Source organism: Microcystis sp. 49638_E5, from assembly GCF_021300285.1.
Lineage (GTDB): Bacteria > Cyanobacteriota > Cyanobacteriia > Cyanobacteriales > Microcystaceae > Microcystis > Microcystis aeruginosa_C.
The window spans coordinates 1-57,671 of record NZ_JAJTDH010000007.1 but is presented as its reverse complement, the minus strand read 5'-3'; the positions used below and the strand labels follow the sequence as shown (position 1 = coordinate 57,671).

Genomic DNA, 57,671 nt, shown 5'->3' with positions numbered 1-57,671 from the left:
GGAGATAGGCGATCGATTGACGCTCCGGAGTGATAAAGTTTTCTATTACTGATAATCTCGAAATTATCATTCAACCAGATTAAAGATGCTTCTGTGACTAGACCTTCTTCAAGAGTGACTAGGGAAAAATTGCGAGATTTACCCCTATCGGAGTGGAGAATGCGAGGGACACTCGCAGCATTTAGATAAACAGTTCCCATCTCGGAAGTGACCACGGGATTGCGTAAACGGGAAGTAGTATGACGGAGACGGTGGTGCATATGACCGAAACTGACGAGAGGAACCTGTTTTCCTAATAGCTGTGCTTGTTCGATGGCCGCTGCTAAATCCGGATCCCCGTGGTCCCCTCCCAAGGGTTGCCAATCGCGACCACAGATAGCTTCCGCTTCCTTTCCTAGTCCAGCCGGACCATTGTGAGCTAAAAAAATCAGGTTATTATAGGCAGTATCTTGAATATTAGCGATAATTTTGGCAGTAGATTCGGCAAAACTGCTGATATTATAGCGTTCTTGCAAAAATTCTCCATTTTTCCACTCGGATCCCCCCCAAGTAAAGGGACGACCCCCAACAATCGAAAGCTGTAAACTGGGTAGGTCTAGTTTTGAGTAACCCACATGGGCAACCCCTAATAATTCTAACTGAGCGGTGACACGATCTTCTTTATCGCGATCGTAGGGACATTGTTTTCGTCCCCAGGGGGTGGCGCTATACCAAGCGTCATGATTACCGAGAATAACGGCTTTTGGTAAGGACAAACTGGCAATCCGACCGACAATTTCTAGGGATTCATTGCCAAAATCGCCGACAAATAGGGCTAAATCCACTTGTAAAGCTTCTAAAGCTAAATTATCTTCTATTTCCCATTGGTCGTGAACGTCACCGATGACGGCGATTTTATAGCTGCGAGGGAAAGAACTTACCATTACCAGTTATTAACTATCATGTACCAGTAATGATCATAACTAGGATTGGCCGAATAAATCTAAAAACCTTGTCGGATAATATCTTGAGGCTTTTTTGAAATCAAAAAAGTGCCGGTCATTGGCGTAATCGGCTCAATTTGGTCGAAATATCTAGAGGAAATTTTGGGCGCAATAATATTATTGTAGGGGCGAATTGCATTCGCCCTCTTGGAATAACTTCTGCTGCTGACCTATAGGTGAGGTAAAGTCACAAATTAGGAGATGCAGCCGATAATTTTCTGGAGATGTAAAGATTTCAAACAAAGTTACCCACAGTCATCGGTTTTTTTGTAAATTTAGATACAGAATTATCAGGGTGATCTGTGTATGTTCTTACTACAATCTCGCACTACTGCCGTTGTTACTTGCCCCCAAGCAAACACATGGGTACAACTCAGAATGCTTCCCTCTCCATACAGCTTTGATGAAGCTCTACTACTCTGTGAACAGGATCAGGGCCGTTGGGTGGCATGGATTCCCGATTTTGGCGAAATTATCTTGATCGAAGGACAATTTGAGGGATAAACTAACTCTTGCTAACAATTAAAGCAGATAAACAGCGATCGATCACTTGTTTTAATACTAGAGCCGTCCAATCGATATCGGCGGCGCTGGTGTCCCTTCCCAGGGTTAAACGAATTCCCGCTAGTGCCTCTCGATCGCTGTAGCCCATAGCTTTTAAAATTGGACTAGGGGAAAGTTTGCCACTATGACAGGCGGATCCGGAACTAATGCCGATTCCTGCTAAATTAAGCTGACGAACTAGCTGTTTTCCCGTGATGTGACTGTCATCGTCCGGACGGACAATAAAGCTGACGTGGTGGGGTAAACGATAGAATCGGTCCCCCGTGGGCAGCAGATAAGGATAATCGGCTAAGAGGTCAAATAATCGATCTCGCAGGGCGATTAAACGCATTTTTTCGCTAATTAAGTCTTTTTGGGCTAATTCGGCCGCTAAACCGAAAGCGGCGATCGCTGGTACGGCTGGGGTTCCCGATCGCAGGCCTTTTTCCTGACCACCGCCCCGCAGTAATGGTAAAATATCAACACCGGCTCTGATGTATAAAGCCCCCGATCCTTGCATTCCATAAATTTTATGGCTGGAAAGAGATAATAAATCTACGGGCAGTTTCCGCACATCAATATCGCATCTTGCCGCCACCTGCACCGCATCGGTGTGAAAAAGAACTCCCCTTTCTCTGGCAATGCTGCCCAATTCTTCAATCGGTTGTAGGGTTCCCACCTCACTTTGTCCGTAAATAATGGAAATTAAGACCGTATCGCTTTGAATTGCGGCTTTTAGGTCTAAAGGATTAACCCTACCTTGACGATTGACGGGAAGACGAGTAATTTGCCAACCTTGCTGCTCTAATTGTTTACAGGGTTCAGCGATCGCCGAATGTTCCACACTAGAAATAATTATATGACGGGGGCGGTTATACTGTTGAGCAACCCCGATAATCGCTAAATTATCGGCTTCCGTGCCGCCAGAAGTGAAGATAATCTGGTCTGGATTGGCATTAATTAACCCTGCTACCTCTTCTCTGGCCATTTCGATGACTGTCGCCGTATCCTGTCCCCAAGTGTGTAAACTGGAGGGATTGCCCCAATGATGCCGGAGAATAGTGGCAACCCGCTCGATCACTTGGGGATGAGTGGGGGTAGTGGCACTATAGTCAAGATAAATTTGCATTATTTTACAATCTGAGAAATGAGAGTCAAGAAAGGCAGCTATTCTCAGTTTAGCCGTTTAAGAGATTAGAAAGCGGGTTTCTTTAAGAAACCCGCTTTCTGGGTTGATGATGAAAAACCCGCTTTCTGAGTTGTTGGGAAACCCGCTTTCTGGCTTATACTGAACTTCAGAGGGTTTACAGGGGTTAAGTTATGACAGGAATTGAAACAACCATTGTAACGGCATTGACTAATAATTTTATTGGCCAAATGATTAAATCGGGGTGGGAGGGTATTAATAAAAATGAGTTATTGAATAAAGATGTCGGACAGCTTTTCAAAGAGGGAAAGTATCTTTTTTTACGGGAATATACTCAACGTTACTGGGATCGGCACGGCATGATTAAGGTTTTAAAAATGTCTAAGCCTATGGATTTGGAGTCAATTTATGTTAATGTCAAATGTTTGGGGAATTTAGTCAGGGATTATTATGATGAAAATTTAGAAAATAAATACCGTGAGAGTAAGCAGCGACGGTTTAACTTTAGGGATGATGGTAAAAAAGATGGTTTACTTTTGGCTAATCAAGAACAATATTTAATGGTACTTGGTGATCCTGGTATTGGTAAATCTACATTTTTGCGAAAAGTTGGTTTAGAAGCTCTCAAGGGAAATAAAGACAGTTATCAGCATCCTCTAACACCTGTTTTACTGGAGTTGAAAAACTTTAAAGAAAACGAGATTAATATTCAGGCATTAATTGAAGAGGAGTTTAAAATCTGTGGTTTTCCCAACGTGGAAAAAAATATTAGCAATAAACTAGAAAAAGGGGAATTACTAATTTTATTAGATGGTTTGGATGAAGTGCCAACAGCTAATGTGAATAATGTAATCGAGAAAATTAAAGATTTTGTAGATAGGCATTATAAAAATCGTTTTATTCTCTCCTGTCGCACTGCTGCTAGAACTCATCTTCGACGATTTACCGATATTGAAATTGTCGAATTTGATGATCAGCAAATTCAAAGTTTTATTGAACATTGGTTTAGTTCGGAATTAGATCGGAAAAATGAGACGGCTAAAAATTGTTGGGAACTGTTGCAAAAGGAGGAGTATAAAAGTGCAAAAGAGTTAGCTCATACACCGTTATTGTTGACTTTTTTGTGTTTGGTTTATGATGAAAATCAATCTTTTCCCACAAATCGCAGTCGCCTTTATCAAGATGCGTTACGAATTTTATTGGAAAAATGGTCAGCCGAAAAACGTTTACCTAATCGCGGTTTAGTTTATGAAAATCTCAGTATTGAGCAAGAAGAAATTTTGCTATCTGAAATTGCTTATCAGAATTTTGTAGCAGATAAACTTTTTCTAGAAAAACGAGAAGTTGTTAAGCAAATTAAAGATCACCTTAAACAAAACTTAAATGCTCCGCAACATCTAGACGGAGAAAAAGTATTAAAAACCATTGAAATTGAACAGGGAATTTTAGTAGAGCGGGCGAGAGATATCTATTCTTTTTCTCATTTAACCCTTCAGGAATACCTGACGGCTCAGTATATCTATGATAATGATTTGATTGAAGAAACAGTTAAGAATTATGTAACAGAAACTCGTTGGCAAGAGGTTTTTTTGTTAGTGGCGGGTTTGATGCGAGGGAAAGCCGATAAATTGTTATTAGCAATGGAGAAAGAAGCCCATAATTATCTTAAAACGCCCCTCGGTCAAAAATTAGTGCCGATTTTGCAATGGGCAGATGAGATGACTAAAGATTCTGTTGATAGTTCGATTAAACCTGTAGGAAGAAGAGCGATCGCCAATTGGCTCGTCATCGCCGCCAACGCCAACGCCAACGTCATCTCCATCGCCGACTGCCTCGACACCATCTCCTCCATCGCCCACTCCAATTTTTACGAGACCTTCTCCATGAAGAACGATGGTCATGATCATCATAATCATACCATCATCTCCATCCGCTTCATCTCCAACGCCCAGAAGATCGCCAAAGCCTATGCCCACGAGTTCGCCTACGGCATCACCATCACCATCACCAACAGCATCGCCGTCGCCAACATTGATGAGTTTGTCCAGTTAGTTAACTTATTGGCTCAGTATCGAATTGTTTCTAAGGTTAATTTTTCCCAATTAAGCGCTGATTTAGAGGCTTTCAAACAAATTATTCCTGATGATAAAGCAAGTAAAAAACAACATGAAGAATTTGCTGATCAATTCTTGAAAATGTGGAATACTGCTTTTAATTTAACGCCTGAATTACTTAATTTATCCACCGACGAAATTCGCGAAATAGACGAGCATTATTTTTATATTAATCGCCGGATTCTCGAATGCCAAAAAGTGGCTGTTAATATTTCCCCTACCGTCTGGCAAGAAATCGAAGAACGAATGCTCCGCGTTCCTTAACTTCTACTTTTTTTCTCAAATCTTGCCTTTCCAATTGCATGAGATTAGCGAATATTAACACTAGGAGGATTGGGAGCTTCAAAAACCTTGCATTACCATTTTTATAGAACACAAATTAGTGCAAAAAGAGGACAACAAAGCCTGAAACTCCCGCTTCCTGACTGACTTCAACAATAAACTTTTTGCCGCAAACCCTATTTATTGGCGGTAAGCTTGACTGCGATGTTCAATCAGCAAGACGATAACTTGAGACTGACTATCATCAACGGTATAGATAACCCGATAGTCTCCAACGCGGAAGCGATACTTCTAGGCAAATTCTCCCTTTAATGCTTTAATTTGAGGGTGATTTTTCGGTGTTTCTTGAACGAGTTTTAAACACTTAGCAATCTTCTTTTTTAAGATTGAATCCGCTTCAGAATAAACTTTATTTGCTTTAGCTGTCAAACGGACTTTATAAGTTATTTCAGCTTTCCCAATCAATGAGGCAACCTGATTGTAAATCCATTTCAGCTTCTTTCAAATGTTCCATAATATTCGGGATTGCTCTAATTTCTTGCGTTGCCTTTTCACTTTCTTTATCTGACAAATAAGCGGCAAATTCTAGAATCATCTTTAAATTTTCTACTGATAGGGTTTGTATATATTGTTGAATCTTTTGCTGCATTAAATCGACCTGTACTAATGTTTCAGAATCTAAAAAATCTTCTGGAGTCGAGGGGAATAATATCCCAATTGATCGGAGGGCGCAAGCTTTGCGCCCCTACAGTAACGGATTTTGTCCACAATGTAGGGGCGAACTGCGTTCGCCCAAAAGGTACATTATCAAAGCGCAAGTCCCTTACCCCACAGTTAACTTTATTTTTGTCCAACTACTTAATACTGCGAATGTATGAAAACGCATCAATTGGGCAAAAGCTCAACGATGCGTTTTTAAGTTCCAAAAACCGCTAGAGTTGTAACCCAAAACAAATTAATTCTGATTAGGGTCAGTGGCTGCGGCCATTTGCATTCTCTGCACCAGATTATCGAGGGCTAATTCTAGATGTAAACCGGCATCTACGGCGGTCCAACCCTGTTCGGTTAGGTGTCGCCATTCAAAGTGTAGGTGGGGACCGGTAGAAAGTCCCGTACTACCCACACGACCGATAACTGCGCCCTGTTCCACCCATTCTCCCGGTTTGACGGTAATTTCCGAAAGGTGGGCATAACGAGATTCTTGACTACCATCGAGGTGACGTAAAATCACCGTTAATCCGTAACCTCCCAACCAGTCGGCGGTGGCCACTTCCCCTGCGTAGGCGGCTAATACAGGTGTTCCCATCGGTGCGCCTAAATCAGTACCCGCGTGCATGGCCCGATTCCCGCTGACCGGATGATTTCGCCACCCGAAAACCGAGGTAATTTGGGCGGGAAGGGCGAGGGGAAAGAGTAAATCCGTGCGTTGAGTTGGGTTAGAATCCGTGGGACTTAAACGGGTGGCCCGCTCATAGGTGGTCGCTTCGCTGATTGCTTCCACTTCTGCGCGAGTCACCGGGGCCAAAGCCAATTTTACGCCATTCCATTCCGGGGGATTGAGGGCTACCACCTGACTGGGAATCACCGTGGGGGCAGCCAGACGTACCGGGGCGCTAGAAGCGACGAGAGTGGGGGCATAACGACCCAGGGAATTATTAGCGATAACCGGCTGATTTCGGGGCTGCCGTCCTACTCGCACGGCTGGATTAGGATTGAGACGCACCCGGGCCAGATTAACCGGGGGTAAGGGTTTGGCCACAGTGCTGACCGGCTGACGACGGGGGGACCGGGCCGCCAGATTACAGCTACCTCCTACCAGTTGACCATTTTGGGCGATGGTTTGGCAACCACTGCGGCGCTCGGTGACAACAACGGAACTGGGGGGGTTAAAGTTTCTGGTATCGATAAAATTATTTTTACCGCCGGCCCGGGGGGCAAGGGTAGGCATATCGGTTTGATGGTTTTCGGGGATAGCCAGACGGGGGGCAGGATTAGTATTTTCTTTGATAACGGGGGCTTTTAGAGTCGGGGCGGCATTTTCCACTACCGGGGTTTCGCTGCCAGTTTCGGAATTAGCGATCGCATTGGGAGCAAGAGTAATCAGACCGCTAATCACTAAACCGAGACCACTGCATAAACTCAGCTTCTTTTTTAAGGATTTTCCTAGAAAAAGTTTCAATATCACCGATGAAGGATACATAGGGCGGCCTCACTTCTCACAGTTTAGTCAAAAAAATATTTAGACTCAATTATAGCCGAGACTAACCCTACCGGCCGGTATATAAATTTCGCTACTGGCATTGTCCGAAGTTAATTTAACTTTTAATTCCCCTCGATCGCTTACCCCGGTTATTATGCCCTGATAGCCCTCAAAAGCTATCTTTTGACCAAAATTGGCAAAAAGTTCTAAATAGGAGGCTAATAGGGCTTTTATGCCGCGATGACAGTAATATTCATAGCCGTATAGGATAGCATCACTGGTGACATCGGTTAATTGAGCGATCGAGGTGATTTTATTGCCAGTAAAAGCCTGTAAATTAATACCGGTGGGGGGGACGGGATTGGCCCAATTGAGGCCTACTCCGATGACTGCTTGCGGGATTTTTTGGCCCTGAATACGGGTTTCTAGGTTAATTCCCCCTAGTTTGCGCCCTAGTAATACTAAATCATTCGGCCATTTGATTTTAACAGGTATTTCTTGACAATTGAGGTGATAAGCGATGCCCCAAACTGTAGCGAGAACGAGATGGGCAGATTTATCCACCTCTAAATCAAGATTTAACGCCAAAGATAAATATAATCCTCCCGGTTCAGAAATCCACTCCCGTCCCCATTGTCCTCTCCCAGCACTTTGTTGACGAGCAGTCACCACAAAAGGCGGATTTTCCCCCGACTCTAATAATTGCCAAGCTTTAGTATTAGTGGAAGGTAATAGCTCAAAGTGATGGATTTTGGGCATAAATGGGAAGTGGGGAGTATCAGCAGCTGCGTGTAAGCATCCCACCGAAAAACTAATGCGCGGGGGGTTTGGGGGCGGCGCCACGCCCCCAACGGGGGGTTTGGGGGGTAGAACCCCCCAAAAGCTTGGATTGAATGATCAAGTGGGAAGTAATGCTAAATCCGTTGAGTATAGGCTACATATCAGGACAGGCAAAAGGCAAGAGGCAAAAGAGGGAATAGATAATCAGTTTTTAATAACCGGATTGAGTATCAAAACTGACATCTGATCACTGATAACTGATCACTGATCACTGATAACTGATTAGGTGCAAGGAAGAGAACGCAGGTACTCACTGAGGTGGGAACGTAAACCGATGCCATGGAAAAGCGGGCCACGACTGCCTAATTCGACAATACTGACAGCGGCCACGGGCATTTCAAATCGATCGCGATAACGGCCCACATCAATACCCATCAGACTACAGAGCATGATCCGGATGGTGGCCTTATGGGAAACGATCAGGATATTGCCATCACTGTGGGTGTGTTCAATTTCCTCCAAAACGGCTGCGGAACGACGGGCGATATCGATACCCCTTTCCCCGTTGGGGGGAGCATTCCAAGCAGGATCCGTCAACCAGCGCACATAGAGATCATGGTATTGACGATCGATATCGTTAGGGTGCATACCTTCCCAAAGACCATAACCGATCTCTTGTAATCCCTGCCGGATTTCTAATTTTAGTCCCACCGCTTCACAGAGGGGTTTAGCGGTTTGAATAGCTCTTTGTAGGGGACTGACGTAGGCTGCACGCCAAGGTAAAGAACGATAGACATCGGCGAATTCCTCGGCCATTTCGATGCCTTCGGCAGTCAAACCGGGGTCATTTTCTGGAGTACCACAGTATCCTCCCGTTTTGCTATAGGCTGTCTGTCCGTGTCGTAGAAAATATAACATCAAGCACATAGTTTTTCAGCAGACCAAATCCGGGGCTTCCCTTGTTACTGTTGACTGGTTAGGTTCCCGCTCGCGAGCGCAGGTCATTGCGGAGGTGAGAGCGATCGCCTATAACTTGAAAGAGGGGACCGTGTTCGGCTAATTCGACGATCGTTACCGAGGCCACGGGCATGGCAATTCGATCGCGATAACGGCCGATATCAATGCCTAAAAGAGAACATAACATGATTCGGATCGTTGCTTTATGGGAAACGATCAAAATATGGCCATCATCGTGATTATGGTCAATCTCCTCTAATACTTCCGAACTGCGGCGAGCGATATCGATGCCTTTTTCGCCCCCTGTGGGAGAATTCCAGCCTGGATCTGCTAACCAGCGCACATAATCATCATGAAACTCCCGATTAACCTCGGCTGCGGTTTTTCCCTCCCATTGGCCGTAGGCAATCTCTTTTAATCCTTCCCGTTTGTGGATGGGAATACCTAAGAGATCGCTTAAAGGGATGGCGGTGGCCATGGTGCGCTTGAGGGGACTAGAATAGATCGCTGTCCAAGGCACATCTCGATAGGCAAGGGCGAAATCCTTGGCCATTTCATAGCCTGCCAGGGTTAGTTCCAAGTCTAATCGACCGCAAAAACTACCCGTTTGACTGGCTGTGGTTTCGCCATGACGCAAAAAGTAAAGTTTTAGACTCATCTTTTGGGTGCATCTCAATATTTGTGACTCTCTCCCACTTATACCGATAAGCAGAAGTTATTAAAAGAGGGCGAAGGCAATTCGCCGCGACAATCATCCTGTGTAAGACAGTACATGGTTTTTTAACTGTGGTATGCGACGGTGGTGGAAGCAGAAACTTAAATCGTGAGGTTTAGGAATCGCCGCACTTTTAGGGCGGCGAGGATGTCAACCTTTTTACCTTTTGTTTCCCAGTAATTCTCTAAATTACCACTATATTTAGGGTTTACTAAAAAAGTTTTTCTAGGGTGTCGGGAGACAAAACGAACACTTTCTATCTCAGTCGGACAGCAAGCTGACTCAGCAATTGAAGCGAAATTCTGCCATTCTCTAGGATGCCATTCTGGGTTAATCTGGGTTTTGTGACAATTTATGGCTAAATTTTAAGAGGCAGTATGGAACGCACTTTCTTAATGATTAAACCCGACGGTGTGCAGCGCAATCTGGTGGGGGAAATTATTCAACGCTTTGAAGCTAAAGGTTTTACGCTGGTTGGGTTGAAAATGATGCAGGTTTCTAGTGAATTAGCGGAAAAACACTACGCTGTTCATAAAGAAAGACCCTTTTTCCGTTCTCTAGTCGATTTTATTACTTCCTCCCCCGTGGTGGCCATGGTTTGGCAAGGAGAAGGAGTAATTGCCTCCGCTAGAAAAATTATTGGCGCCACTAATCCCCTCAATGCTGAACCTGGTACGATTCGCGGTGATTTTGGCATTAGTGTCGGACGCAATCTTATCCATGGTTCCGATGGTCCAGATACCGCCAAAGATGAAGTTAGTCTCTGGTTTAGCGATGCAGAATTGGCTAATTGGACTCCCGCCATCACTCCCTGGGTCGTAGAGTAAATCCCCACTGGAAGCCCTTAGGGGGCAGGGGCGGTCGGCGGTCGGCAGGGGGCAGGAGGCAGAAGATTATTTTTATTGATTCTCCCCACACCCCACTTCCCCACCTCCCCAATTCATAATTCATAATTCATAATTCCCACTCCCCCACTTCGCCACTCTGCAATAACTGCTCCTGCATACTTTGTGCTTTTTGTCAAAAAAACTTTTTTTTTGCAATAAAACTACACAAAAAAAAGATCATCGTTGTGGGTGAAATTGACTGATTTACCTGTCTTAATTAGGATCACCTTGTCGGTGTGGCAAGGGTTTCAACCATTGCTGCCCAAAAAAGCACAAAATAACCCATTATGAAATTCAGTAAAATCGCTGCAACCATTGTAACATCGTTGTTAAATAAAAATCTTTCTCAATTAATTCTTAAGAATTTGTAAATATTGCGGAATGTTAATTTAAATATTCTCAAGTCTTTGGAGTCAATAAATAATTTTTGCTTATCTTTGTCGAACATTGGGTGAGAAGTCAGGAGACAGGAGACAGGAGACAGCTTTTTCTCCCTTCTTCCTGCTCCCTTCTCCCCAATTCATAATTCAGGTTCTTCGTTACTTGGTATGGTTCGATCGGGTGGCATAAATCAACTAAATCCTTATCTGGCAAGAGACTTAATTGATTAGTTAGTTCTAGATCGAAAACAATTGACATAAATCCCCGAATTTCTTTCTATATAAGGTTTTCATCCCTTGTAATCCCATCCATCGCATAACACAAATCGAAGAACCATAATTCATAATTCATAATTCATAATTCATAATTCCCCAATGCCCAATCAAGGTTGGATTTATCGAGATAAAATTAGCAGAAATCAGGCAGGATTAAGCCTATTAGCCTACTATGCGGGCAAATATCCCCATTCTAGCCCAGAAGAATGGCTCGATCGCATTTTATCAGCAGCAATTCTCGTCAACGGTCGTCCCGCTTGCCCCGATACAATCTTGGAAATCGGGCAGCAATTGACCTATCAGCGCCCGCCGTGGACAGAACCGGATGTACCGCTTTTTTTTGAGGTACTCTACGAGGATGCCGAGGTGTTAGTGGTGGCGAAACCTTCGGGATTACCAGTGTTAGCGGGGGGTGGATTTCTCGAACATACTCTTATCCATCTGGTACATCAGCATTATGTCGAGGTCACTCCCTATCCAATTCATCGTCTTGGTCGCGGCACTTCCGGTATAGTCTTAATGGCGAAATCAAAGCCCGCCAGAGCTAAATTGAGTCAACAGATGCGAGAGGGGAAAATTACCAAAATATATCGAGCTTTAGTTGGTCAGGGCGACATACCAGATAATTTTACTATTAATCAAGCGATCGGGAAAATCGCCCATCCCATTTTAGGCTACGTTTACGGTGCGCTCACAGATGGGTTATCGGCCCGCAGTGATGGTCGAGTCTTAAAAAAACATCCCGATAGTACCCTATTAGAAGTACAAATTTTTACGGGCAGACCCCATCAAATTCGCATTCATCTGGCCTTTTTTGGCTATCCTTTAATCGGTGATCCCTTGTATGGCGTGGGAGGATTACCGCGACCGGATGCGGTCCCGGGAGATTGTGGTTATTATCTCCATGCCAATCAAATCCTTTTTAATCATCCCAGTACAGGGGAAAGAATCTCTATTTGTTGTCAGGCCCCGCCGGAATTAGTGGATAGACTTCTTGCAGAAGTCAGGCAACAGAAAGAAGAATAGATGCTTTCAGCATCAGGATTGATTACTTTTTGACTTTTGCAAGAGGTTTAATAGCGCAAATCTCCAAATCTAGCAATATTTAGGGTTGGCTGAATAAATCTAAAAACCTTGTGGGATAATATCTTTAGGCTTTTTTGACCTCAAAAAGTGCCAGCCGAGAGTGATCGGGGCGAAAATTGAGGGACTTTTTCCCTGAAAATTAGGTAATTGACCGTCTGAAAATGGGACCCCACACCCTACACCCCACACCCCACACCCCACACCCCACACCCTACACCCCACACCCTACACCCAGGAAAAACTTTTTGCCGCAGACCCTATTTAAAACCCCCCAAGCCGGATGACAAGCGATCACTAAAAGACCACTTCGGTAATCACACCCTCAATCGCTCCGAAGCGAGAGCGAGAACCTAAGACAATTCGATACAATATTGTCAACAAGCATTAAGCGATTTAAACTATCGATCGAAGGTAAAAGTCCCGAAGTTATCGAAATCTAGGGGGAGACAAAAACAAGCATGGGTAGAGTAGTAGGCATTGATCTAGGGACAACTAACTCCGTCGTCGCCGTGATGGAAGGCGGAAAGCCAGTGGTCATCGCCAACTCGGAGGGCATGAGAACCACTCCTTCTGTGGTCGGTTTTAATAAAGATGGGGAGTTAGTGGTCGGTCAAATGGCCCGGCGACAAGGGGTACTTAATCCCCAAAACACCTACTATGCAATCAAACGCTACATAGGTCGTCGCTACTCGGAATTAAACCCCGAATCGAAGCGCGTCCCCTACACCATCCGCCGGGATGAGATGGGCAATATCAAAATTAAATGCCCCCGTCTGCAAAAAGAATTCGCCCCCGAAGAAATTTCCGCCCTAGTTTTACGGCGATTGGCCGAAGAAGCCAGCCGTTATCTAGGGGAAGAAGTTACCGGGGCCGTCATCACCGTCCCCGCCTATTTTAACGACTCCCAACGTCAAGCCACCCGGGATGCGGGCCGAATTGCCGGGTTAGAAGTGCTGCGGATTCTCAACGAACCCACCGCCGCTGCCCTTGCCTACGGTCTCGATGAACAGGAAAGCAAGAAAATCCTCGTTTTTGACCTGGGGGGCGGTACTTTTGATGTTTCTATCCTGGAAGTGGGTGACGGCGTTTTTGAGGTGAAGGCCACCAGTGGCGACACCCAATTAGGCGGTAATGATTTCGATAAAAGAATCGTCGATTGGTTAGCCAATCAATTTTTGGAACAGGAAGGCGTGGAGCTGCGCCAAGACCGGCAAGCCTTACAAAGACTGACAGAAGCGGCAGAAAAAGCCAAAATTGAACTGTCTGGGGTCAGTGTCACCGATATTAATCTACCCTTTATCATCGCCACGGAAGACGGGCCAAAACACATCGAAACTCGCCTGAGTCGGGCCCAATTTGAGGAATTATGCGGCGATTTAATCAGTCGTCTCCGTCGTCCTCTCAAACGGGCCCTTTCTGATGCCGGTTTGTCCCCCGTCCAACTAGACGAAGTGGTACTGGTGGGCGGCGGCACGCGGATGCCGGTGGTGAAGGATTTGGTGCGGAGTTTTATCGATAGGGAACCCAATCAAAATGTTAACCCTGATGAGGTTGTAGCGGTCGGGGCGGCTATTCAAGCGGGAATTTTGGGCGGCGAGGTCAAAGACGTGCTGCTCCTCGATGTGACCCCTTTATCCTTGGGTTTAGAAACCATCGGCGGTGTGATGAAAAAGTTAATCCCCCGCAATACCACTATTCCCGTCCGCAGATCTGACCTTTTTTCCACTTCCGAAAATAATCAAACTGTGGTGGAAATTCACGTTTTGCAGGGGGAAAGGGAAATGGCCAGCGATAATAAATCCCTGGGACGTTTTAAATTAACCGGTATCCCCCCCGCACCCCGGGGTATTCCCCAAGTGCAGGTGTCCCTCGATATCGATGCTAACGGCATTCTACAAGTCACCGCTAGGGATAAAATGACCGGACGGGAACAAAGTGTCACCATTCAAGGCGCTTCTACCCTCAGCGAAGGGGAAATTAACCGCATGATCGGCGATGCTGCCCGATTTGCCGAAGCAGATCGTACCCGTCGCGAAAAGGTGGATAAACGCAATCGCGCCCGCTCTCTGGTGGATCAAGCCCAACGACGCTTAAAAGATGTTACTCTCGATTTTGGTAATGAGTTCACCCGTTCCTATCGTCGTCAAATTGAGTCTTTGAGTACGGAAATTATCGACGCTTTGGAGAAAAATGATGACCGTCGCATCGATCGCGCCCAGGCGGACCTACAGGATGTTATATATGAACTAAATCGCGAGGTACGCCTACAATACGACGAGGAAGACGAGGGCTTTTTTAGCGCTATTCGCAAGACTTTTACCGGGGATAAGGAAGATGATCTTCCCTCCGAACCGCGTCGCGATCGTTATCGTCAGGATTATCGTCCCAGTACTCCGGGTTATCAAAGCGATTATCGACCCAATTATTCGGCTAATCAAGATAGTTATCGCCCCCGCGATCGGGACAATTACGATAATGGCCGCGATAGCGATTGGCAAAGTCCCCCCCCTTCGGAGGAAAAAAGTTATAACAATAGTAAAAGTAGCCGCAGCGGCGGCAATCGTTCCCGCAATATTCCCCCCCAAAATAACTGGGATGATGACGATGATGATTGGTTTTAATCAGTGATCAGTAAACAGTAATCAGTAAACAGTAATCAGTAAAAAAACAGTGGGAAACTACTATTTAATACTGCTCGCTTAATACATACTGCTCACTTAGAACTCAAATCTGATAACTGATAACCGATAACTGATAACCGATGACTGATAACTGATAACTGATAACTGATAACTGAATATATGCCACAATTAGTTAATTATTATGATCTTTTAGGAGTATCTCGCACGGCCACCAGTGACGAGATAAAAAAGGCTTTTCGACGACTGGCTCGCCAATATCATCCTGATGTTAATCCGGGGGATAAATCGGCCGAAGAAAAGTTTAAAGATATTAATGAAGCTTACGATGTTCTTTCCGATGAAGAAAAACGAGTTGAGTATAATCGTTCCTTGACGGGTAATAAGCGTCTTGGGATACGTCCGTGGGAAAAAGCCAATAGTAACGGGAATGGAAAAATCCCCCGTACAGAACAGGATTTATGGAAGTTTAGAGATTTTAATAACCTTAATACTAAGCGTGCTAAAATTGCCTCCTCTCCCCGTTTAACTCGTCGAGATGTGGAGGCGAAATTGACTTTACCTTTGGAGAAAGCTTATCAAGGTGGCAGACAAAGAATTCGTCTGGAAGATGGTAGATCAATAGAGGTAGATATGCCGGCAGCTATGATCGATGGGCAGAAAATTCGTCTCAAAGGTCAGGGGATTGAAGGGGGTGATTTATATTTAAAAATAACTATTGCTAGGCATCCTTTTTTTAGGATTCAAGGTTCTGATATTGTCTGTCAAGTGCCGATTACTCCTAGCGAGGCAATTGTGGGCGGTTTTGTGGAAATTCCTACCATTGACGGTTTAGTTAAAATGATGATTCCTAAGGGGGTTAGAAGCGGTCAAAGATTACGTTTGGCTAATAAAGGTTATCCCACTTCCCAAGGAGAAAGGGGCGATCAATTAGTGGAAATTATATTAGTTAATCCTCCCAATCCTAGCCCTGAAGAATTAGAACTTTATCAAAAAATACGGGCGATTGAAACTTTTAACCCTCGCCAGGGTTTATAAAGATTATGCTAGGTGGGTTACGGCAAATTTGAATTTTTTTGTCAAAAACATAACTTGTTCTTGCCTAACCCACCCTACACCTAACCCTTAATTCCTGTCTTTTTATGACCAATATAATTGATACAATTAAACCTTTTTATCCCCTAGCTTTCAAGGCTATTCGGGGCAATTTAGAAGGAACACAAAAACAATTATTAAATACTCTCCAAAAAATCGATCGCTCGCGGGGGGAATTTTGGGGACAATGGCTAATCTCACAATTATCAGAATCCCTGAGTTTTAGCGATTCTCGCCTATCTCAAAGCCTCTGGGGGTTAAATTTCCCCAATCCCGTCGGATTGGCGGCAGGATTCGATAAAGACGGTTTAGGGGCAGGACTTTGGCATAATTTCGGCTTTGGTTTTGCCGAGGTGGGTGCTGTCACCCTAGAAGGGCAACCGGGCAACCCAAAACCGAGATTATTTCGTTTACCAAAAGATTTGGCTGGATTAAACCGTATGGGGGCAAATAACCTGGGTGCGCCGGTTCTAGCGGCAACTCTCCAGCAATCTTGGCAACGACAACCCCGACAGATTCCCATCGGTATTAACCTCTGTAAATCGAAAAATACGCCCCTAGAAAAGGCCCCGGAGGACTATTTAGGCAGTTTTCGCTATTTATTCCTCCATGCTGATTATTTTGTCGTTAATGTTAGTTCTCCCAATACTCCAGGTTTGCGTTCCCTGCAAAGTGGTGAACAACTCGATAAAATCCTCGACATTTTACAAACAGAAAATCAAGGCAGAAAACCCCTATTAGTGAAAATTTCTCCCGATTTGGAATGGGAAGATATCAGAACAATTATTGATCTAGCTTTCTCCTATGAGTTAGCCGGAATTGTCGCTACTAATACCACCACTAAACGCACGGGATTAAAAACCACAATTCTGCCTGAAACTGGTAAACCAATCACTGAAGAAGCAGGGGGAATTAGTGGGCAACCTTTGCGGGAACGTTCCACGGAAGTGATCCGTTTTATCTATCGGCAAACCCAAGGCAATTTACCAATAATTGGAGTGGGAGGAATTTTTTCTCTCGATGATGCTTGGGAAAAAATTACCGCCGGTGCGAGTTTATTACAGATTTATACCGGTTGGTTATACCGAGGACCCTGGCTAGTATCAAATATTTTACAAGGATTAACAGAAAAATTAGAGGCTAATGGGTTGACTAATATTAATCAAGCGGTGGGAATTAATAATGAACTTCTGCCAAAAATCAAAAATATTCCCTTAGGGAAAGAGTCACAGACCCGTATTCAGGAGTCAGAATAAGAAAAAGAAAGACATTGTTTACTAGGCTCGATGATTAAATAACAATTGTTAATAGAAAGAATCTAGGTCGTGAGCATCCAGCTTTTTTACAATTGTTTACACAAACATTAATAATTATGACCAAGCATCAGTTCTTAAAGAGTTTTTATTCTCAGGTTATCAATCCCTTAATAAAAGCGTTCTAATCTCAAGAGAGAACGTTTTGTTTCCTTGAGATTAGAGGACTAAAAAATTAATGATTGCTTCACCTTCTAACCCCAAAAATGTTCTAGCGGCAACTCTGCTAACAGTGGGAATTTCCCTAATAAACGTACCGACGGTTTTAGCGCAAGCTCATACTAATACAGGCGGACCGCAGGTGACAGGATTAAATGGTTATAAATATACGCCCCTATTTACAGTGGGTGAAACCATTAACAATTACACTCCCATCGGTATTCTGGATGGAATTGGCGTTATCAATCTAGGAAATGGGACGATTCGTGCCTTGGTCAACCACGAAGTTAGAAATAACCAAGGAGCCTCTTATACCCTGAATCCGGGTACTGCTAACCAGCTTTCCGTGAGAGGAGCAAGAATCAGTTACTTTGACATCGACACCAGTAGTCGTCAAATTATCGGTTCTGGATTAGCCTTCGATAAAATCTACGATCGCTCTTATAATCTAATCACCAGTACCAGTCAATTTGAACTCGCTCCCACCATTGGAGGTTTAGATCGTTTTTGTTCTGGTGCCGCTTTCGGTCGTTATTCCTTCGGTCAAGGGATCGGTTTTGAAGATAATATCTACTTTGCTGGAGAAGAAACCAGCAATGGGACTCAATGGGTTCTCGATCCTACCAATTTCGGTCTCTGGGCTGCCCCAGAAATGGGTCGCGGTGGTTGGGAAAATTGGACAGAAATTGATACAGGTAGAAGTGATCGCATTGCGATGATCGGGGGTGATGATACCGAGTCCGCACCTCTCTATCTCTACATTGGGGAGAAAAACGGGGTCGGAGATGGTAGTTTTCTAGATCGCAATGGTCTCAAACAGGGCAAACTGTATGTTTGGGTAGGCGATAAAGGTGTCGATCCCCAAAACTTTGCTGGTACTGGTAACACCAGTGCCGGACGTTGGGTAGAAGTGGTGAACGAGGGAAATGGGGTTGGTTTTCTCAATGGTTTTGCCACCGATAGCAATCTTCGGGCCCAAGCGGACGCTTTAGGAGCTTTTTCCTTCTCCCGTCCGGAAGATGTCTCGATTAATCCCAGTGATGGTTCCCAAATTGTTCTTGCTTCCACCGGACGCAGTTCTTTATTCAATGGGGCCGATAGCTGGGGAACCGTTTATATCTTCGATAATAATCTGGTTTTCGATCAAAACGGCAATCTCGACACCGCTGCTTCTAGCGTCAGCGCTCGCATTCTCTACGATGGTAATGATGCAGGTGGCGGTCAATTTAGCGGTCCCGATTTTGGGGTGAGAAGTCCTGATAACCTCGATTGGTCCGATGACGGTACTATCTATATCCAAGAAGACCGTTCTTTCTCTGGTTTCGGTCAAACCTCTGGAGAAGAAGCCTCGATTTGGCGACTTGATGCCACCACTGGACGAGCGACACGAGTAGGTCAGGTCGATCGTAGCTCTAGTTTACCAGGTGGTCAAACCGACAGCAGCCCCAATGATTTAGGTAACTGGGAAACTTCGGGGATTTTGGATATTACTGAATTCTTTCCTGGCGCTCGACCGGGAGAAAAAATTCTAATTCTCGACGTGCAGGCCCACAGTGTGCGAAATGGCAGCATCGGCGGTCCTAATAATCTTGTCGAAGGTGGTCAATTAGGTTTATTAACTGTCCAAACCCCGGAACCGACTCTCTTCTTTGGTTTAGGTTTCTTTGGTTTATCTGCCTTGGCATTAAAACGGAAACAAAGCTAAAACGATAATTTCTTGTAGTTTAGGGGACTGAAAATAATCCAGCCCCTATTTTTTGTCATTTTTGGCTCTCTTGGATATTGGGTTAAAAAGGTCTAATACTAAATCCGTTGAGTATAGGCTACATATCAGGAGAGGCAATAGGCAATAGGCAAAAGGAGCAATAGATAATCAGTTTTTAATAACCAGATTTAGTATAATATAGGTTCATAATAACCTTATTTTTTCAAAAAGCTGTACTTTTCAACGAAATTATTATCATTCTGATAGCTTTTTAAGCATCAGAGTTAACAGCAGGAGTTTTAATATTTTTACATAAATATATTTGAAATAAATGCACCAATTCAGCAACAATATTTTTTAATCTCAACTATTTTCTAATAACAGGGATTTTTCTTGTCTGTATTTCTGCATACTTAGTAATCAGAAAATTTTCCAGAATCATGTCCAGTTTAATGATAAAATTAGCCCTTGATGGTGTTCATATCAACAATATTTGAGCATTCTAAGCTGTACTGGATTTAAACTGAGCATTCGATCTGTTAGTACAAATGCCAAAACTCCCTCTCCCTGCTCCCGTACAGTCTTAACGAGTAATTTAGATAGTCAACAGCTTAGTACCTCCAGAAGCTATAATAATATTTAAAGCTTACTAAAGATTAACCAATTCTCGAGGAACTACAACCGCAGACAAATCGATCGCCAAGTATGGAACTTTTTAACCAAACCACAATTCTATGTCAAAAAAATCATTTTTACCCGGTTGTTTAGTCGTCCTAGGATTAACAGCAGTAACCGCAGGAGGTGTCTATCTTTATCTACGAGGACAACTTCCTTGGCAAAGATTCACCCCCTTAGAATCGGCAAAAGTTATCCCAGAAACTGCCTTTGCTAGTAGTTTTGTCTCCACGGATGCAAAAGCTTGGTCAGTGTTAGCTAAATATGGTACACCAGAATCGCGAACTGCGGTTAGTCAAGGACTAGAAGAATTACAAAAAAATATCTTCACCGATAAGATTGATTATCAACGGGATATCGAACCTTGGATCGGTAGTATTAGCTTTGCTTTCCTTCCCGCAGCTACCCCCGGACAATCGGAATTATTAACGGTTATCGGCATCAAAGATAAAATTAAAGCGTCGGAATTCCAGAAAAAACTAGGACAACAAGTTAATCGCAAAACTAGCACCAGTGACTACAAAGGTGTTAAAATTACTGCTATAGATTGGCAGGATAACACCACTATTTATACTGCTGTTACTGGCGATTTTTTGTTGATATCCTACGATAAAAAGGTGTTAGAAGCGGCGATCGATACCTATCAAGGACAGCCATCTTTTAGCAGTAAACCGGAAGTGAGAAAACTGCTTTCCCAATCCCTCAACCTACCCAATACCCTAGCAACAATTTATATTGATGATTATGCCAAAATCTTGGGACCAGATGCTAATTTATCCCCCCAAAGTCGGCAAGAATTAGCAAAAATTCAAGATATTGTCGCAGGAGTGGGTGTCACCGATACGGGATTACAATTACAAATGGTGGCTAAACTTGCTCCTGAAACTATTTCTAACCTACCTTCCCCTAGCAGAAATCAAGTTTTAAATTATTTACCCGGAGATACCATCGCACTCTGGAGTGGGAATAATCTTAAACAGGGATGGGAAGAAGCAGAAAAACAGTCCCAAACTAACCCAGAATTACAAGTTTTTCTGCGTCAGATCCGTGAGAATTTTCAGATGGCAACCCTTGACGCGGATAAAGAAGTTTTTAACTGGATGGATCGAGAATTTGCCTTCGGAATTATCCCCAACCAGCAAGCAGTGGGAGGGTTAGGTTTTGGGGGAATGATGATCTGGCAAACCGGCGATCATAAAGCGGCAAAAACTACCCTCGATAAGTTAAATGAATTGGTGAAAACTGTTCCCTTTATCACCATAAAAAACAGTCAAATTTCTGGCCAAGATGTGACTGAATGGAAAGCGGAAGAACAAGCTATTTTAACCTATGCTTGGCCTAATAATGATACCCTAAAAATGACCGTCGGAATTCCCTATCAACCGCAACCGAATCAACCGATTAGCAAAAGTGAGAATTTTCAAGCATCGATCGCAAATTTGCCTAAAAATAATCTCGGTTATTTTTTCATCGATGTGGAGCAAATTATCGCTAAAGCAGGGGGAATTAATAATCTTCCTGCCGGGGAATTAACCCCAGAAGCAAAGGCCTTTTTAGAATCGGTACGCGGGATCGGAATTACTGCCACTATGCCTGATAAAACCACCAGTAAAATTGATGTTTTATTTTCCCTGAAGCAAACTCCCTAAAAAGTAACCGACTAGATAAAGCGATCCACAGAGAATTATCTGACTATCGGCAGATTCTTGGATTGCTTTTTTTAGTCCTAAAAATACATCGGAACAAGTCTCTAGGTGAGATAATTCTGGACAAATTGAAGCCGCTAATTCCGCTAAGGTTTCAGGATTGGCACTGCTATGATCTGGGACAGGAACTAAATATAAACTATCGCCTTTTCTTAATAAAGCTTGGAATATTTCTCGATGATCTTTAGTCGATAAAATACCCATCACCCAGATAATTTTTGGAGCCTTTAAACTATCTACATACTGCCTTAAACCAATAGCAGCAGCGGGATTATGAGCGCCATCTATTAAAATTTCTCGCTGACACCAACTAACGGTTTGTAAACGTCCTAACCAGCGAGTTTTTGCCATTCCTTCTTGCACGACTTCATCGCTAATTTGCCAACCTTGGTGACGTAAAATATTAACAACAGCGATCGCTATAGCTGAATTAGTTAATTGAAAATCTCCCGCTAAGGATAAAGGATATTCTAACCCTTGATATTTAGCACGATTATCGGCAATTTTTTCGGCAGCTTCTACCCATACCGTCGGACAATTTAACAGCTTGATTCTCTCCCTAACTACCCCCTGCGCTGATTCCGGTAATTGTCCGATAACTGCGGGACAATTCGCTTTTAATATCCCCGCTTTCTCCCCGGCAATATCGGCAACCGTCGGCCCTAAATTTTGCCAATGTTCCCGACTGATAGAAGTGATGACAGTAACCAAAGGTTGAGCGCAAACATTAGTCGCATCTAATCTTCCTCCTAAACCCACTTCCATCACGGCAATATCCACCTTTTCCCGGGTAAAATACAGCCAAGCAGCGGCAGTAATTACCTCAAATTGAGTAGGACTTTCCTGCTGGGGATCGATAAGCGATTGTATATCTTTAAGCAGGTTTTCTAAAGTTGCGGTTTCAATATTTTCGCCATTAATAGAGATTCTTTCTGTCCAATCAATTAAATGGGGAGAAATATAACGTCCGACTTTGTAACCGGCAGTGCTGAGAATGGAGGATAGATAGGCACAAACCGAACCTTTGCCATTAGTTCCCGTGACATGAATAATCGGAATTTTATCTTGGGGATTGCCTAAAATCTCCAGCAGATTTTTTATTCTTTCTAAACCGAGATTGACACCAAAACGCTGAAAAGGTTGCAGTAAAGAATCGATAGTCATGGTTGGCAAACTATAAATAGGGTTTGCGGCAAAAAGTTTTTCGGTGGGGGTAGGGTGTGGGGTGTGGGGTGTGGGGTTTTACCGATTTTCATCTGCTCAATTACCTAATTTTCAGGGAAAAAGTCCAGGGATTTTCCCCCTGATCACTCCCAGACGAGGCACTTTTGGATTTCAAAAAGGTCTAAAAGTTTTATCCAACAAGGTTTTTAGATTTATTCAGCAGACCCTAAATAAAGGAATCCGGCTAGGATCGATACTCCTACCGGCACTGATGACCCTTTCTCTGGGGGGGTAATGTCTAAAGTTTGACTAAAATGCTCGGTTCTTTTTGGATCGGTAAAACATCAAGAGAGTCAATATTAGCGCAGTATTTTAAATCTTCTTGACAGTGGAGACGCAAGAGGCGCTGACCGTGACTACAACTGTGGAACATTCCTAAAAGATCATTTTGCCATTGACGATAAAGAGCGATCGAGGCGATCACCTCATCATTACCGATCGCCATTTGCCCCGATTGTTCTTGTAGCGCATCGGCGATCGCTCCAGCACAGGCCGTATCTTCCAGAGAATAACCCCCTTCCCAACCAGAGCCAACAATCCAGACGGTATCGGGCTGCTTATCCAATAAGTAATTAACCGCAGCTTGCCGATTGATCATGGCCGCAGTGATCACGATTGGGGATTCTTCCACCCTTTGCAGAGCGCGAGTGCCGTTAGTGGTGCTGATAAACAGACGACGACCTTTCATTAAATCAGGGGTACAATCGAGGGGAGAATTGCCCAGATCGCAGCCTTCCACTTTCGCTCCGCCTCTTTCTCCTGCCCGGAGACGTTTTTCTGGTTGCCAGGTATCGCTCACCTGCATCAGGGTTTTCAGATCGCTGAAGGTTTGCACTGCTTCTGCACCGGCATTGAGGGCAGTGGCGATCGTGGTTGTCGCTCTTAAAACATCGATAACGACGGCGCAATCGGGTAGAGTATGGACGGGGGTAAGTTCGGGAGTATGATAAATGAAAACCTGCACGATTTATACCAAGTAAAAAGTAAAAGGGGAAATAAGCTCAACATACCGCCGCTCGGCGTTGCGCGGGCAGAAGAAAGACAAGACCGATTTTATCACGATGGATGTCAGCTAGTTAAGCTGTTCTTAATTGCGCTTTGATAATGTACCTTTTGGGCGAACGCAGTTCGCCCCTACATTGTGGACAAAATCCGTTACTGTAGGGGCGCAAAGCTTGCGCCCTCCGATCGATTGGGATATTATTCTCACGCAAGTCCCTTATCACTTGAAATACCCACGCGGATCACAAAATTGGCCAATTGTCAATAGGGTTTGAGATGCTCTCACCCTGTCGCTCGTCATGACTAAATGTTATAATTAATAATTATTATGCCTGCTAACTTCAAGATTCATGTCTGCTAAAGATCGTTTTCATGGTGCAGTGAGAAAAGGATTAGAAAAAGAGGGTTGGATCATTACGGATGACCCTTTAAGGATTGAAGTGGGTGATGTAGAAATGTATGTCGATTTAGGAGCAGAGCAACTGATAGCCGCAGAAAAAGATAATGAAAAGATAGCCGTTGAAATTAAAAGTTTTATCGGTAAATCCAGCATTTCAGAATTTCATACTGCCATTGGACAATTCTTTAATTATCGTGTTGCTTTAGAAGAAAAAGAACCTAAAAGACAGTTATATTTAGCTGTTCCCTTAGATATTTATTATAGTTTTTTTGAATTGCGATTTATTCAAACTGTCGTTAAACGATTTCAAATTTACCTGATTATTTATGATCCGATTGGGGAGGTAATTGTCGAATGGAAAAATTAGAACAATATCGTCACTATGTCAAGCAAGTCATTACTGAATATTCTCAGATAGGTTCATCTAAAGATCCGATTGAACAACAATTGATTTTTGATACTGTTGGCGATCACTATCAATTGATGTATGTTGGCTGGAAAAATAGACGAAGATATCATGGTTGTGTTTTGCATCTCGATATTAAAAAGGGTAAAATCTGGATACAACATGATGGCACTGAGGTGGGAATTGCCAATGAATTAGTTAATTTAGGCGTTCCTAAAGAAGATATTGTTTTAGCCTTTCATGAACCCCTAGTCAGAGAATATACAGGGTTTGCGGTGGGTTAATCAAAGAGGGCGAATGCAATTCGCCCCTACAATAATATTATTGCGCCAATGGTAGGGGCGCACCGCGTGCGCCCAAAATGTCCTATAGATATTTCGACAAAATTGAGATGCACCCAAATTATCCCTATTCTTCTTCCTTCCACACAAAAACCAGAAGAGCCAATTCGCCTAACCTAATCATAAGGTTAAGCGACAAACAGGATCAGTAAGAGACTTCGATTTTTTTACCTTGCTGATCTCTGTATTTTTTTGTTAACAAAACTTAACAATTATCGGCAAAATTTTGCTTGCTTTTGTCGGGAGATTTTGGGATAATATTTTTAAAAGATTTTATTCATAATGGAAATCTTTGCGTCTAAAAAAAATTTGCACAGATTCCCATTATATAAAAAGCATAGCGCAAGCCGCCGGCAAAGTCAAGTCCTTTCCCATTAATTATGGGTTGGCTGAAAAAGTAAGGGCGATCGCCGGTTAAGATACAAGGTTTTTGAGCCACCAGCTTGAAAATCTTGCAGCTGCTTGGCCAAACAGGCCGCCAAACCCCTTATCTCGTCTATATTTCACATTTATTCAGCCAACCCTACCTAAATCTCTGCTGAAGGTGGAGATCAAAGGCTGTTTTAAACTAATACTTTACTGCGATCGTTAGAATTATCCCCAAAAATTGCCCCTCGTCGAATCAAATCCTGTTTTTGTTCGGGGGTGATCCCCGTTGCATCGATGAAGATAGCGTTTTCAACTTTCGCCCCACTCAGGTCAGCCTTACTCAGGTTAGCCCCTCTCAGGTCAGCCTCTCTCAGGTCAGCCCCACTCAGGTTAGCCCCACTCAGGATAGCCTCTTTCAGGTTAGCCCCACTCAGGTCAGCCTCAATCAGGATAGCCCCTCTCAGTTTAGCCCCACTCAGGTTAGCCCCACTCAGATCAGCCCCTCTCAGGATAGCCCCACTCAGGTAAGCCCCTCTCAGGTTAGCCTCACTCAGGTCAGCCCTACTCAGGTTAGCCCTACTCAGGTTAGCCCAACTCAGGTCAGCCTCACTCAGGTAAGCCTCACTCAGGTTAGCCCAACTCAGGTCAGCCCCTCTCAGGTTAGCCCCTCTCAGGATAGCCCCAATCAGATCAGCCCCAATCAGGTAAGCCCCTCTCAGGTTAGCCCCTCTCAGGATAGCCCCAATCAGGATAGCCCCAATCAGGATAGCCCCACTTAAATCAACTTGTTGTAGAGTTTTCTTATCGATTGTTCCCTCTCGAATTGCCTTAATTAATTCGGCTTTTTCAATAACTTTTGCATCTGTAGTTAACTCTGCTTTTTTGACGATAATTTCGGGTATATCGTCTGATTTAAGTTCATTGAGAAGGGCTTGCAATTCCCCCGATTGATGTAAATCTGCTAGGCGCTGTAGTCCATCTTCTGAACCTTCTAAAAATAGCCGAATACTGCCTTTAAGTTTCATAATAGGCTTGATCGTGTTGTTTCTGGCGATTTTTTGAATAAGGTTGTTAATCTTATCAATTTTCTCTGGTGTCAGGTCGTCTATCCCTACCTCAATAACTAATTCAAGAACTTTATTTGATTGCTGAGTTTGAGGTTTATTATTATGATCAAATGTCTGAGAATTATCTCTATACCTTGCCAAAGCAGTAATCAGATTACTCTTTCCAATCTTTTCACCTGTTTGCTCTGACAAGATTTTAAATAAATCATAAGCCGCATTCTTGATTGACTGTTCTTCTTGCCTAATTTCTTCCGCTAGATCACGATATGTTTTATCTTCAAAAACACCTTTTAATATTTTTGTCTCCACGTCCGTTAATCCCTTGTTTGTATGCTTTTTTTTCAGATCATTAACCAGCATTTCTAATTCAGTCCATGAAAGGGTTTTAATTTCAGTCATTTTTAGTTCATTCATCATCATTTTTTAAGGGTTGCAGGACTTAAGATTACTTTTCAGTACCTTGTCAGGTTACTTGAGAGTACCTAAAAAAAGTACCATTTTCATGACTTTTGAGTAACGACAAATAATCAGATTTTTTTTAATCTAAAGATAGTTCACCTCCTAAGTAAAAGGATTGATGATTATGTATAAATATTGGTTAAAGTACAGAGAAGACCTTGTTAGTCTTGCCAAAATTATCAGCACCATATTTGCGATCGCATCATTTTTAGGCTTCTCTTTTCCAGAGAAATTTCCACCTACTCCCTGCCAACCGACGGCAATTGTTGAAACCACGGAAGTTAGCACTAACAATTAGTCAAAGCGCCAAATTCGCCTAACCTAATCATAGCTTAGGCGACAAACAAGATCAGTAAGAGACTTCGATTTTTTTACCTTGCTGATCTCTGTATTTCTTTGTTAACAAAACTTAACAATTATCGGCAAAATTTCGCTTGCTTTTGTCGGCAGATTTTGGGATAATATTTTTAAAGGATTTTATTCATAATGGAAATCTTTGTGTCTAAAAAAATTTGCACAGATTCCCATTATAAGAAAAGCATAGCGCAAATCGCCGGCAAAGTCAAGTCCTTTCCCATTACTTATGGGTGGGAATTTCCCGGAATCAAAAAAGGGGGTTAGTGGGGAGTCAGACCAAATATAGGTTACACTTCAACTTTAAATGAGAAACGCTGTCATTCTTTATAGGGAATATGACTAGACAAACCGCTAATCTCGGACAAACAGGAATTTCCGTCAGTGCCTTGGGAATCGGGACTTGGGCATGGGGAGATAAACTATTCTGGAACTATGGCAAGGAATACGGAGCTAGTCAGGTAGAGGAGGCCTTTAAAGCGGCAGTAGAGGCAGGAATCACCTTTTTTGACACTGCCGAAGTCTATGGACTGGGGGAATCGGAACGACTCTTAGGAAAATTTACGCAAGAGACTGATATTCCCATCGATATTGCCAGCAAATTTGCCCCCGTACCGTGGCGATTGGGGGCGAATGCGGTTCATAATGCCATTACCGAGAGCTTAAACCGTCTAAAAACCGATAAAATGGCCCTTTACCAAGTACATTGGCCCTTCACCTTCCTAATTAGCCAAGAAACCCTAATGAATGCCCTAGGGGAAGAAGTAAAACGCGGCCGCATTGGTTCAGTGGGTGTAAGTAATTATTCCGCCGAGCAAATGCGTCAAGCAAGCCAGATTTTGGCGAAAAAAGAGGTTCCCTTAGCGGTCAATCAGGTGCAGTATTCGCTTTTGTATCGCAAAATAGAAACTAAGGGAATTTTAGCCACGGCCAAGGAATTAGGTGTCACCATCCTCGCCTACAGCCCCCTCGCTCAAGGACTACTGACGGGTAAATATAGCCCAGAAAGCCAGAATTTGCCCGATGGAGCCAGAAAAGTTGACTCGCGGTTCAAAAAAGAAGGTTTGGAGAAAATAGCCCCAATTTTAAGGGTAATGCAAGAATTGGGCGTAAAATACCAAAAAACCCCCGCACAAGTCGCCCTCAATTGGTTAATCGCCCAAGGGGATGTAATTCCCATCCCGGGGGCAAAAACTGCGGCCCAAGCGAGGGAAAATGCCGGGGCCTTAGGATGGAGTTTAGAAGCGCAAGAGGTGACGCAATTAGAACAGATGAGCCGGCCTTGGCTGTAAAAATCAAAACTTTTGATTTTTGATCACCATTCTGGAAAAAGTCTCTAACTTTTTGGTGATCAAGATTAAAACAGGCTACAATCTTTGCATACTGCTGTACTACTTAAGAAAACTGGGGAGAAAATTAATGGCGACAATGACAAGTAATCCCGATCGAGATAAGGCCTTAGGTTTAGTCTTAAATCAAATCGAGCGCAACTTTGGCAAAGGTTCGATTATGCGTTTAGGAGATGCCACCCGGATGCGGGTGGAAACCGTACCTAGTGGTGCTTTAACCCTAGATATGGCGTTGGGTGGCGGTTTACCGAAGGGCCGTATCGTCGAAATTTACGGGCCGGAAAGTTCTGGAAAAACCACCTTAGCCCTCCATGCGATCGCAGAAGTGCAGAAAGCTGGGGGAGTGGCGGCCTTTGTCGATGCGGAACACGCTTTAGATCCCACCTATTCGGAAGATTTAGGGGTAGATATCAATAATTTACTGGTGGCACAACCGGACACGGGGGAGGCAGCCTTAGAAATAGTTGACCAGTTAGTGCGTTCTTCGGCCGTGGATATCGTTGTCATCGACTCGGTGGCCGCTTTAGTGCCGCGGGCGGAAATTGAGGGGGAAATGGGGGATAATCAGGTGGGTTTGCAGGCCCGTTTGATGAGTAAAGCCCTGCGAAAAATTGCTGGTAATATTGGTAAATCGGGTTGTGTGGTGATTTTCCTCAACCAACTGCGGCAAAAAATCGGTGTCACCTACGGCAATCCTGAAGTGACCACCGGAGGAACGGCCTTAAAATTCTATGCCTCGGTGCGTTTAGATATCCGTCGCATTCAAACTTTGAAAAAAGGCACGGAAGGGGAATACGGAATTCGGGCTAAAGTTAAGGTGGCTAAAAATAAAGTTGCGCCTCCTTTCCGGATTGCTGAATTTGATATTATCTTCGGTAAAGGCATTTCCCAGGTGGGTTGTATGCTCGATATCGCCGAACAAACTAACGTAGTTACTCGTAAAGGGGCATGGTATAGCTATAATGGCGAAAATATTGCCCAGGGTCGCGATAATGCCGTTAAATATCTCGAAGAAAGGCCAGAAGTAGCGGCAGAAATTGAGAAGTTATTGCGGGATAAATTAGACATGGGTTCGGTTCCTTTACCCACGGAACCGGCCGATGAGGACGAGGAGGACGATCTGGAACCAGAAATCTAAAAGAAGACGGTTTTAAGTCTTGGTTATCCCCCTATTTTGGGGGATTTTTTAGCTTCAGAATCGATAGATTTAGCGGCTTCTAACCATGATTGTAAACCTTTTTTAGTCGGTGTTCCTTTAGGGGTAAAAGTCCATAGATCTCGTTTATGTTGGGGGCCGTAGCTGATATGAATTGGGCGATTAATTCCGTAAAAATAGAGAGAATCAAAGGGTAATTTTTGGGTTAAAATCCAATCTATTAGGCGATCGCTAGTTAAATCGATAATCCGAAAATCACAGGCTGCCCCCAATCGCTGACAATAATATTGACCTTTTTGATTAATTTCGTGGGCGCAATGTTGATCACGACTGGGATCGATTCTACCGTTTTTTAAGCCAGTGATTGGGTCTTTTTTTTGGAGAAATTTTCTCAGATCATTGGAACAAAATCCGTAGGTTAATTGAAATTTTTCTCGACCAAAGTTATCAATAATTGGATCGATAATAAAGTGAGCGAGATTTTGCCAAGCGGTTATCGTTTCAGGATTTTTTGGGTAGGGATCGATTTGTGCTGCGTACTTTTGATAGGTTTGGGAACAGGTAGATAATTCCTCTAGGGTTAAATATTTACCAATTAACATAATCATTTATCAGTTTTTTAGCTAGATCCTATCACCCGATTTAGCTATTTTACCAAAGCTGCTTTTTTGCGACCATAATAAACAGCGATAAAAGCGCTGACATACATCCATAAACTATAGACAATTGCGGGAATGGCTAGATCGGGATTCTTTAATAAACCGGCAGTGATAGCAATAGCTAAAGTGCCGCTTTGAATACCCACTTCAATTGCAATACAAATTCTTTGGGGAATAGTTAATTGAAATAAAAGACCACTGAAAAAGCCAATTAGGGAAGCAATCGTGTTTAAAATAATCACTGCCAGGCCAGTTTGAGCGATAAATAAAGGTAAACGTTGCCATTCTCTCAGGATTAATAAGCAGATAATAACTGCTAGAAAAATTACGGCTAAACGATTAGTTATCGGTTCCAGACTTTTGGCCAGTAAAGGGAAGTAATGGCGGATAGTCATACCGATAATCATGGGTAAAACTATAATCAAAAATATCTGCGCCATAGTGGAACCAATGGGTAGGGAGATGGCGGCACTTTCACCCATAAAATGCTGGAGAATGAAACTAGCTAAAAAAGGTATTGTGAAAATGGTGATGATGCTGCTAAAAGCGGTTAAAGTAACAGAAAGGGCTACATCTCCCTTAGCTAAATAGGTTAAAACATTGGAGGAAGGACCGCCTGGACAAATGGCGACAATCATTAAACCGACGGCAATTTCTGGCTGGAGAGGCAAGAGAGAAGCAATAATAAAGCCGATGATCGGTAGAATAATAATTTGATTGACTAAACCGATCAGGACTGCTTTGGGATAACGGGTGATACGCTGAAAATCGGCGAGAATTAATCCCAATCCCATGCCTAACATTAAAACGCCTAGGCCAACGGGTAAGAGGATATTAGTAAAAAAGTCGGCTTGCATGGGATAAAAGCGGAGAAGATGAGCTTATTTTCCCATAAATTGACTGGTTTATTCGTGTCCCTAGTTACCGATTTTGCTGACTAAAAACCCCCGGTGTGCAGGGGAGATTAAATTGCAGGAGAAATCCAACCTTGGCGATTTTAGTCCAGTTTCCCTTGCCGATCCGGGATGATATTCTAGTCATACTTCAGTTGCTTGGTGGCAACCATGGGATCACAGCTAGGGAACTGCTGATGCGACTGCCACTTTTGACATCAGCAATGCCTAGGGAATTTTGCCGCAGGACTTCCATCAAGAATAACGAGGGAAAATTTTCCTTCTAAATCCCACAATCCTTGAATTCCCTACCGTTGATAAATTGCTAGGGTGACCAAGGTGGTAGATTTTTGGTGAACGATAGGTGAGTTTTTGCAGAGTTTTCCCTTCTCGATCGAGGGGCAGTTTTCTGTCATCTAAGTTGTGTGTAAACATAGCAACCCTCCAGATCTCTACAGTTCTATTGTACCTTTATTTCTGGTTCGAGTGCTGGGGACTGTAATAATGTGTATTGTTCGTCAGAGAAGACTCAACCTTTGTTTGTTTTAAACAGGGTTTGCTGAAAAACTTTTTCAGCAGACCCTATTTAGTCATCGATTAGCTCTTTGTCCATTAGCAGATCGCATTGTTGTCCTCGAAAACGGTAAAATTAGCGAAGTAGGAACCCCTGCAGAACTGATGAGCAAACGAGGACAATATCACCTTATGTTTACCCGTCAAGCTAATAGTTATCAATAACCTGAGTTCCCGATTTTGCCGACTAAAAAACCCCCAGTGTTCAACCGAGGTTAAATTGTAGGAGAAATCCAATCATGAGGATTAAACCTCTTGCATAATTAATTTTTGATGGTTCAAAAACGGCAAAAATAAGGATTAAATTGCATAAAATTTGTAAATAGACCATTTAATTGATTATTATTCATTCTTAATTCTCCTGACTACTGACTCCTAACCCTAACAACAATTTTTGATTTTTACAAGAGGTCTATTTTAGTCCAGTTTCCCTCTCTCGCTCTGGAGTGAGAGAATAGTCATAATTAGTTTTTTTGTCCCGATCGAGAGTATTTTCTGAGATAGATCATTGCCGATCTGGGGATAAAAAACCGTAATTTTGCCCGATATAACCTTTTATTTGCCCCTATGACTGTCAAAATCGCTCTTAACCCCAATCAGATTCAAAATCTCGATCTCTCATCCTTAGAGACTATTATTCAAGATTATCGGTCCCGATCAGCGATCGCCGAACTAGAACAAGCTCTACAATTAGAGATAGATTATCCTCGCGCAGAGGGTGATATGCGGGAATTATCGGAGATACCGGAAGTTAGGCTGTGGTTTCTGCGTTTAGATGCGGTTTATCCCTGGTTAATCTTTATTCTTGACCCAAAACAGGGAGAAATCGCCCGTTATGCTGCTATGTTGGTCCCCCATCAATTCCATCGCGGGGAAGGAATTCAATATAATCCCGAAGCTTTGGAGATTTTTGTGATGCAAAAACTCTTTATTTTGTCTGATTGGCTGAAAAGTCAGCAAATTCCTGCTTTATCTCGCTTAAAATTTTTCGCTCAACAGTTTGGTTACGATATCGACGAGGAATTTCTCTCTAGTCTCTAAAGGCTTCCTGCGCTGACTAGATAGGGTATGTTTAATATATGGCAAGTTACTGTCTCGCCCAATTTAGCGCCACTAATACCCCTATCAGAGAATCATGGATACAAAATCCTTTAAACGCACCCTACAGCAATCGGATAACTATAACCGCAAGGGATTCGGTCATAAAGAGGAAGTAATGGATGCGATGACCAATGAGTATCAAAGCGACCTGATCCAAAAAATTCGTGAAAATAATTATCGTTTAGAACGGGGTGACGTGACTATCTATCTCGCTCAAGCTTTTGGTTTTTGTTGGGGGGTAGAACGCGCTGTTGCTATGGCCTACGAAACTCGTCAACATTTTCCCCAGGAACGTATCTGGATTACTAACGAAATTATTCACAATCCCTCGGTTAATCAGCGTCTGCGCTCCATGGCCGTGGGTTTTATTCCGGTGGAAAATGGCCAAAAAGACTTTAGCGTGGTGGAATCGGGGGATGTGGTGATTTTACCCGCTTTTGGGGCCAGTGTCTCGGAAATGCAAATACTTAACGATAAGGATTGCATGATTGTGGACACCACTTGTCCCTGGGTTTCTAAGGTGTGGAATTCCGTGGAAAAGCACAAAAAAAGCGACCACACTTCGATTATTCACGGCAAATATAATCACGAAGAAACGATCGCCACTAGCTCTTTTGCTGGCACTTATCTGATCGTTTTAAATTTGGCTCAAGCTAATTATGTCGCTAATTATATTCTCCACGGTGGCGATAAAAACGAGTTTTTAGAGAAGTTTAAAAATGCTCATTCCCAGGGTTTCGATCCCGATCGCGATCTAGATTATATCGGTATTGCCAATCAAACCACGATGCTGAAAAGTGAAACGGAGGAAATTGGCAAACTCTTCGAGCATACTATGTTGAGAAAGTACGGACCGCTCGATTTTAAAGATCATTTCATGAGTTTTAATACCATCTGTGATGCCACTCAAGAGCGTCAAGATGCCATGTTTGAACTGGTGAAAGAACCGCTTTCTTTAATGGTGGTAATTGGCGGTTATAATTCCTCTAATACCACTCACCTACAGGAAATAGCGATCGAGCGTGCCATTCCCTCCTATCATATCGATAGTGCCGAGCGCATTCTCCCCGGTAATCGCATCGAACATAAACCTTTAGGGGACGATTTAATTATCACCGATAACTGGTTAAATGAGGGAAAAATTGTCGTCGGAGTGACTTCTGGTGCTTCCACTCCTGATAAGGTGGTAGAAGAGGTAATCGAGAAAATTTTTGCGTTCAAATCTTCTTTAGTCTCTCCGTAATTAGCCTAGGTGTGTTAGCCTTTGGCAATGGCTGCATCTCAATTTTGGAGAAATATCTATGGCTCACCATCAGTTATTTTTATCCGTGGGATTGCTGACAAACTGACGTTTGGGTTTACCATTATCAGTAGAACCGTTCGGCTCTTCTCGTTTCTGTCTGGAAGGAAGAGCAGATATTTTCCTAAAAACGGCGGGTTTTATCGATTCCGTAGATAATTCCCGTCACCACGGAAGAGAGAATTAATAACAAAATTAATCCTCCGGGTAAAAAAGATAATATTCCCATGCCGCGCAATATATAAACTAACACGGTGACTAATAGGAAACCGAAAAAAAGAGACTTTAAATAACTAGAGCGCATTTACTTAGATTAACAGTTCCTATTGAGTTAAGTTTAACTTTTCGGTAATCATTGCCAGAATTTTTTCTTCCCTTTTTCCCTTACTGATAGATTCCAGTAAACGGCGATTGAGAATAATTTTTTCCCCGTTGGATAAGGTTAAAATAATCCGTCGGTAATTAGACCCTAAAAAGCCTTTGTACTCTTCTACTTTTGCCTCAACAATTCTCTCTAGAAGATAATCACTTTTACTTCTAAAAGTTAAATGTTGTCGCCTACGGGTTAGGGTAGCGGTACCCTGATTAAAGACATAACTCTCCCGATAGCTGGCATCATAAAGTAACAATAGACCAGACAATAAGCATAACATACCCCAAAGATAATAGGGATAATTATGGTGGTGTTCTAGCAGTGATGAAAAGGTATCTAGGGGACTTTTGGCAATAATTTCCTGAGCTTGATATCTATTCACAAAACTCTCAAATCGGGTTTTAAAATCACTAGCTGACTGCACATCTCGAAAATTCTCGATGTAGAGATGGTTATTTCTCCCGACCAATAAAACCGTGTTATTAACAGTTTTTTCCTGCTCAACACTGATAAAAACTTCTTGATAGACAGCCGTAGCTTTAATGTGAGTCAAAGAAAAATTTTCCCGACTAGAAACAGGAAAATTATACTCTTGGACATATTGACAATCTATTCTTTTTGTGCTTAACCTAATGCAGTCGAGATAAGCGCGCTGGAAAGAAACCAAATATGCTAAAAAGAGCAAGGGAACCCCAGCCAGAAAAAAACCCAGAAAAGGACGATATTTAGGAGCCTTATTCTCTAACAAGAGTGTAGTCAGCGTTTTTTGCTTAACTCGCATAGGAAATCCTACAGGTACTTTGTTCTAATTGTACTACAGCTTTTTTCAGCATCCTTCTCAGGATCGATTTATTTAATCTGCTGACCGGGAAAATTGTAATGATTATTCACGAAAATCTGACATCAGTCTCTAGACTGGCTCTATCTTGACCTTTTTTGTTCTGGTTTGGCACGGTAAAACCCTGTTTATCGAGTTTTTGTAAAGCTTTTGCGGTTTTTTGTTTATTGTTTGTATTTAAAGTAAATGTATAAACAAAGCTGTTTTTATAAGTTTTTATCAATTTCATAAACTCTATAAGCTCTAAAAAATTATTTATCTAATTTTTACGCTTTAAATCTCACTCTAGCTATAGCAGATAAAAATTGAGCCTCTTTCCAAGGAGTGGGTAGATGGTTAATAATGGCGATCAAAGCACTGATAAACAAACTCACCATTCAAGCGCAAATTTAGGAGAACTTCCATGCCTTTAACACTCGCAGTCTACGGAAAAGGTGGCATCGGTAAATCGACAACAAGCTGTAATATTTCGGCCGCTTTAGCCAAAAGAGGCAAAAAAGTCCTACAAATAGGCTGTGACCCCAAGCATGATAGCACCTTCACCCTGACAGGCTTTCTGATTCCCACAATCATCGATACCCTACAAGAAAAAGATTTTCACTACGAAGACATCTGGCCCGAAGACGTTATCTATGACGGTTACGGTGGAGTCAAATGCGTGGAAGCGGGTGGCCCTCCGGCCGGTGCCGGTTGTGGCGGTTACGTCGTCGGGGAAACGGTGAAATTATTAAAAGAATTGAACGCTTTTGATGAATTTGACGTGATTTTGTTCGATGTTTTGGGGGATGTGGTCTGTGGAGGATTTGCCGCTCCCTTAAATTACGCCGATTACTGCATAATTGTCACAGATAACGGCTTTGATGCTCTTTTTGCCGCCAATCGCATCGCCGCTTCCGTCCGCGAAAAAGCGCGCACCCATCCCCTGCGACTAGCCGGATTAATTGGCAATCGCACCTCAAAACGGGATTTAATTAATAAATATGTGGACCATGTTCCCATGCCAGTGTTAGAAGTTTTACCCTTAATTGAAGATATTCGCGTCTCCAGAGTTAAAGGTCAAACTCTCTTTGAAATGGCCGACAAGGATCCGATGTTAAGTTATGTTTGTGACTATTATCTCAACATTGCCGATCAGATTTTAGCCAAACCAGAAGGAGTTATTCCCAAAGAATCTGCCGACCGGGAGTTATTCACTTTATTATCGGATTTCTATCTTAATGCCGATAAACCCAAAGTTAACGCCGAGGAAGAATTAGACCTGATGATGGTTTAGATTATTTTGTAGGGTGGGTTAGGGACAGCGTAACCCACCAAAACCCACCAATAACCACCAATAAACTCTTTTTCTGGGTGGGTTACGGCGAAGAATTAACTTATTAGTTAATAGCCTAACTTATGGGACAAAATGAGCAACTTTGAGGAATTAAAAGCCACCTTACCGAGGCGATGGTTAGATTACTACCAAAATAATCAAGCTTGGATTAAGTCTTTAATGGATTCTAGAGGCTGGTGGCGAAAAACTCCCGACGGTGGTAAACGTCCCAGTGCTGACATAATTATAGCGGCAGCAACAGCTTTAGAACCTAAGTTATCAGTGTGGATGTATCCCTTTTGTCAACTTAGTTCCGATGGGGACAAACTGGTAGAAGTCTTAGGACTAAATTTTGATTCTGAAAAAAAGGAGTTGGAAAAATCGGAAAACGAATTACTGATTTCTAATTCGCACACTGAATATCTCAACGGATTCCGAGAAAAACAATTATCAGTCGAAAAAAACAAAGTAATTATTTTTGAGGAATTGCTAAAAATCTTACCAGATAAATGGTTAGATTACTACCAAAACAATCAACCGTGGATTAAGTCTTTAATGGATTCTAAAGATTCGTGGCGAAAAACTCCCGACGGTGGTAAACGTCCTAGTGCTGACATAATTATAGGTGCGATTACCGTTTTAGAATCTCAATTATCAGTGTGGATGTATCCCTTTTGTCAGCTTAGTTCCGATGGAAACAAACTTCTAGAAGTTTTAGGATTAAATTTTGATCCTGAGAAAAAACGACTAGAAAAGAAAGAAAGAGAATTAAGTAATTCTTTATATCCTACTGAGGATCCTGTACTGCAAAAAATCCGCCAAGAGTTACAACAAGAAAACCTAAATAAACCAAGTTAAAGGAGAACCTAAAAACATGACCGCCACTCAAGAACCGAGCGCTTTACAATTTGATTGTGAAACCGGCAACTATCACACCTTTTGTCCGATTAGCTGTGTTGCTTGGTTATACCAAAAAATCGAAGATAGTTTCTTCCTTGTTATCGGCACAAAAACCTGTGGTTACTTCCTGCAAAATGCCATGGGTGTCATGATTTTTGCCGAACCGCGTTATGCTATGGCAGAATTAGAAGAAGGGGATATTTCCGCTCAACTAAAAGACTACGAAGAATTAAAACGCCTCTGCTTACAAATTAAACGAGATAGAAACCCTAGTGTTATCGTTTTTATCGGTACTTGTACCACCGAAATCATCAAAATGGACTTGGAAGGATTAGCACCGAAACTAGAGTCAGAAATCGGTATTCCTATCGTGACAGCGCGCGCTAATGGTTTAGATTATGCCTTTACCCAAGGGGAAGATACCGTCCTCGCTTCCATGGTGCATAAATGTCCCGAAAAAGTTAAGCACGAAGATGAAAAAGAAGAACGGAATGCCATCCAGAAACTCCTAACTTTTGGACGTAAAAAAGAAGAAATTAAACAGGAAGAATCGGAATATAAAGACCATCCTCCTTTAGTTTTATTTGGTTCCGTTCCCGACCCAATTGTGACCAATTTAACCCTAGAATTGAAAAAACAAGGAGTTAAAATTGATGGTTGGTTGCCGGCCAAACGGTTTACTGAATTACCAGTAATTGAAGAAGGTTATTATGTCGCTGGTGTCAATCCTTTTCTATCACGAACTGCCACCACTTTAATGCGTCGTCGTAAGTGTAAATTAATTGGCGCACCCTTTCCCATCGGTCCGGATGGAACCCGCGCTTGGATAGAAAAAATCTGTTCTGTTTTGGGAGTACAACCGCAGGGATTAGAAGAAAGAGAGGCAAAAATTTGGGAAAGTTTAGAGGATTATCTGCAACTTGTGCGCGGTAAATCGGTCTTCTTTATGGGGGATAATTTACTAGAAATTTCTCTGGCACGTTTCCTAATTCGTTGCGGGATGACTTGTGATGAAATCGGTATTCCCTACATGGATAAACGCTACCAAGCAGCCGAATTAGCATTACTAGAAAAAACCTGTAATGATATGGGTGTTCCCATCCCGAAAATCATCGAAAAACCTGATAACTACAATCAGATTCAGCGCATTTACGAGTTAAAACCTGATTTAGTGATTACAGGAATGGCCCATGCAAATCCCTTAGAAGCGCGGGGAATTAACACTAAATGGTCGGTAGAATTTACTTTTGCTCAAATCCATGGTTTTACCAATGCGCGAGATATTTTAGAATTAGCTACTCGTCCCCTGCGTCGCAACAATAACCTCAAGGAATTGGGTTGGGATAAGTTAGTTAAAGAGTCAGCAAAAGTGTAAATTTGTTTTCAAAAGGCTACAATCATCAGGTAAGGAAAATTAATTCCTTACCTTTTTTCTGTGATTGTTTGCCGATTCTGAGGACAATTCTTGTTCAAATGCTCAACAAGTGCATAAAATAAAAGTATCGTCTCCTTTATTCCTTAGAGACTGTTAGGGTTAATATGCAATGCTCATCGGATTTAGTGTCGGCAATTATCGCTCTTTTAAAGATGTAGTAACTCTCAGTATGGTAGCTGCAGAGGAGGCCTGTGGTAATGATGAGCTTGATAAAAATAATGTTTTTAAGGTTAATCAACAAATTAGTTTACTGAAAAGTGCCGCTATTTATGGAGCAAATGCCAGTGGTAAGAGTAATTTAATTCTGGCATTCAATTTTATGCGACGGTTTGTCATGAATTCTGCAAAATTACAAATCACTGACAAAATAGATGTGGAACCCTTTAGATTAAGTACCGAAACTGTTGATAAACCATCCTTTTTTGAAATAGTTTTTCAGCTAAAAAATAAAACTTATAGATATGGATTTGAAGTAACTCAAAAGCGAGTAGTTTCCGAATGGTTATTTTGTACACCCAGAAGTCGTGAAACTAAAATTTTTAATCGGCAAGGCGATAAAATAGAATATAGCAAAAATATTGAACAAGGTAATATACTAAGAGGATTGACAAAAAAAAATACTCTGTTTTTATCACTAGCGGCTCAATTTAATAATTCTCTAGCGGTGGAAATTGTCTCTTGGTTTAGTCACTTAGGTGTTGTGTCTGGGTTAAATGTGGAATTATTAAAAGAGATTACGCTTGAGTATCTTTCTGATAGACAAGATTTGATTTATGATGTGACTAAGTTAATTAAAAAATTAGATTTAAGTATTGACAATCTCAACCTAGAAACAGAAACGAGAAAAATTTCCTTAGATAGTTTCCCGCAAGATTTACAGGATGTTGTCAGAAATATCATCAGTGACTCTAGCGGTGAAATAAAGTCCGCTACCATAAAAACCTATCATCCAAAGTATGACTCAACAGGTAAAATGATTGAGTTAGAAATTTTTGATATGGACAATCATGAATCTGATGGAACTAAAAAGATTTTTGCTCTGTCAGCACCGATTTTAGACACTTTGCAAAGAGGGGAAGTTTTAGTAATTGATGAATTGGATGCCAGACTTCATCCTCTAATGACTAGAAATATAATCGAATTATTTAATTCTCAGAAAACTAATCCCAAAAATGCTCAACTTATTTTTACTACTCACGATATTAATTTACTTAGTCATAAATTTTTAAGGAGGGATCAAATTTGGTTTACCGAAAAAAATCATCAAGGAGCAACAGATTTATATTCTTTGGTGGAATTTGCTGATATTAATAATAATAATACCTTGGAAAAAGATTATATTCAAGGTCGTTATGGAGCAATACCTTTTATTGGTGATTTAAGTACAATTATTGGTAATTAGTATGAGTAACAACAGGAATACTTCCGATTATTTGCGTCGCCAAACTAAGACTAGAGAAACAAGAAAAAGATTTTTAATTATTTGCGAGGGAGAAAGAACTGAAGTTAACTATTTTAAGGCTTTTACTGTTCCTAAGAAAATTGAAGTTATGGTGAAAGGTGAAGGTAAAAATAGCTTGAGTTTAGTCGAAAAAGCTATTAAGATTATAGATAATCTAAAAAAAGATGACTCATTCGATCAAATCTGGTGTGTTTTTGATAAAGATAACTGTTCTAAAGAGCAATTTAATCAAGCGGAAAGACTGGCTAAACAAAAAAATATCAAGATTGCCTATTCTAATGAAGCTTTTGAAATTTGGTTTATTTTACACTTTCAATATCTGGATATCGCCACATCCCGAAGTGAATACCCAAAAATTTTAAATACCCAGATGAAAAAGTGTGAATTATTAAACAAGAACAAGAAAGAAAAATATGCAAAAAATCGAGAGGATATGTACGAAAAATTAAAGCCATACCAGACAACAGCAATCACTAATGCAGCAAAACTTATTCAAGATAGAGATGAAGCCAAAAAACATCCTTTTGATGCCAATCCCTCAACCACAGTACAGGAATTAGTGCAAGAACTTAACATCAATAGTCGTCCTTAAGCTTGATTCTCTTTTGTCAATAATTAAATATTTAATTTTAATTGAAACCTAAAGTTGTTATAATAACTAAAAGCCTATTTAACCAAAGTAACTGCTCTTAATTTGATTTAAATGTCCAATAACTTATCTCACCAAAAACCCTATCATCTCAACTTTAGCAGTGAGGATTTAGGCACGGCAAAACCGACTATCACCCTATTATCGGGGGAACCAGAACGCTCACGCTATATTGCTGAAACTTATTTACAAAATGCACGTTTACTATCGGATTATCGCGGATTAAATAGTTATCTTGGCTATCTAGATAATTCTACCCCAATTCTTCTGGCTACCAGTGGCATGGGTGCGCCATCTTTGAGTATTGTGGTTAATGAATTAATACAGGTGGGAATTAAAACTATTATTCGTATCGGTACTTGTGGCGCAATTCAAAATAGAATAAAAATCGGTGATATTATTATCTCGCAAGCGGCTTTATGTAGGCAAGGTGCAGCTAATGATATTGCTCCTCCGGAATATCCCGCAGTGGCGGATCCTTTTTTGACAGTTGCTCTAGTCAAATCCGCTCAATTTTTGGGAGTAAATTATCATGTAGGTATTACCGCTTCTGTGGATAGTTTTTATGAAGGACAGGAAAGAATCCTGTCTTCTGCTAACCCTTATCTTCAGCGTCACTTAGAGGGAATCACGGAAGAATATCGACGTTTAAATATTCTCAATTATGAAATGGAAGCGGGAACTTTATTTAAAATGGCGGGGGTTTATGGATTTACTGCCGCTTGTGTTTGTGCTGTGATTGCCGCAAGAAGTAAAGAGGAAGGGATTAGTTTAGAAAGCAAACAACAGGCTATCGAAAAAGCGATTCAGGTGGCAATATTGACCGTTAGCAACCTCTCCCCATCCTCAATTGATTAACTTTCAGAAATCATCTTCATTAAGACTTCCTCTTTTTCCTGACTTTCGGGATAACAGGAGATAAGTTTAGCGCGTAATTCCTGGGACAAAATAATTGATCGCCTTGTATAATTAGGGTACATTAATTTGCTCAAAAAAGTGTATTTTTTGGCGAATATGTAATAATTTTTGACAAAAGTAAATTCTCACCCCAAAAAATTCGCTTATTCTTAGTCTTCTAAGCTAATTTTGACCGGATTAACTTGTCATCGGTAAAGTCAAAACCTTTAGCGACGAGACGATTATAAAGTTGCGGACAAGCTAAAGCGAGGGATTTTCCTCACGGCATTTGGTGGGATTAGGAGCTAATAAGGTGAGATAATGGGAAAAAATTGGTTTTAGCTTTAAGGATGGTATTATGTCAGACACAACGCAGTTAACACCGGAAAAAATTGCTCAGTACCGTATTCAATTTGCGGATAATACTGACGCTTTAGCCGCGCTTGATGTTATTGAAGAATGTGAAGGAAACTTACAAGACGCAATCATTTTAATGAGAATGCGCGAAACTGGAACAGAACCAGATAAAAGCTTAGATTTAGATGAATTAGCGACAAAATGTCGTCCTTTTATTTGTTCAGCCAAAACTAAAAAAGTCTTTAAACTGATTGGAATTGTCGCAGGATGTTTACAGTTTCCCGTTACTTTAGTTGTTCCCGTCGTTTTGTTTGTTGTCGAAGATATTGGTTTAGATGCTTTTTGTAAGGAGACAGATTAAAATCCTGTAGCAATAAAACCTGCCCAATAATAGGGATTTTTAAAGGGATAGGGTTGACGTTGACGAATTTGTTTCAGAGACTCGTTAAAAATTGGGCGTTTTCCTCCTCCCAGTTGATTGATGATTTTATCTAATTGGAGTTGAAATCTTTCTAATTCTTGTTCAAATTGGTCAAGGGTTAAGGTTTGTAGCCATTTTTGAGCATTTTTAAGACTAACTGCAATTTCACCTTTTTGGGGATTTTTGGGTAAAGTCTCATAAAATTTAATCAGTAAAAATGCAGTTGATAAATCATTTACTTTCCACAAACTACTAACAACGCTAGGACTACCTGCAAATAGAAAACCACTCGGTAAACCGATATATTCATCACTAATAGAATTAAGATCAATTAAACCAGTTTCGCAAGCAGAAAGCATGACAAGACGACAGTTTTTAAAATTCAGTTCAAAGATTTCTCCTAATCTTAAATAACCATCTTCTTGATCTGTTTTTTCTTTGGTAAGAATTAAAGCAGATTCTAAGGGTTTATTACGGTTAAATGTACCATGACAAGAAAAATGGATACAGTTAGCTAAGGGGAAGTTTTGATGAGTTTTGATGGCGATTTCAGTAGCGTTTTGTTTGGCTAAAATATCACTTTGAACAAACAAATTTTTAATGATTTCTACTTCTAAATCCGTAAAAAGTAGATTATTTTGGGGGTTTTGAATGGCAAAAAGGGAGTTTAAATCGTTTAATTGACGCTGTTGAGTAATTTTAAATAATTGACAACTAGGGGCATATTGAACATCATATTTATCTTGTAATATTTGATTGTCATTAATAGGTAAAGCATGAAGGGGTAAAATATGCAGAAACAAATAAGGAATAATAATTAAGCGTTTACAAGTATTTGGAATAAGTGCCAGAATATCATTAATATGTAGGGTATCTGAGAAGGTTTGCAGGAGGTCAGAAAGTTGATTTATCCATTCTTGATGGCCATTTTGGGAGTAGTAAAGCTGTAGATAATTATTAATTAAATCAGTTAATTTATCTCGATCATCTTCTGAAGATTCCCAAAGGTTAATATTTCCATCAGCAGATACAACAAAAGCGAGTATTTTCTCACTTGTGATATACCATTGCAAAAGACAAGTTTCAGCATCGGTTAAAGATAGAATGTCTTGAAAGGGAATAGGCTTAACCGTTTGAGTTAAGATAAAATCCTCATCTATTTTTGTTTTTGTTATTTCACGGTCAATGAATTGATTTAATTCTTGTTTTAATTTATTGAGGTGAGTATAGTCATTTAAGATAGGTTGTTTTTGTTGATCTGGGGTTAAAATTACTCCCCTATTGCGGGTTTGTTCTTGGATGGCTAACTGTTGTTCTTCCCCAATAATGGCACGACGGAGGCGATCTAATTCGGTAATAATCGTTTGGGGGATATTACCTTTAGGATAAATATCTCGATCGGTAAGCAGTTGGACTAGATAGCGGGTTTTGCTACGTTCAACGTATTCTAAGGCGCGATCTGGTTGATCGAGGTTGAGATAGGATTGAACTATGCCATGATAAACATCCATTGCATCGGAGAGAATTTCTTGTTGTCGTTGAGGGTTTAAGGCTTGGAGTAGGGTATTTTCTACTGCTTCGATGGCTAAGTTGTAGCCTTTGATGGCGGTTTCCCAGTCTTCGATAGAGTTAGCAGTCTTTCCTAAGTTTCGTCCTGTTCTTAAGCAGTCTATAGGAAAAGCAGTCGGGGTTAATACTTCTAATGACAGGTTATAAGCAACAATAGCTAACTCTAGATTATCTGCCCTTTCCCCTCTGATGCGATTTCCATAAGCTTCTCCCAGATTATTTTGTGTCATTGCCCATTTATCAGGAAAGGCTTCACGAGTATATACTTCTAAAGACAGGTTAAAAGCTGTAATAGCTAACTCTAGATTATCTGCCCTTTCCTCAAGAATACGATTTCTATAAGCTTCTCCCAGATTATTTTGTGACCTTGCCCAATATTCAGGAAAAGCTTCGCGGGTATATACTTCTAAAGACAGGTTATAAGCGGCGATAGCTAACTCTAGATTATCTGCCCTTTCCTCTCTGATGCGTTGATCATAAGCAGTCCCCAGATTATTTTGTGACCTTGCCCAATCTTCAGGAAAAGCATCACGGGTATATACTTCTAATGAAAGGTTATAAGCTGCGATGGCTAACTCTAGATTATCTTCCCTTTTCCCTCTAATGCGATTTGTATAAGCATACCCCAGATTATTTTGTGTTCTTGCCCAATATTCAGGAAAAGCTTCACGGGTTAAGACTTCTAAAGACAGGTTATAAGCTACAATAGCTAACTCTAGATTATCAGCCCTTTCCCCTCTGATGCGATCACAATAAGCATTCCCCAGATTATTTTGTGACCTTGCCCAATCTTCAGGAAAAGCTTCACGGGTATATACTTCTAAAGATAGATTAAAAGCCACAATAGCTAACTCTAGATTATCTGCTTTTTTCTCTTTAATGCGATCTAGGTAAGCACTCCCCAGATTATTTTGTGTTCCTGCCCATTCATAAGGAAAAGCATCACGGGTTAATACTTCTAAAGACAGGTTATAAGCCACAATAGCTAACTCTAGATTATCTGCTTTTTCCCCTCTGATGCGCTTTCGATAAGCATTCCCCAGATTATCTTGTAACTTTGCCCAATTTTCAGGAAAGCTATCACGGGTATAGACTTCTAAAGACAGGTTATAAGCTGCGATGGCTAACTCTAGATTTAGTCCCCTTTCCCCAAGAATGCGATCATTATAAGCAGTCCCCAGATTATTTTGTGTCATTGCCCATTCATAAGGAAAAGCATCACAGGTTCTTACTTCTAAAGAGAGGTTATAAGCTGCAATAGCTAACTCCAGATTATCTGTCCTTTCCCCAAGAATGCGATCATTATAAGCAGTCCCCAGATTATTTTGTGTCACTGCCCATTCATAAGGAAAAGCATCACGGGTTAATACTTCTAAAGACAGGTTATAAGCTGCAATAGCTAACTCCAGATTATTTGTCCTTTCTCCAAGAATGCGATGATTATAAGCAGTCCCCAGATTATTTTGTGTCATTGCCCATTCATAAGGAAAAGCATCACGGGTTAATACTTCTAAAGACAGGTTATAAGCTGTGATCGTTAACTCTAAATTATCTGCCCTTTCCCCTCTAATGCGATCTAGATAAGCGTTCCCCAGATTATTCTGTAACCTTGCCCATTCATAAGGAAAGGTATCACGGGTTAATACTTCTAAAACTATGTAATAGCCTGTAATAGCAATTTCCAGATTATTAGCCCGACTTCCCAAGGGAAACTGTTGAATATGAATACATAAATATTCAATAACCCCGGCAATCCCTGCTACTTCTTCTGCCTTCCCTTCAGAAAACAAATATTTAGCGAATTGTTGCAACAGTTGGGCAAAAGTATTATCTAACAGATGTTGACGGCGTTGTAGGATAGGATAAACCACCGCAGGATCATTACTCTCATATTCTGCTTGTAATACTTCTGATAAAAACGCCTGATATTCCTCTATAGTTCCCCCTTGAGGGTTGAGAAACTGCCCCAACTGTTGCGCCATATCCCGTAACCAAGCCGCATGATTATTATTTCCTTGTTCTTCTAAGCTTGTTGCATAGTTTTCCATCACCTGCAAAAATTGGGGATCAATTAATTCCTGATTTGCTTGTAGAATATTATTGAGTTCCTCATCATCAGTACAAGCAAGCAACTGTTCTATTAAATTAATATATGCTTGGGCGCGTTGTTCATTCATTGTCTGTACTGTAATTAAAATGATTGAATGAGGGACTATGATGTTTTTTGGCGGATGACTCTATGATAGGATGAGTCCCCTTGATATAGGGCGATTATGACACAGAATGCTATAGAGGATATTAACTATAAACGCTCAAACTCATCAACTCTTAATCCCGCTTGCCTTAAAATACTGCTAATTGTACCGATTGTTACCTCCTTATAACAGGGAACAATCGTTGTCATTTTTCCTTCGGGAGTATACTTGGCAAACTTAACATGACTCCCCTTTTGACTAATAACTTCAAACCCTGCCGCTTCCAACTTGCGTTTAATCTCACGATAAGATAAAGGCTTAAGCGGCATTGATTTCTACCTCTATCTTCTGTAATCGGGGAATAACTGTTGCACAAGGCGGTTCAAAATGTAATTCTAAAGCCTCTTGCAGATTGTTTAACGCCTCGGTTTCTGTTTCCCCTTGACTAGCAACATCAACCTCTAAACATTGGGCAACAAACCAATTATCTTCTTGAAAAATTCTCGCTGTAAGTACCTGTCTCATTTTCACTTTCCTGATTGAGCTTTCCATGATTATAGGTCAGGCTAGAATGACAGTCAATTAAATAATCATATAGATCATGCTTTAGACTTCTACATAACAAGATTCTATACTTTATATCCCGTAACCAAGCAACAGGAGTATTATTTCTTTGTTCTTCTAACCCTGTTGCATAGTCTTCCATCATTGTCTGTACTGTGATTGATGTGATTATGTGATGGACTTTGATTTTTTTTGAGAGAGACCAACCTTATGATTTAACGTGATACAATAAATATTCGTGATTGTCAAGGGGGGTCGCTGCCAAATTTGTTTGATATATTCCAAGTTTCTGCCTTAGAACATATCAAACAAATTACTTTTCTGCACAAATAACTGTCATTACAGCAACTTCTTTGTCCAATTGATCTCCTATTTCATCTTCAACAACGTCCAGATCGTAATCCATTTGTAATCCCAGCCAAAATCGCGGTGACATATCAAAATAACGAGCTAACCGAAGAGCTATATCCGCCGTGATACACCGCTTTCCGTGAACGATTTCGTTAATACATTGTTCAGGAACTCCAAGAGCCAGAGCTATTTGATTCTGACTAAGGTTCATTGGCTTGATAAATTCCTCTAAAAGAACCTCACCGGGATGAATTGGCATTAGTTTATCTTCATTCATTATTTTACCTCAATGATAATCAACGATTTCTACGTCTAGAGCATCACCGTTTTGCCAGACAAAGCAAATTCGCCATTGATCGTTAACCCGAATGCTATATTGACCTTCCCTGTCACCAACCAGACGTTCCAATCGATTTGCTGGTGGGACACGAAGATCTTGCAGGGTTTCCGCACGATTAAGCATCCGCAATTTTCGCAATGCCACTTGTTGGATATCTAATGGCAATTTACGCGAATGTTTACGTTCAAAAACTTTTTGAGCTTCTTTATCTTTAAAGTTTTGGATCACTCTCTAAACAATTTCTTATCCTACTTTTAAGTATATGACGTAAGGATGCTCCAATGGCAGAACTGGTTGGGGAACAGGCCAGACAGGGACTTCTGCGAATGCGTCTGGGGCCAAGATGACGCGACGACAAATGATCGCGGTAGCCTTCATGTTGGATATGCTAACAACACCTTAGCCTATTGTCAATGTCCCCAACAGTTAAAAACACCTCATATTCTTCTATATTTCTCGCTTGAGGATTGAGATATTGCCCAAAGTTTTGTGTTAAATCAATCTGCATGGTTATTATTGTATCCTTATTATTCCAGCAATTCTCATTTTGAAACGATTTTGCGTTGTTTCAGCGATCTAGAGATTCGTTAAGAATTATTAACCCCTCTAGGTGCAGGGGTTTTAATGTCATGAAACCTTAAAATGAGAATTGCTGTTATTATTCTAACCCTGTTGCATAGTTTTCCATCATCTGCAAAAATTGAGGGTCAATCAATTCCATATTAGCTTGCAGAATATTAGTTCGCTCCTCATCATCAGCACAAATGAGCAACTGTTCAATTAAATTAATATATGCTTGGGGGCGTTTTTCGTCCATAACCTTAATCCGATGCTTTTACAAAAGTTTTTTAAATTCTTCAATAGACATTCCGGCACCTTTAATAATTGTTCCCATTGTATAAGCATTAATTGGATTAGCTCTGGGAATTGTTAAGATATGCTCTCCATCAGTCATTGTAATATGTTTACCCTGTCGAACAATCCTAAATCCTGCTTTTTCAAAGGCTTTAATGGCTCGTTGATGATTAATTCCGGGAAGACTAGGCATGATTTAATTCAACTTCCACATAACAAGATTCTACACCTTGATTCAATTCCTCGGCAACTTCTAAATAAGACACAATAGCATCTTGAATATTATTGAGAGCTTCTTCTTTTGTTGTACCTTGAGAAGCACAGCCTGGTAAACCGGGACACCAAACAGCATATCCTTCTTCTGTTTTCTTAAGACTGACTTTATACTGCATATTTTTATAATAATAATCGTTGTCAGTTATTATAGCACGGCCATCATTAATCTCTGCTTTTGCTTGTAATACTTCTAATAAAAACCCCTGATATTCCTCTATACTTCTCGCTTGAGGGTTGAGAAACTGCCCCAACTATTGCGCTATGTTCCGTAACCAAGCAACAGGATTATTATTTCCTTGTTCTTCTAACCTTGTTGTATAGTTTTCCATCACCTGCAAAAATTCGGGATCAATCAATTCCTGATTAGCTTGCAGGATGTTGGCTTCCTCACCATTGGCACAAGCGAGCAACTGTTCAATTAAATTAATATATGCTTGGGCGCGTTGTTCATTCATTGTCTGTACTGTGATTGTTATAATTATATTTACGATTGAGGAGGAAAAGGAATAATAATGTAGCGAATGACCGTTCCTAGTAAAGCCGTTCCCAAAATTCCGATTAACGTCCAAATCTGGGCCTTTTGAGAGCCTTTCAATTCTTTGGTATCTTCTTTCACCCTCTCAATATCCTTGTCTAAAGCATCGACCTTTTCTTCTAATCTAGCTTGTCCAACCTCTAAATTAGTGAGGCGACTATTAATATTTTCTAGTTTCTGATTAATTTCACCTAAAACTTCTTTAATATCTTGTTCAATAGTAACTGACATCTGATGATTCTCCTAATAATTATCGGAATATAGGCACGACTATCACTATTTTATAGCTGGTTATAATTAAATTAAAAATGGATTTTAGGTTCGATCCCCCCTGCCCCCCTTAATCCCCCCTTGATAAGGGGGGTGTCTGACAACTTTTAACGCCTCCCTACTTACCTTTGAGAATGATAATACTTTTGGTTCATGTGTCCTCTTTATTCGCGATCGCTACTAATCCGGCGATCAAACGGCTTGCAACATGAATTCAACCTTGATCGCTTCAAACGGGAACTCTACGCTCCCATCTGCTACACGGCTCAGAATACCGACATTTAAAAGTGCCGTAATATCTCCATGTACTGCTTTAACATCCCGATGGACTCGCCTCGCCGCCTCACGGATAGAAATGGGGCCAGCACCGCACATAGCTTTGAGGAGTTCCCACCGCTTGGCAGTCAGAACTTTCCAGAGAAGTTCGGGGGTAGCAAAACTGATACGAACTTCTTTTTCTGCTCGACCAGTTTTCATCGCTTGAACGGCATCGGCAAGGGTGTCAGTCAAGGAGCGAACTTCAAGAACGACCGTGTTCATAATTCCACCTCAAAATGTCAGAGTTGAAGTCGGCCATCAATTGGTCTGGCGAAGAGAAAGCATAAAGAGACTCCACACCATCGAAATGACGGTGATCGCCTTTACCGCGTTCGTTATCATATCGCAACACACATTTGCCGTTGACTATGTAAGCGAGACGATATTTGTAAGGATGCTCCGATGGCAGAACTGGTTGGGGAACACGCCAGACAGTGACTTCTGCGAATGCGTCTGGGGCCAAGATGACGCGACGACGAATGAGCGCGGTAGCCTTCATGTTGGATATACTAACAACACCTTAGCCTGTTGTCAATGTCCCCAACAGTTAAAAACGCCTCATATTCTTCTATATTTCTCGCTTGAGGGTTGAGATATTGCCCAAAGTGTTGTGTTAAATCAATCTGCATGGTTATTGTATCCTTATTATTCTAACCCTGTTGCATAGTTTTCCATCATCTGCAAAAATTCGGGGTCAATCAATTCCTGATTAGCTTGCAGGATATTGGGTTCCTCACCATTAGCACAAGTGAGCAACTGTTCAATTAAATTAACATAAGCTTGGGCGCGTTGTTCATTCATCGTCTTAACTATGATTTTTGTGATTGTGTGATGGACTATGATTCTTTTCGAGAGAGCGACCCCATGATTTTTGTCAATTGTTTTTGATCTAGAGCGAACTAATCAATTAAGTCTCTTGCCAGATAAGGATTTAGTCGATTTATGCTCCCCTATCGAACCATACCAAGTAACGAAGAGCCATAAATACTCATGATTGTCAAAGATAACCTAATTATAGTCGCTCATTAAATCATTCTAATCATAGTTTTGACATTGAATTATCAAAGACAATCTAATCAAAATCCTCACTTCATCATCTAAATCCTAGCCATGACTTTTATTAATCCCCAATACCCTGAAAGTGAACTAACAGGTAAAATTATTGGTTGTGCAATGGAAGTTCACCGTATCTTAGGAAATGGTTTTCAAGAAGTAATTTATCAACGTGCTTTGGCAAAAGAAATGAACCTACAGGGATTATCTTTTTCGAGAGAACACGAAATGCCGATCTTTTATAAAGATGATCAAATAGGTACAAGACGAGTTGACTTTTTTGTTGAAGGTAAAGTGATGGTAGAATTAAAAGCCGTTATTCAACTTGAAGACGTTCACTTAGCACAAGCTATCAATTATCTCGAAGCTTATGGGTTAGATATTGGATTATTGCTTAATTTTGGAAATATCAGTTTACAGTTTAAAAGAGTTCACAAGCCGAAAAGAAAACCTAACTATAACTAGAAATAATTGAAGTGTATAAAACTTAAAATCCTAGTCCATCAAACAATCATAAAAATCATAGTTTAGACGTTTTCATCAAGCATTTTTGGGGGCTACGGTTCCAGAATTCGGGCTAGTCAAGGACTAAACCCGAACTTGACCGAGTTTTTTAATCCTCTAAACTAATCTTGACTGGATTAACTTTCCAAATCTCTTGACAATATTCCCATATCGTGCGATCGCTAGAGAATTTCGCCATACGAACCGAGTTGAGAATCGACATCCGCGTCCACTTGTCCCGATCGCGATAAGCTTCACTTACCTGTTCCTGACAATCAGCGTAGGATTGATAATCAGCTAAAAGCATATACTGGTCATCGTAGAGGAGAGAATCAACGATCGGCCTGAATAATTCCTGGTCACCATGGCTAAAATAACCACTCTTAATTCGATCGATCACTCCCTTCAATTCGCGATTATTTTTGTAATAGCTCATCGGTTCATAACCGTGGGCTTTCTTAGCATAAACTTCTTCTGCTGTCAAGCCAAAAAGGAAGAAATTTTCTGCCCCTGCTTCCTCGCGAATTTCGATATTAGCGCCGTCCAGAGTCCCGATGGTGAGGGAGCCATTCATGGCAAACTTCATATTACCGGTTCCGGAAGCTTCCTTACCCGCCGTAGAAATCTGTTCGGAAAGATCCGCCGCCGGATAGATGCGTTGACCCAAAGAAACGTTAAAGTTAGGCAGGAAAACCACTTTTAAACGACCTCTGACATCAGGATCCTTATTCACAATTTCAGCCACAGCATTAGTTAACTTAATAATTAACTTCGCCATAAAGTAGCCGGGGGCTGCCTTACCACCAAAGATAAAAGTGCGCGGCACGATATCGATCTGAGGGTTCTGTTTAATGCGATTATAAAGGGCGATAATGTGCAGAACTGCCAGATGTTGGCGTTTGTATTCGTGAATCCGTTTTACCTGCACATCGAAAATCGAATTAACATCCACCTCGATATTGCGGGTTTTCAGCATATGAGCCGCTAAATCGGCCTTATTCGCCTGTTTAATTTCATACCAACGCTGACGAAATTCGGGATCATCAAGGTATTGTTCCAGTTTTCGCAATTCCTTCAGGTCTTTTAACCAATTATCGCCGATTTTTTCGGTAAATAGTGCCGATAATTGGGGATTGCTCAATAAAATCCACCGGCGCGGGGTGACACCATTGGTTTTATTGTAGAATTTTTCCGGCCAGAGCATGGCAAACTCTTTCAGGGTGTCTTTTTGCAGTAACTCGGTGTGTAAGGCAGCGACTCCATTAATCGAGTGACTACCCACACAGGCTAAATTAGCCATGCGAATTTGTTTATTACCCCAACCAGCTTCTTCAACTATCGACAATTTGCCCAATAACTCCTCGTTATCGGGAAACCAAGTCCGCACATCGTCGAGGAAAAAGTGATTGATCAGGTAGATAATTTCTAGATGTCGGGGCAGCAATTTCCCGATCAGATCCGCCGACCAACGTTCTAGGGCTTCCGGCAATAGGGTATGATTGGTATAAGCGAAGGTTTTTTGGGTAATTGTCCAAGCTTTTGACCATTCTAAGCCGTTTTCATCCACTAACAAACGCATTAACTCAGCGATCGCAATGGCGGGGTGAGTATCGTTTAGTTGAATAGCGGCGGTTTCGTGGAAGTTTTGCAGATTTTTGTGGCTTTTTAGGTGAATGCGAATTAAATCTTGCAGGGAAGCGGCCACAAAAAAGTATTGTTGGGCGAGACGTAATTCGCGACCGGCGGGGGTATTATCGTTGGGATAAAGGACTTTAGAAATGGTTTCCGCGTCCATTTTTTCGGCCACGGATTGATCGTATAACCCGGCGTTAAAAGCCTCAAAATTAAACGATTCACTCGCTTCTGCCTTCCAGAGACGCAAAGCGTTAACCGTGTTGGTTTTGTAACCCGGGACGGGGGTATCGTGGGGAATGGCTAAAACCCGACGTTCCGGCAGCCATTGTACCCGTTCCTGTCCCTTATCATCGTGATAGATTTCCGTCCGGCCACCCAGTTTTACTTCCACACTTTCATCGGGACGGGGTAATTCCCAAGGATTGCCGAAGCGTAACCAGTTATCGGGGATTTCCACCTGCCAACCGTCTTGGATCATTTGATGGAAAATGCCAAATTCGTAGCGGATACCGTAACCGATAGCGGGAATTTCTAGGGAAGCGAGGGAATCGAGGAAACAAGCCGCTAAACGCCCTAAACCGCCGTTTCCGAGGCCGGGATCCGGTTCCTGTTCGATAATTTCCTCAAAATCAAGACCTAATTCCTCGATCGTCTCTTTGATTAGGTCGTAAATACCCAAATTAGCGAGATTATTGCCTAAATACCGCCCCATGAGAAATTCGGCGGAGAAATAGCAGACGAGTTTAACTTTTTCTTGTTTGTAGGTGTCGGTGGATTTCAGAAAACGACGCAGGAGGCGATCGCGAACGGTGTAGGCAAGGGCGACATAGTAATTGTAGGGACTGGCATTAGTGCGGTTAACCCCTTGCAAATAAAACAGATTGTCCAGAAAAGCCCGTTTTAGGGTTTCGGGACTCATGCCCGTGCGATCATCTTCGACTAAAGTGGGGCATTGAAGTGCTTCAGTCCCATCAGCTAGGGTGTAGGTTGTCTCCATCGGTTTTTGTTGTCCATATATTCGGGAGTCGATCGCCGATCAGATTCTGATGACGATATCCTTTATAGTTTACTTGTTACCTTTTGGAGAGACTCAGACATTTAGATTTCTATTGGTTTTGAGCGTATCTGCGATCGCAATTGCCGATAAAAAAAGGGTGAACCCTGTTCACCCTCCGACAATTATTCACAAAAAAAGCTTAATAGCGTTTTTTTCTGTCACCACCACCACCATTGAAGGGCGCACGCTCTGTGCGCTCTTCACGCTCGCGGGCCTGGTTAACTTTAATTGCTCGTCCCATCCAGTCAGCACCATCCAGTGCCTCAATCGCAGCGGCTTCCTCGGCTTTACTTTCCATTTCCACGAAGGCGAAACCGCGTTTGCGCTGTGTATCGCGATCCACGGGAATATGAACCCTTTTAACCTTGCCGTACTCTGCAAAGACGTCGACCAGATCTTCTTGGGAAATCTCGTAAGAGAGATTACCAACAAAAATAGACATAATACTTGAATCCTCGATCAATACTCGAAACGGTGTGGAGACACAAAATTCAGGGAGAAGCCGAACAATACTAAAGTAAAAGACTTACCGAATTAATACTGAAAACGAACTTGAACACTAATCTTGACTCTCCCTCCGATCATAACACGAAAAGACTAGAGTTAATGTTAACTTTTATTCTCCGGGAGAAGAGACTGTTTTGGCCATCGGCCGCTACTCCCTCAACCGCCAGCTTTTTTCTCCCGACGAAATAACCAAATCATCAGGGCCACCACCCCGATTTGTAGGGCAAAATTGGGTAAGGCGGTGGCTACGTCCCTACCTGCCGCTAATTGGGCTAGAAAAACCACCGCACCAATAAAACCAGAAGCACCTAAACCGAGATAGATAAACTGCCGCAGACCTCGGTAGGGATTAGCCGCTTCCTCTTTCAAGCGGGCGTATTTTTGGGGATCGAGTCGAGTGGATTTGCTCATAAAAAAATTTTTCTAGCTGTGTATCTATTGTCCGTGATATAATCGGGAATTGGCAATGTGCCGATGTAGCTCAGTGGTAGAGTAGTTGATTCGTAATCAATTGGTCGTGGGTTCAAATCCCATCATCGGCTTGGGGTTTTACCTCCCGGAAGTTGACTAAGAAATACCGAACTCCGGCTGAATAAATCCAAAAAGCTTGTTGGATAAGACTTTTAGACTTTTTGGCCATCCAAAAGTGCCGGACCCTGTATTGATCGGAATGGGCAAAACCCCACACCCTACACCCCGCACCCTACACCCTGCTCCCAACAACCAACTTTTCCAGCAAACCCTAGTTACTGAAGAAAAGGTTGAATAATTTCTGCGATCGCTTGACGTTGGCAATCGTCATATCCCCAGCGCTCTAGAAAGGCTTGATATTCTCCTTGTTCCCTGTTTAAACTGGTGGCTAATTGTTGTAATTTTTCCCCCAGTTCTGGCGATAATAACTGCTTAATTAGTTGACCAGTTTTTTCCTGGACTCTCTCAGAACCTCGGGCGTTTTCTTCATCTCCTTGCTTGCGATGATAGATAACCATTGCCGTGGACATAGCCAGATTTTTGACTAATAATTCATTCACTAATATCGGGGAAGTTTTTAAAGCAGTGATTACTTCTAAACTAGGATATTCCGTATAGGATAAATCGCTGGTTAAGTAAGTGACAAAAAATCCTCTGGCTCCATTTTCTGTCGAGACTAACTCAGTAAGTTTTTGAGTGATTGTGTTGGCATCTAAAAACTCAATTTGAGTTAGTAAATCTTGAGTTTGTTGGATAGCATTTTCAAAGCTTATACTCATACCCATACCTGGCCTTCTCTGAAGTTTAAAAGAAAAATACTAAGCATCTAAAACATTTAACCAATTAGTTAAATCCTCCACTGTCGAAAAATCAAATAAAGCTTCCCCCGCTCGTTCCAGATCATCAATATTCAAGGTCATAATCCGACTCTCTATATCCACATCAATAGCTCCTAACTTACGTTTAATCAGACGGACAATTAGATTTCTTTCTCTTGCTAAACCCTGTTCTAAACCCTGTTCTAAACCCTGTTCTAAACCCTGTTCTAAACCCTGTTCTAAACCGCGACGCATCCAACTGGTGGTAATCTGCATAACTCCCTCCTGTTCGGGTTGAATAAATGTGCTAATCTCCTGTTGAAATTCTATCTCCTCGGACGAGTTGAGATTGAGATAGGTATCGACAAAACCTGAAATCAATTGCATTCTAGCGGCATCTAATCTTAATGTTACCAATAATCTTAGACATTGTGCCTTAACTTTTGCCCTATCCCGAGGGGCAATTTTCATCTTGGCCATCAAAGCGGCGGCGACGGGATTAGCTTGATTGAGAAAATCTCGCCAATGCAAGCGATTTAACTGGACAACTTGATAGTTAAATTCTAACACTTTTAAGTCAGGAAAATCAATTTTGTATTGACGAATTGCTTCTTTTTGTGGACGCTCATAGGAAAATATGACAATCGGATAAACTGGTAAGGCAAATTTTTGATGCAGACGAGCGAAATAATTAAACATTCGCCGATTAAATTCCGGTTGAGAGCTAGACTGTGCTTCTAGATGAATTAAGAAAAATGATGATTGTCCCCGAAATTGAACTTGGGCGACTAAATCACTTTCATACTTTTCTCCTTCCGTGACATCGGTAAAGACTTCTTTGTCTAAAAATGTGATCTGATTAGGCTCTAAATAATTAATAACCGCGGGGAAAAACAACTGAATAAATTCAACAAAAAAAGTCGAAATTAATTCCTTAAATAAACGATCATGGTCAATAATATTATTCATACATAAGTAGTTATCCTAATGGTGAGGTAGAAAGTTTTCCTTTTGGGGAGTCGGTCGCCGGCCGTCGATATCAAAATTAGGTTACACTTCATCTTGAGGATAAAGGCGGTCAATTACTCGTTAAGACTACACCAGAACAGGGAGCTGCGGAGAAGAAGTCCGAGCATTTGTACTAAAATATCTAATAGACGGCTAACTGCTATATTTTCTGTTGACATCCTCACCGCCGTAAACGGACGGCGATTCCCAAACCTCACGATTTAGGTTTCTGCTTCTTTCCCATTCGGGGTTCCGCACCTGCCGCCCCAGTTTTACTCTGTTCTGGTCTTATGGTCGCTCTACAGACTGACACCGCAAGCCCTGCGGCCAAAATATTTTTACTAGCGTTAATATCTCGGTCATGGTGTGTCCCACAGTCTGGACAATCCCACTCTCGAACATTTAA

At 41.6% G+C, this 57,671-nt stretch carries 59 protein-coding genes, 1 tRNA gene and 2 pseudogenes (1 of these 62 running past the window's edge); 25 read left to right on the top strand and 37 right to left on the bottom strand.

All coding sequences use genetic code 11. From position 1 onward, the window contains the following. Positions 1-923 carry the 5' portion of a TIGR04168 family protein gene (locus tag LW728_RS02810; protein ID WP_287765087.1) on the bottom strand. 19 nt of this gene lie to the left of the window's left edge, so 923 of the gene's 942 nt are visible here — the first part of the coding sequence; it begins with the start codon at positions 921-923; its stop codon lies beyond the left edge, outside the window. Positions 924-1,289: 366 nt separating this feature from the next. Here LW728_RS02810 and LW728_RS02805 point away from each other — a divergent pair, with 366 nt between their 5' ends. After that, a complete protein-coding gene (locus LW728_RS02805) occupies positions 1,290-1,487 on the top strand; it encodes a hypothetical protein (RefSeq protein WP_002801007.1) in 198 nt (65 codons plus the stop codon). A 1-nt stretch (position 1,488) separates the two neighbouring features. Here LW728_RS02805 and LW728_RS02800 read toward each other — a convergent pair whose 3' ends face one another. Further along, the gene (locus LW728_RS02800) at positions 1,489-2,655 is read right to left on the bottom strand and encodes a cysteine desulfurase family protein (RefSeq protein ID WP_002801005.1); all 1,167 of its coding nucleotides are present in this window, start codon (positions 2,653-2,655) and stop codon (positions 1,489-1,491) included. A gap of 191 nt (positions 2,656-2,846) precedes the next feature. On the opposite strand from LW728_RS02800, the gene LW728_RS02795 reads away from it, so the two are divergent. Continuing rightward, complete coding sequence (locus tag LW728_RS02795) at positions 2,847-5,051, top strand: NACHT domain-containing protein (RefSeq protein ID WP_287765084.1); 2,205 nt, start codon at positions 2,847-2,849, stop codon at positions 5,049-5,051. 198 nt (positions 5,052-5,249) lie between these two features. Here LW728_RS02795 and LW728_RS23090 read toward each other — a convergent pair. The 6 genes and pseudogenes from LW728_RS23090 to LW728_RS02765 form a co-directional block, all read right to left on the bottom strand. Beyond that, positions 5,250-5,516: pseudogene (locus tag LW728_RS23090) on the bottom strand (type II toxin-antitoxin system RelE family toxin). A gap of 1 nt (position 5,517) precedes the next feature. After that, positions 5,518-5,787: a hypothetical protein gene (locus LW728_RS02785; RefSeq protein WP_353845699.1), complete on the bottom strand. Its 270-nt coding sequence runs from the start codon at positions 5,785-5,787 to the stop codon at positions 5,518-5,520. 237 nt (positions 5,788-6,024) lie between these two features. Beyond that, a complete protein-coding gene (locus LW728_RS02780; protein ID WP_287765080.1) occupies positions 6,025-7,269 on the bottom strand; it encodes a M23 family metallopeptidase in 1,245 nt (414 codons plus the stop codon). 45 nt (positions 7,270-7,314) lie between these two features. After that, positions 7,315-8,028 carry a biotin--[acetyl-CoA-carboxylase] ligase gene (locus LW728_RS02775; protein WP_287765077.1) on the bottom strand — a complete coding sequence of 238 codons (714 nt, stop codon included), beginning with the start codon at positions 8,026-8,028 and terminating at the stop codon, positions 7,315-7,317. 303 nt (positions 8,029-8,331) lie between these two features. After that, positions 8,332-8,976, bottom strand: coding sequence for a histidine phosphatase family protein (locus LW728_RS02770; protein ID WP_002759710.1), 645 nt, complete (start codon positions 8,974-8,976; stop codon positions 8,332-8,334). Positions 8,977-9,025: 49 nt separating this feature from the next. Beyond that, positions 9,026-9,664, bottom strand: a complete 639-nt coding sequence (locus LW728_RS02765; RefSeq protein ID WP_287765075.1) for a histidine phosphatase family protein — start codon at positions 9,662-9,664, stop codon at positions 9,026-9,028. 434 nt (positions 9,665-10,098) lie between these two features. Here LW728_RS02765 and ndk point away from each other — a divergent pair, with 434 nt between their 5' ends. Next, a complete protein-coding gene (gene ndk, locus LW728_RS02760; protein WP_002800982.1) occupies positions 10,099-10,548 on the top strand; it encodes a nucleoside-diphosphate kinase in 450 nt (149 codons plus the stop codon). Between the two features lie 519 nt (positions 10,549-11,067). Here ndk and LW728_RS02755 read toward each other — a convergent pair. Beyond that, positions 11,068-11,259, bottom strand: coding sequence for a hypothetical protein (locus tag LW728_RS02755; protein ID WP_285891567.1), 192 nt, complete (start codon positions 11,257-11,259; stop codon positions 11,068-11,070). A 104-nt stretch (positions 11,260-11,363) separates the two neighbouring features. Here LW728_RS02755 and LW728_RS02750 point away from each other — a divergent pair, with 104 nt between their 5' ends. Next, positions 11,364-12,290, top strand: coding sequence for an RluA family pseudouridine synthase (locus LW728_RS02750; RefSeq protein WP_287765073.1), 927 nt, complete (start codon positions 11,364-11,366; stop codon positions 12,288-12,290). Positions 12,291-12,414: 124 nt separating this feature from the next. On the opposite strand, the pseudogene LW728_RS02745 reads toward LW728_RS02750, so the two are convergent. Beyond that, positions 12,415-12,604 (bottom strand): annotated as a pseudogene (locus LW728_RS02745) (hypothetical protein). Positions 12,605-12,808: 204 nt separating this feature from the next. Between LW728_RS02745 and dnaK the strand changes: the two are divergent. From dnaK to LW728_RS02720, 5 genes are all read left to right on the top strand, one after another. Then, positions 12,809-14,971: a molecular chaperone DnaK gene (gene dnaK, locus LW728_RS02740; protein WP_287666553.1), complete on the top strand. Its 2,163-nt coding sequence runs from the start codon at positions 12,809-12,811 to the stop codon at positions 14,969-14,971. A 180-nt stretch (positions 14,972-15,151) separates the two neighbouring features. Beyond that, on the top strand, positions 15,152-16,027 hold the full coding sequence (locus LW728_RS02735; RefSeq protein ID WP_002800979.1) for a DnaJ C-terminal domain-containing protein: 876 nt from the start codon (positions 15,152-15,154) through the stop codon (positions 16,025-16,027). 104 nt (positions 16,028-16,131) lie between these two features. Next, positions 16,132-17,340 carry a quinone-dependent dihydroorotate dehydrogenase gene (locus LW728_RS02730; protein ID WP_287765071.1) on the top strand — a complete coding sequence of 403 codons (1,209 nt, stop codon included), beginning with the start codon at positions 16,132-16,134 and terminating at the stop codon, positions 17,338-17,340. A 235-nt stretch (positions 17,341-17,575) separates the two neighbouring features. Continuing rightward, on the top strand, positions 17,576-19,261 hold the full coding sequence (locus tag LW728_RS02725) for an alkaline phosphatase PhoX (RefSeq protein WP_287666558.1): 1,686 nt from the start codon (positions 17,576-17,578) through the stop codon (positions 19,259-19,261). 734 nt (positions 19,262-19,995) lie between these two features. Beyond that, positions 19,996-21,585: a DUF3352 domain-containing protein gene (locus LW728_RS02720; protein ID WP_287765069.1), complete on the top strand. Its 1,590-nt coding sequence runs from the start codon at positions 19,996-19,998 to the stop codon at positions 21,583-21,585. Here the strand turns inward: LW728_RS02720 and LW728_RS02715 are convergent. Then, on the bottom strand, positions 21,559-22,806 hold the full coding sequence (locus LW728_RS02715; protein WP_287765067.1) for a bifunctional folylpolyglutamate synthase/dihydrofolate synthase: 1,248 nt from the start codon (positions 22,804-22,806) through the stop codon (positions 21,559-21,561). The genes LW728_RS02720 and LW728_RS02715 overlap by 27 nt on opposite strands. 298 nt (positions 22,807-23,104) lie before the next feature. Further along, positions 23,105-23,830, bottom strand: a complete 726-nt coding sequence (locus tag LW728_RS02710; protein ID WP_002751646.1) for a 2-phosphosulfolactate phosphatase family protein — start codon at positions 23,828-23,830, stop codon at positions 23,105-23,107. 388 nt (positions 23,831-24,218) lie between these two features. Here LW728_RS02710 and LW728_RS02705 point away from each other — a divergent pair, with 388 nt between their 5' ends. Both LW728_RS02705 and LW728_RS02700 read left to right on the top strand, forming a co-directional pair. Beyond that, a complete protein-coding gene (locus LW728_RS02705) occupies positions 24,219-24,635 on the top strand; it encodes a XisH family protein (protein WP_002751648.1) in 417 nt (138 codons plus the stop codon). Next, positions 24,623-24,958, top strand: coding sequence for a XisI protein (locus tag LW728_RS02700; protein WP_002748301.1), 336 nt, complete (start codon positions 24,623-24,625; stop codon positions 24,956-24,958). Before LW728_RS02705 ends, LW728_RS02700 begins: the two co-directional genes overlap by 13 nt. Positions 24,959-25,578: 620 nt before the next feature. Here the strand turns inward: LW728_RS02700 and LW728_RS02695 are convergent. Next, positions 25,579-26,871, bottom strand: a complete 1,293-nt coding sequence (locus LW728_RS02695) for a pentapeptide repeat-containing protein (RefSeq protein ID WP_287765063.1) — start codon at positions 26,869-26,871, stop codon at positions 25,579-25,581. A gap of 163 nt (positions 26,872-27,034) precedes the next feature. Between LW728_RS02695 and LW728_RS02690 the strand changes: the two genes are divergently transcribed. The 3 genes from LW728_RS02690 (at position 27,035) to recA (ending at position 29,751) form a co-directional block, all read left to right on the top strand. After that, positions 27,035-27,208, top strand: a complete 174-nt coding sequence (locus LW728_RS02690) for a hypothetical protein (protein WP_184891232.1) — start codon at positions 27,035-27,037, stop codon at positions 27,206-27,208. Positions 27,209-27,602: 394 nt separating this feature from the next. After that, positions 27,603-28,556 carry an aldo/keto reductase gene (locus tag LW728_RS02685; protein WP_287765060.1) on the top strand — a complete coding sequence of 318 codons (954 nt, stop codon included), beginning with the start codon at positions 27,603-27,605 and terminating at the stop codon, positions 28,554-28,556. Positions 28,557-28,683: 127 nt separating this feature from the next. Beyond that, a complete protein-coding gene (gene recA / locus LW728_RS02680; protein WP_002800964.1) occupies positions 28,684-29,751 on the top strand; it encodes a recombinase RecA in 1,068 nt (355 codons plus the stop codon). A gap of 23 nt (positions 29,752-29,774) precedes the next feature. Here recA and LW728_RS02675 read toward each other — a convergent pair whose 3' ends face one another. After that, on the bottom strand, positions 29,775-30,371 hold the full coding sequence (locus LW728_RS02675) for a hypothetical protein (protein ID WP_287765057.1): 597 nt from the start codon (positions 30,369-30,371) through the stop codon (positions 29,775-29,777). A 44-nt stretch (positions 30,372-30,415) separates the two neighbouring features. Further along, positions 30,416-31,285 (bottom strand): bile acid:sodium symporter family protein, encoded by an 870-nt coding sequence (locus LW728_RS02670; protein WP_287765055.1) that lies wholly within the window; start codon positions 31,283-31,285, stop codon positions 30,416-30,418. A gap of 1,176 nt (positions 31,286-32,461) precedes the next feature. On the opposite strand from LW728_RS02670, the gene LW728_RS02665 reads away from it, so the two are divergent. Together LW728_RS02665 and LW728_RS02660 are read left to right on the top strand one after the other, a co-directional pair. Further along, on the top strand, positions 32,462-32,935 hold the full coding sequence (locus tag LW728_RS02665; protein ID WP_287657353.1) for a CRR6 family NdhI maturation factor: 474 nt from the start codon (positions 32,462-32,464) through the stop codon (positions 32,933-32,935). Positions 32,936-33,029: 94 nt separating this feature from the next. Continuing rightward, complete coding sequence (locus LW728_RS02660) at positions 33,030-34,238, top strand: 4-hydroxy-3-methylbut-2-enyl diphosphate reductase (protein ID WP_287765052.1); 1,209 nt, start codon at positions 33,030-33,032, stop codon at positions 34,236-34,238. 181 nt (positions 34,239-34,419) lie between these two features. Here the strand turns inward: LW728_RS02660 and LW728_RS02655 are convergent, their stop codons facing one another. Then, complete coding sequence (locus LW728_RS02655) at positions 34,420-34,599, bottom strand: hypothetical protein (protein ID WP_002800951.1); 180 nt, start codon at positions 34,597-34,599, stop codon at positions 34,420-34,422. Between the two features lie 19 nt (positions 34,600-34,618). Beyond that, positions 34,619-35,449 (bottom strand): hypothetical protein, encoded by an 831-nt coding sequence (locus LW728_RS02650; RefSeq protein ID WP_002800950.1) that lies wholly within the window; start codon positions 35,447-35,449, stop codon positions 34,619-34,621. 460 nt (positions 35,450-35,909) lie between these two features. Here LW728_RS02650 and bchL point away from each other — a divergent pair, with 460 nt between their 5' ends. From bchL to LW728_RS02620, 6 genes are all read left to right on the top strand, one after another. Next, entirely contained in the window at positions 35,910-36,779 is an 870-nt protein-coding gene (bchL, locus tag LW728_RS02645; RefSeq protein ID WP_002759152.1) for a ferredoxin:protochlorophyllide reductase (ATP-dependent) iron-sulfur ATP-binding protein, read from the top strand. A 132-nt stretch (positions 36,780-36,911) separates the two neighbouring features. Then, positions 36,912-37,676: a DUF5331 domain-containing protein gene (locus tag LW728_RS02640; protein ID WP_287765049.1), complete on the top strand. Its 765-nt coding sequence runs from the start codon at positions 36,912-36,914 to the stop codon at positions 37,674-37,676. Positions 37,677-37,692: 16 nt separating this feature from the next. Continuing rightward, positions 37,693-39,093 carry a ferredoxin:protochlorophyllide reductase (ATP-dependent) subunit N gene (locus LW728_RS02635; protein ID WP_002740797.1) on the top strand — a complete coding sequence of 467 codons (1,401 nt, stop codon included), beginning with the start codon at positions 37,693-37,695 and terminating at the stop codon, positions 39,091-39,093. Between the two features lie 169 nt (positions 39,094-39,262). After that, positions 39,263-40,555 (top strand): AAA family ATPase, encoded by a 1,293-nt coding sequence (locus LW728_RS02630; protein WP_287765046.1) that lies wholly within the window; start codon positions 39,263-39,265, stop codon positions 40,553-40,555. A 1-nt stretch (position 40,556) separates the two neighbouring features. Next, positions 40,557-41,207 (top strand): RloB family protein, encoded by a 651-nt coding sequence (locus LW728_RS02625; protein ID WP_353845698.1) that lies wholly within the window; start codon positions 40,557-40,559, stop codon positions 41,205-41,207. Positions 41,208-41,318: 111 nt separating this feature from the next. Further along, a complete protein-coding gene (locus LW728_RS02620) occupies positions 41,319-42,122 on the top strand; it encodes a nucleoside phosphorylase (protein ID WP_287765043.1) in 804 nt (267 codons plus the stop codon). Here LW728_RS02620 and LW728_RS02615 read toward each other — a convergent pair. Further along, positions 42,119-42,244, bottom strand: a complete 126-nt coding sequence (locus LW728_RS02615) for a hypothetical protein (RefSeq protein ID WP_287765040.1) — start codon at positions 42,242-42,244, stop codon at positions 42,119-42,121. The two genes, LW728_RS02620 and LW728_RS02615, sit on opposite strands and share 4 nt — an antisense overlap. 275 nt (positions 42,245-42,519) lie before the next feature. On the opposite strand from LW728_RS02615, the gene LW728_RS02610 reads away from it, so the two are divergent. Beyond that, the gene (locus LW728_RS02610; protein ID WP_287765038.1) at positions 42,520-42,879 is read left to right on the top strand and encodes a hypothetical protein; all 360 of its coding nucleotides are present in this window, start codon (positions 42,520-42,522) and stop codon (positions 42,877-42,879) included. Here LW728_RS02610 and LW728_RS02605 read toward each other — a convergent pair. The 13 genes from LW728_RS02605 to LW728_RS02545 all read right to left on the bottom strand — a co-directional run bounded on the left by LW728_RS02605 (position 42,876) and on the right by LW728_RS02545 (position 51,013). Beyond that, positions 42,876-46,685 carry a CHAT domain-containing protein gene (locus tag LW728_RS02605; protein WP_287765035.1) on the bottom strand — a complete coding sequence of 1,270 codons (3,810 nt, stop codon included), beginning with the start codon at positions 46,683-46,685 and terminating at the stop codon, positions 42,876-42,878. The genes LW728_RS02610 and LW728_RS02605 overlap by 4 nt on opposite strands. A gap of 125 nt (positions 46,686-46,810) precedes the next feature. Further along, the gene (locus LW728_RS02600) at positions 46,811-47,032 is read right to left on the bottom strand and encodes a type II toxin-antitoxin system HicA family toxin (protein WP_287765033.1); all 222 of its coding nucleotides are present in this window, start codon (positions 47,030-47,032) and stop codon (positions 46,811-46,813) included. Then, on the bottom strand, positions 47,022-47,228 hold the full coding sequence (locus LW728_RS02595) for a type II toxin-antitoxin system HicB family antitoxin (protein WP_002740815.1): 207 nt from the start codon (positions 47,226-47,228) through the stop codon (positions 47,022-47,024). The genes LW728_RS02600 and LW728_RS02595 overlap by 11 nt, the downstream gene beginning before the upstream one ends. A gap of 352 nt (positions 47,229-47,580) precedes the next feature. Further along, the gene (locus tag LW728_RS02590; protein ID WP_002737909.1) at positions 47,581-47,895 is read right to left on the bottom strand and encodes a HigA family addiction module antitoxin; all 315 of its coding nucleotides are present in this window, start codon (positions 47,893-47,895) and stop codon (positions 47,581-47,583) included. Positions 47,896-47,904: 9 nt separating this feature from the next. Beyond that, complete coding sequence (locus LW728_RS02585; RefSeq protein ID WP_002740810.1) at positions 47,905-48,186, bottom strand: type II toxin-antitoxin system RelE/ParE family toxin; 282 nt, start codon at positions 48,184-48,186, stop codon at positions 47,905-47,907. A gap of 430 nt (positions 48,187-48,616) precedes the next feature. Further along, on the bottom strand, positions 48,617-48,775 hold the full coding sequence (locus tag LW728_RS02580) for a hypothetical protein (protein WP_002800938.1): 159 nt from the start codon (positions 48,773-48,775) through the stop codon (positions 48,617-48,619). 18 nt (positions 48,776-48,793) lie between these two features. Next, positions 48,794-49,006, bottom strand: coding sequence for a type II toxin-antitoxin system HicA family toxin (locus LW728_RS02575; protein ID WP_002759169.1), 213 nt, complete (start codon positions 49,004-49,006; stop codon positions 48,794-48,796). Further along, positions 48,999-49,205: a type II toxin-antitoxin system HicB family antitoxin gene (locus LW728_RS02570; RefSeq protein ID WP_039900529.1), complete on the bottom strand. Its 207-nt coding sequence runs from the start codon at positions 49,203-49,205 to the stop codon at positions 48,999-49,001. The genes LW728_RS02575 and LW728_RS02570 overlap by 8 nt, the downstream gene beginning before the upstream one ends. A gap of 135 nt (positions 49,206-49,340) precedes the next feature. Then, a complete protein-coding gene (locus LW728_RS02565; protein WP_287765030.1) occupies positions 49,341-49,544 on the bottom strand; it encodes a hypothetical protein in 204 nt (67 codons plus the stop codon). 29 nt (positions 49,545-49,573) lie between these two features. Further along, positions 49,574-49,855 carry a hemolysin XhlA family protein gene (locus tag LW728_RS02560; RefSeq protein ID WP_002800934.1) on the bottom strand — a complete coding sequence of 94 codons (282 nt, stop codon included), beginning with the start codon at positions 49,853-49,855 and terminating at the stop codon, positions 49,574-49,576. Between the two features lie 231 nt (positions 49,856-50,086). Next, the gene (locus LW728_RS02555) at positions 50,087-50,434 is read right to left on the bottom strand and encodes an HVO_A0114 family putative DNA-binding protein (RefSeq protein WP_002751511.1); all 348 of its coding nucleotides are present in this window, start codon (positions 50,432-50,434) and stop codon (positions 50,087-50,089) included. Further along, positions 50,415-50,711, bottom strand: a complete 297-nt coding sequence (locus LW728_RS02550) for a toxin-antitoxin system TumE family protein (protein ID WP_002751505.1) — start codon at positions 50,709-50,711, stop codon at positions 50,415-50,417. Before LW728_RS02550 ends, LW728_RS02555 begins: the two co-directional genes overlap by 20 nt. 146 nt (positions 50,712-50,857) lie before the next feature. Continuing rightward, on the bottom strand, positions 50,858-51,013 hold the full coding sequence (locus tag LW728_RS02545) for a hypothetical protein (RefSeq protein ID WP_002800933.1): 156 nt from the start codon (positions 51,011-51,013) through the stop codon (positions 50,858-50,860). A 309-nt stretch (positions 51,014-51,322) separates the two neighbouring features. On the opposite strand from LW728_RS02545, the gene LW728_RS02540 reads away from it, so the two are divergent. Next, positions 51,323-51,730, top strand: coding sequence for a GxxExxY protein (locus LW728_RS02540; RefSeq protein ID WP_002759175.1), 408 nt, complete (start codon positions 51,323-51,325; stop codon positions 51,728-51,730). 148 nt (positions 51,731-51,878) lie between these two features. On the opposite strand, the gene LW728_RS02535 is transcribed toward LW728_RS02540, so the two are convergent. The 3 genes from LW728_RS02535 to LW728_RS02525 form a co-directional block, all read right to left on the bottom strand. After that, positions 51,879-54,401, bottom strand: coding sequence for a glycogen/starch/alpha-glucan phosphorylase (locus LW728_RS02535; protein WP_287765028.1), 2,523 nt, complete (start codon positions 54,399-54,401; stop codon positions 51,879-51,881). 199 nt (positions 54,402-54,600) lie between these two features. Then, a complete protein-coding gene (rbp, locus tag LW728_RS02530; RefSeq protein WP_002800929.1) occupies positions 54,601-54,903 on the bottom strand; it encodes an RNA-binding regulator in 303 nt (100 codons plus the stop codon). A 221-nt stretch (positions 54,904-55,124) separates the two neighbouring features. Further along, on the bottom strand, positions 55,125-55,379 hold the full coding sequence (locus LW728_RS02525) for a DUF3493 domain-containing protein (RefSeq protein WP_287666827.1): 255 nt from the start codon (positions 55,377-55,379) through the stop codon (positions 55,125-55,127). Between the two features lie 59 nt (positions 55,380-55,438). On the opposite strand from LW728_RS02525, the gene LW728_RS02520 reads away from it, so the two are divergent. After that, positions 55,439-55,510, top strand: a tRNA-Thr gene (locus tag LW728_RS02520). Positions 55,511-55,714: 204 nt separating this feature from the next. On the opposite strand, the gene LW728_RS02515 is transcribed toward LW728_RS02520, so the two are convergent. From LW728_RS02515 to LW728_RS02505, 3 genes are all read right to left on the bottom strand, one after another. Next, positions 55,715-56,218: a sll1618 family protein gene (locus LW728_RS02515; RefSeq protein ID WP_043997712.1), complete on the bottom strand. Its 504-nt coding sequence runs from the start codon at positions 56,216-56,218 to the stop codon at positions 55,715-55,717. 39 nt (positions 56,219-56,257) lie between these two features. After that, entirely contained in the window at positions 56,258-57,226 is a 969-nt protein-coding gene (locus LW728_RS02510; RefSeq protein WP_287765026.1) for a DUF4351 domain-containing protein, read from the bottom strand. A 253-nt stretch (positions 57,227-57,479) separates the two neighbouring features. After that, positions 57,480-57,671 (bottom strand): zinc ribbon domain-containing protein (locus tag LW728_RS02505; RefSeq protein ID WP_287765024.1); only part of this gene is annotated, 192 nt, incomplete at its 5' end.

Coding starts and splice junctions, on each gene's coding strand:
- LW728_RS02805 (WP_002801007.1), top strand. CDS start 1,290: ATGTTCTTACTACAATCTCGCACTACTGCCGTTGTTACTTGCCCCCAA.
- LW728_RS02800 (WP_002801005.1), bottom strand. CDS start 2,655: ATGCAAATTTATCTTGACTATAGTGCCACTACCCCCACTCATCCCCAA.
- LW728_RS02795 (WP_287765084.1), top strand. CDS start 2,847: ATGACAGGAATTGAAACAACCATTGTAACGGCATTGACTAATAATTTT.
- LW728_RS02780 (WP_287765080.1), bottom strand. CDS start 7,269: ATGTATCCTTCATCGGTGATATTGAAACTTTTTCTAGGAAAATCCTTA.
- LW728_RS02775 (WP_287765077.1), bottom strand. CDS start 8,028: ATGCCCAAAATCCATCACTTTGAGCTATTACCTTCCACTAATACTAAA.
- LW728_RS02770 (WP_002759710.1), bottom strand. CDS start 8,976: ATGTGCTTGATGTTATATTTTCTACGACACGGACAGACAGCCTATAGC.
- LW728_RS02765 (WP_287765075.1), bottom strand. CDS start 9,664: ATGAGTCTAAAACTTTACTTTTTGCGTCATGGCGAAACCACAGCCAGT.
- ndk (WP_002800982.1), top strand. CDS start 10,099: ATGGAACGCACTTTCTTAATGATTAAACCCGACGGTGTGCAGCGCAAT.
- LW728_RS02750 (WP_287765073.1), top strand. CDS start 11,364: ATGCCCAATCAAGGTTGGATTTATCGAGATAAAATTAGCAGAAATCAG.
- dnaK (WP_287666553.1), top strand. CDS start 12,809: ATGGGTAGAGTAGTAGGCATTGATCTAGGGACAACTAACTCCGTCGTC.
- LW728_RS02735 (WP_002800979.1), top strand. CDS start 15,152: ATGCCACAATTAGTTAATTATTATGATCTTTTAGGAGTATCTCGCACG.
- LW728_RS02730 (WP_287765071.1), top strand. CDS start 16,132: ATGACCAATATAATTGATACAATTAAACCTTTTTATCCCCTAGCTTTC.
- LW728_RS02725 (WP_287666558.1), top strand. CDS start 17,576: ATGATTGCTTCACCTTCTAACCCCAAAAATGTTCTAGCGGCAACTCTG.
- LW728_RS02720 (WP_287765069.1), top strand. CDS start 19,996: ATGTCAAAAAAATCATTTTTACCCGGTTGTTTAGTCGTCCTAGGATTA.
- LW728_RS02715 (WP_287765067.1), bottom strand. CDS start 22,806: ATGACTATCGATTCTTTACTGCAACCTTTTCAGCGTTTTGGTGTCAAT.
- LW728_RS02705 (WP_002751648.1), top strand. CDS start 24,219: ATGTCTGCTAAAGATCGTTTTCATGGTGCAGTGAGAAAAGGATTAGAA.
- LW728_RS02700 (WP_002748301.1), top strand. CDS start 24,623: ATGGAAAAATTAGAACAATATCGTCACTATGTCAAGCAAGTCATTACT.
- LW728_RS02695 (WP_287765063.1), bottom strand. CDS start 26,871: ATGATGATGAATGAACTAAAAATGACTGAAATTAAAACCCTTTCATGG.
- LW728_RS02690 (WP_184891232.1), top strand. CDS start 27,035: ATGTATAAATATTGGTTAAAGTACAGAGAAGACCTTGTTAGTCTTGCC.
- LW728_RS02685 (WP_287765060.1), top strand. CDS start 27,603: ATGACTAGACAAACCGCTAATCTCGGACAAACAGGAATTTCCGTCAGT.
- recA (WP_002800964.1), top strand. CDS start 28,684: ATGGCGACAATGACAAGTAATCCCGATCGAGATAAGGCCTTAGGTTTA.
- LW728_RS02675 (WP_287765057.1), bottom strand. CDS start 30,371: ATGTTAATTGGTAAATATTTAACCCTAGAGGAATTATCTACCTGTTCC.
- LW728_RS02670 (WP_287765055.1), bottom strand. CDS start 31,285: ATGCAAGCCGACTTTTTTACTAATATCCTCTTACCCGTTGGCCTAGGC.
- LW728_RS02665 (WP_287657353.1), top strand. CDS start 32,462: ATGACTGTCAAAATCGCTCTTAACCCCAATCAGATTCAAAATCTCGAT.
- LW728_RS02660 (WP_287765052.1), top strand. CDS start 33,030: ATGGATACAAAATCCTTTAAACGCACCCTACAGCAATCGGATAACTAT.
- LW728_RS02655 (WP_002800951.1), bottom strand. CDS start 34,599: ATGCGCTCTAGTTATTTAAAGTCTCTTTTTTTCGGTTTCCTATTAGTC.
- LW728_RS02650 (WP_002800950.1), bottom strand. CDS start 35,449: ATGCGAGTTAAGCAAAAAACGCTGACTACACTCTTGTTAGAGAATAAG.
- bchL (WP_002759152.1), top strand. CDS start 35,910: ATGCCTTTAACACTCGCAGTCTACGGAAAAGGTGGCATCGGTAAATCG.
- LW728_RS02640 (WP_287765049.1), top strand. CDS start 36,912: ATGAGCAACTTTGAGGAATTAAAAGCCACCTTACCGAGGCGATGGTTA.
- LW728_RS02635 (WP_002740797.1), top strand. CDS start 37,693: ATGACCGCCACTCAAGAACCGAGCGCTTTACAATTTGATTGTGAAACC.
- LW728_RS02630 (WP_287765046.1), top strand. CDS start 39,263: ATGCTCATCGGATTTAGTGTCGGCAATTATCGCTCTTTTAAAGATGTA.
- LW728_RS02625 (WP_353845698.1), top strand. CDS start 40,557: ATGAGTAACAACAGGAATACTTCCGATTATTTGCGTCGCCAAACTAAG.
- LW728_RS02620 (WP_287765043.1), top strand. CDS start 41,319: ATGTCCAATAACTTATCTCACCAAAAACCCTATCATCTCAACTTTAGC.
- LW728_RS02615 (WP_287765040.1), bottom strand. CDS start 42,244: ATGTACCCTAATTATACAAGGCGATCAATTATTTTGTCCCAGGAATTA.
- LW728_RS02610 (WP_287765038.1), top strand. CDS start 42,520: ATGTCAGACACAACGCAGTTAACACCGGAAAAAATTGCTCAGTACCGT.
- LW728_RS02605 (WP_287765035.1), bottom strand. CDS start 46,685: ATGAATGAACAACGCGCCCAAGCATATATTAATTTAATAGAACAGTTG.
- LW728_RS02600 (WP_287765033.1), bottom strand. CDS start 47,032: ATGCCGCTTAAGCCTTTATCTTATCGTGAGATTAAACGCAAGTTGGAA.
- LW728_RS02595 (WP_002740815.1), bottom strand. CDS start 47,228: ATGAGACAGGTACTTACAGCGAGAATTTTTCAAGAAGATAATTGGTTT.
- LW728_RS02590 (WP_002737909.1), bottom strand. CDS start 47,895: ATGAATGAAGATAAACTAATGCCAATTCATCCCGGTGAGGTTCTTTTA.
- LW728_RS02580 (WP_002800938.1), bottom strand. CDS start 48,775: ATGGACGAAAAACGCCCCCAAGCATATATTAATTTAATTGAACAGTTG.
- LW728_RS02575 (WP_002759169.1), bottom strand. CDS start 49,006: ATGCCTAGTCTTCCCGGAATTAATCATCAACGAGCCATTAAAGCCTTT.
- LW728_RS02570 (WP_039900529.1), bottom strand. CDS start 49,205: ATGCAGTATAAAGTCAGTCTTAAGAAAACAGAAGAAGGATATGCTGTT.
- LW728_RS02565 (WP_287765030.1), bottom strand. CDS start 49,544: ATGAATGAACAACGCGCCCAAGCATATATTAATTTAATTGAACAGTTG.
- LW728_RS02560 (WP_002800934.1), bottom strand. CDS start 49,855: ATGTCAGTTACTATTGAACAAGATATTAAAGAAGTTTTAGGTGAAATT.
- LW728_RS02555 (WP_002751511.1), bottom strand. CDS start 50,434: ATGAACACGGTCGTTCTTGAAGTTCGCTCCTTGACTGACACCCTTGCC.
- LW728_RS02550 (WP_002751505.1), bottom strand. CDS start 50,711: ATGAAGGCTACCGCGCTCATTCGTCGTCGCGTCATCTTGGCCCCAGAC.
- LW728_RS02545 (WP_002800933.1), bottom strand. CDS start 51,013: ATGAATGAACAACGCGCCCAAGCTTATGTTAATTTAATTGAACAGTTG.
- LW728_RS02540 (WP_002759175.1), top strand. CDS start 51,323: ATGACTTTTATTAATCCCCAATACCCTGAAAGTGAACTAACAGGTAAA.
- LW728_RS02535 (WP_287765028.1), bottom strand. CDS start 54,401: ATGGAGACAACCTACACCCTAGCTGATGGGACTGAAGCACTTCAATGC.
- rbp (WP_002800929.1), bottom strand. CDS start 54,903: ATGTCTATTTTTGTTGGTAATCTCTCTTACGAGATTTCCCAAGAAGAT.
- LW728_RS02525 (WP_287666827.1), bottom strand. CDS start 55,379: ATGAGCAAATCCACTCGACTCGATCCCCAAAAATACGCCCGCTTGAAA.
- LW728_RS02515 (WP_043997712.1), bottom strand. CDS start 56,218: ATGAGTATAAGCTTTGAAAATGCTATCCAACAAACTCAAGATTTACTA.
- LW728_RS02510 (WP_287765026.1), bottom strand. CDS start 57,226: ATGAATAATATTATTGACCATGATCGTTTATTTAAGGAATTAATTTCG.